General features: G+C 43.8%; 52 protein-coding genes and 1 pseudogene (1 of these 53 cut by a window edge). 33 read left to right on the forward strand and 20 right to left on the reverse strand.

Annotated elements, in window-relative coordinates; all coding sequences use genetic code 11:
- Window positions 1-254, forward strand: partial view of a penicillin-binding protein 1A gene (locus QT987_RS06845; RefSeq protein WP_333238439.1) — the 3' portion only. It extends 2302 nt beyond the left edge of the window; the window shows 254 of its 2556 coding nt (coding positions 2303-2556); the start codon falls outside the window, past its left edge; it ends in the stop codon at window positions 252-254.
- 116 nt (window positions 255-370) lie between these two features.
- On the opposite strand, the gene rsmB is transcribed toward QT987_RS06845, so the two are convergent.
- Together rsmB and QT987_RS06855 are read right to left on the reverse strand one after the other, a co-directional pair.
- A complete protein-coding gene (rsmB, locus tag QT987_RS06850; RefSeq protein ID WP_333238441.1) occupies window positions 371-1960 on the reverse strand; it encodes a 16S rRNA (cytosine(967)-C(5))-methyltransferase RsmB in 1590 nt (529 codons plus the stop codon).
- A 115-nt stretch (window positions 1961-2075) separates the two neighbouring features.
- A pseudogene (locus tag QT987_RS06855) lies at window positions 2076-2729 on the reverse strand (Uma2 family endonuclease).
- Between the two features lie 527 nt (window positions 2730-3256).
- Here QT987_RS06855 and QT987_RS06860 point away from each other — a divergent pair.
- Window positions 3257-3424, forward strand: a complete 168-nt coding sequence (locus tag QT987_RS06860; protein ID WP_333238443.1) for a hypothetical protein — start codon at window positions 3257-3259, stop codon at window positions 3422-3424.
- 247 nt (window positions 3425-3671) lie between these two features.
- A complete protein-coding gene (locus tag QT987_RS06865) occupies window positions 3672-4376 on the forward strand; it encodes a hypothetical protein (protein WP_333238445.1) in 705 nt (234 codons plus the stop codon).
- Between the two features lie 454 nt (window positions 4377-4830).
- Here the strand turns inward: QT987_RS06865 and QT987_RS06870 are convergent, their stop codons facing one another.
- Window positions 4831-5277, reverse strand: coding sequence for an NADAR family protein (locus QT987_RS06870; protein ID WP_333238447.1), 447 nt, complete (start codon window positions 5275-5277; stop codon window positions 4831-4833).
- Window positions 5278-5325: 48 nt separating this feature from the next.
- Window positions 5326-6039, reverse strand: a complete 714-nt coding sequence (locus QT987_RS06875) for a hypothetical protein (protein WP_333238449.1) — start codon at window positions 6037-6039, stop codon at window positions 5326-5328.
- A gap of 121 nt (window positions 6040-6160) precedes the next feature.
- Here QT987_RS06875 and QT987_RS06880 point away from each other — a divergent pair, with 121 nt between their 5' ends.
- The 8 genes from QT987_RS06880 (at window position 6161) to QT987_RS06915 (ending at window position 12492) form a co-directional block, all read left to right on the forward strand.
- Complete coding sequence (locus tag QT987_RS06880; protein WP_333238450.1) at window positions 6161-7231, forward strand: dipeptide epimerase; 1071 nt, start codon at window positions 6161-6163, stop codon at window positions 7229-7231.
- A 34-nt stretch (window positions 7232-7265) separates the two neighbouring features.
- On the forward strand, window positions 7266-8066 hold the full coding sequence (locus tag QT987_RS06885) for a Uma2 family endonuclease (protein ID WP_333238533.1): 801 nt from the start codon (window positions 7266-7268) through the stop codon (window positions 8064-8066).
- Between the two features lie 81 nt (window positions 8067-8147).
- A complete protein-coding gene (locus QT987_RS06890; RefSeq protein WP_333238452.1) occupies window positions 8148-9197 on the forward strand; it encodes a DUF1611 domain-containing protein in 1050 nt (349 codons plus the stop codon).
- A 43-nt stretch (window positions 9198-9240) separates the two neighbouring features.
- Window positions 9241-9882, forward strand: coding sequence for a type I restriction endonuclease (locus QT987_RS06895; RefSeq protein WP_333238454.1), 642 nt, complete (start codon window positions 9241-9243; stop codon window positions 9880-9882).
- 9 nt (window positions 9883-9891) lie between these two features.
- Window positions 9892-10407 (forward strand): cupin domain-containing protein, encoded by a 516-nt coding sequence (locus tag QT987_RS06900; RefSeq protein ID WP_333238456.1) that lies wholly within the window; start codon window positions 9892-9894, stop codon window positions 10405-10407.
- A complete protein-coding gene (locus tag QT987_RS06905) occupies window positions 10404-10874 on the forward strand; it encodes a GNAT family N-acetyltransferase (protein WP_333238458.1) in 471 nt (156 codons plus the stop codon). The genes QT987_RS06900 and QT987_RS06905 overlap by 4 nt, the downstream gene beginning before the upstream one ends.
- A 929-nt stretch (window positions 10875-11803) precedes the next feature.
- Window positions 11804-12091 carry an NfeD family protein gene (locus QT987_RS06910; RefSeq protein WP_333238460.1) on the forward strand — a complete coding sequence of 96 codons (288 nt, stop codon included), beginning with the start codon at window positions 11804-11806 and terminating at the stop codon, window positions 12089-12091.
- A gap of 113 nt (window positions 12092-12204) precedes the next feature.
- Complete coding sequence (locus QT987_RS06915; protein WP_333238462.1) at window positions 12205-12492, forward strand: NfeD family protein; 288 nt, start codon at window positions 12205-12207, stop codon at window positions 12490-12492.
- A 172-nt stretch (window positions 12493-12664) separates the two neighbouring features.
- Here QT987_RS06915 and QT987_RS06920 read toward each other — a convergent pair whose 3' ends face one another.
- Entirely contained in the window at window positions 12665-13810 is a 1146-nt protein-coding gene (locus QT987_RS06920; protein ID WP_333238464.1) for an Rpn family recombination-promoting nuclease/putative transposase, read from the reverse strand.
- Between the two features lie 163 nt (window positions 13811-13973).
- Between QT987_RS06920 and QT987_RS06925 the strand changes: the two genes are divergently transcribed.
- From QT987_RS06925 to QT987_RS06935, 3 genes are all read left to right on the forward strand, one after another.
- The gene (locus tag QT987_RS06925) at window positions 13974-15488 is read left to right on the forward strand and encodes a hypothetical protein (RefSeq protein ID WP_333238466.1); all 1515 of its coding nucleotides are present in this window, start codon (window positions 13974-13976) and stop codon (window positions 15486-15488) included.
- A gap of 308 nt (window positions 15489-15796) precedes the next feature.
- Window positions 15797-16675 carry a glycine--tRNA ligase subunit alpha gene (glyQ, locus tag QT987_RS06930; protein WP_333082767.1) on the forward strand — a complete coding sequence of 293 codons (879 nt, stop codon included), beginning with the start codon at window positions 15797-15799 and terminating at the stop codon, window positions 16673-16675.
- A 222-nt stretch (window positions 16676-16897) separates the two neighbouring features.
- Window positions 16898-17665 carry an ATP-binding cassette domain-containing protein gene (locus tag QT987_RS06935; protein ID WP_333238468.1) on the forward strand — a complete coding sequence of 256 codons (768 nt, stop codon included), beginning with the start codon at window positions 16898-16900 and terminating at the stop codon, window positions 17663-17665.
- Window positions 17666-17833: 168 nt separating this feature from the next.
- Here the strand turns inward: QT987_RS06935 and QT987_RS06940 are convergent, their stop codons facing one another.
- Together QT987_RS06940 and QT987_RS06945 are read right to left on the reverse strand one after the other, a co-directional pair.
- Window positions 17834-19105, reverse strand: a complete 1272-nt coding sequence (locus tag QT987_RS06940) for an MFS transporter (protein ID WP_333238470.1) — start codon at window positions 19103-19105, stop codon at window positions 17834-17836.
- Window positions 19106-19525: 420 nt separating this feature from the next.
- Window positions 19526-20038, reverse strand: coding sequence for a DUF2808 domain-containing protein (locus tag QT987_RS06945; RefSeq protein ID WP_333238472.1), 513 nt, complete (start codon window positions 20036-20038; stop codon window positions 19526-19528).
- 583 nt (window positions 20039-20621) lie between these two features.
- Between QT987_RS06945 and QT987_RS06950 the strand changes: the two genes are divergently transcribed.
- From QT987_RS06950 to QT987_RS06960, 3 genes are all read left to right on the forward strand, one after another.
- The gene (locus QT987_RS06950) at window positions 20622-21770 is read left to right on the forward strand and encodes a Re/Si-specific NAD(P)(+) transhydrogenase subunit alpha (RefSeq protein WP_333238474.1); all 1149 of its coding nucleotides are present in this window, start codon (window positions 20622-20624) and stop codon (window positions 21768-21770) included.
- Window positions 21771-22062: 292 nt separating this feature from the next.
- Complete coding sequence (locus QT987_RS06955) at window positions 22063-22356, forward strand: NAD(P) transhydrogenase subunit alpha (RefSeq protein ID WP_106150865.1); 294 nt, start codon at window positions 22063-22065, stop codon at window positions 22354-22356.
- Window positions 22353-23762 (forward strand): NAD(P)(+) transhydrogenase (Re/Si-specific) subunit beta, encoded by a 1410-nt coding sequence (locus QT987_RS06960; RefSeq protein ID WP_333238476.1) that lies wholly within the window; start codon window positions 22353-22355, stop codon window positions 23760-23762. Before QT987_RS06955 ends, QT987_RS06960 begins: the two co-directional genes overlap by 4 nt.
- A gap of 210 nt (window positions 23763-23972) precedes the next feature.
- On the opposite strand, the gene QT987_RS06965 is transcribed toward QT987_RS06960, so the two are convergent.
- Window positions 23973-24335: a tetratricopeptide repeat protein gene (locus QT987_RS06965; RefSeq protein WP_333238478.1), complete on the reverse strand. Its 363-nt coding sequence runs from the start codon at window positions 24333-24335 to the stop codon at window positions 23973-23975.
- A 67-nt stretch (window positions 24336-24402) separates the two neighbouring features.
- On the opposite strand from QT987_RS06965, the gene QT987_RS06970 reads away from it, so the two are divergent.
- On the forward strand, window positions 24403-24882 hold the full coding sequence (locus QT987_RS06970) for a helix-turn-helix domain-containing protein (protein ID WP_333238481.1): 480 nt from the start codon (window positions 24403-24405) through the stop codon (window positions 24880-24882).
- Here the strand turns inward: QT987_RS06970 and QT987_RS06975 are convergent.
- Entirely contained in the window at window positions 24879-25181 is a 303-nt protein-coding gene (locus QT987_RS06975) for a type II toxin-antitoxin system HicB family antitoxin (protein ID WP_333238483.1), read from the reverse strand. The two genes, QT987_RS06970 and QT987_RS06975, sit on opposite strands and share 4 nt — an antisense overlap.
- A gap of 227 nt (window positions 25182-25408) precedes the next feature.
- Between QT987_RS06975 and QT987_RS06980 the strand changes: the two genes are divergently transcribed.
- Window positions 25409-26104 (forward strand): hypothetical protein, encoded by a 696-nt coding sequence (locus QT987_RS06980; protein ID WP_333238485.1) that lies wholly within the window; start codon window positions 25409-25411, stop codon window positions 26102-26104.
- Between the two features lie 20 nt (window positions 26105-26124).
- Here the strand turns inward: QT987_RS06980 and QT987_RS06985 are convergent, their stop codons facing one another.
- Window positions 26125-26475, reverse strand: coding sequence for a hypothetical protein (locus tag QT987_RS06985; RefSeq protein ID WP_333238487.1), 351 nt, complete (start codon window positions 26473-26475; stop codon window positions 26125-26127).
- 219 nt (window positions 26476-26694) lie between these two features.
- Between QT987_RS06985 and QT987_RS06990 the strand changes: the two genes are divergently transcribed.
- Complete coding sequence (locus QT987_RS06990; protein ID WP_333238489.1) at window positions 26695-29790, forward strand: type ISP restriction/modification enzyme; 3096 nt, start codon at window positions 26695-26697, stop codon at window positions 29788-29790.
- A gap of 143 nt (window positions 29791-29933) precedes the next feature.
- On the opposite strand, the gene QT987_RS06995 is transcribed toward QT987_RS06990, so the two are convergent.
- Window positions 29934-30572, reverse strand: a complete 639-nt coding sequence (locus QT987_RS06995) for a Uma2 family endonuclease (RefSeq protein ID WP_333238491.1) — start codon at window positions 30570-30572, stop codon at window positions 29934-29936.
- Window positions 30573-30855: 283 nt separating this feature from the next.
- Here QT987_RS06995 and QT987_RS07000 point away from each other — a divergent pair, with 283 nt between their 5' ends.
- The 8 genes from QT987_RS07000 to QT987_RS07035 all read left to right on the forward strand — a co-directional run bounded on the left by QT987_RS07000 (window position 30856) and on the right by QT987_RS07035 (window position 42842).
- Window positions 30856-33603: a protein-arginine deiminase family protein gene (locus QT987_RS07000; protein WP_333238493.1), complete on the forward strand. Its 2748-nt coding sequence runs from the start codon at window positions 30856-30858 to the stop codon at window positions 33601-33603.
- 194 nt (window positions 33604-33797) lie between these two features.
- Complete coding sequence (locus QT987_RS07005) at window positions 33798-34067, forward strand: FitA-like ribbon-helix-helix domain-containing protein (RefSeq protein WP_333238495.1); 270 nt, start codon at window positions 33798-33800, stop codon at window positions 34065-34067.
- Complete coding sequence (locus tag QT987_RS07010) at window positions 34064-34516, forward strand: type II toxin-antitoxin system VapC family toxin (RefSeq protein ID WP_333238497.1); 453 nt, start codon at window positions 34064-34066, stop codon at window positions 34514-34516. The genes QT987_RS07005 and QT987_RS07010 overlap by 4 nt, the downstream gene beginning before the upstream one ends.
- Window positions 34517-34798: 282 nt before the next feature.
- Window positions 34799-35722 (forward strand): hypothetical protein, encoded by a 924-nt coding sequence (locus QT987_RS07015; protein ID WP_333238499.1) that lies wholly within the window; start codon window positions 34799-34801, stop codon window positions 35720-35722.
- An 85-nt stretch (window positions 35723-35807) separates the two neighbouring features.
- Window positions 35808-38783, forward strand: coding sequence for an L-glutamate gamma-semialdehyde dehydrogenase (gene pruA / locus QT987_RS07020; protein ID WP_333238501.1), 2976 nt, complete (start codon window positions 35808-35810; stop codon window positions 38781-38783).
- 124 nt (window positions 38784-38907) lie between these two features.
- Window positions 38908-40536, forward strand: coding sequence for a glycosyltransferase family 39 protein (locus QT987_RS07025; RefSeq protein WP_333238503.1), 1629 nt, complete (start codon window positions 38908-38910; stop codon window positions 40534-40536).
- Between the two features lie 15 nt (window positions 40537-40551).
- Window positions 40552-42189 carry a glycosyltransferase family 39 protein gene (locus QT987_RS07030; RefSeq protein ID WP_333238505.1) on the forward strand — a complete coding sequence of 546 codons (1638 nt, stop codon included), beginning with the start codon at window positions 40552-40554 and terminating at the stop codon, window positions 42187-42189.
- A 173-nt stretch (window positions 42190-42362) separates the two neighbouring features.
- Window positions 42363-42842, forward strand: coding sequence for a hypothetical protein (locus QT987_RS07035; protein WP_333238507.1), 480 nt, complete (start codon window positions 42363-42365; stop codon window positions 42840-42842).
- Window positions 42843-43113: 271 nt separating this feature from the next.
- Here QT987_RS07035 and QT987_RS07040 read toward each other — a convergent pair whose 3' ends face one another.
- Window positions 43114-45159: a S8 family serine peptidase gene (locus QT987_RS07040; RefSeq protein WP_333238509.1), complete on the reverse strand. Its 2046-nt coding sequence runs from the start codon at window positions 45157-45159 to the stop codon at window positions 43114-43116.
- Window positions 45160-45609: 450 nt separating this feature from the next.
- Here QT987_RS07040 and QT987_RS07045 point away from each other — a divergent pair, with 450 nt between their 5' ends.
- On the forward strand, window positions 45610-46665 hold the full coding sequence (locus QT987_RS07045; RefSeq protein WP_333238511.1) for a UPF0104 family protein: 1056 nt from the start codon (window positions 45610-45612) through the stop codon (window positions 46663-46665).
- A 113-nt stretch (window positions 46666-46778) separates the two neighbouring features.
- Here QT987_RS07045 and QT987_RS07050 read toward each other — a convergent pair whose 3' ends face one another.
- The 4 genes from QT987_RS07050 to QT987_RS07065 form a co-directional block, all read right to left on the reverse strand.
- A complete protein-coding gene (locus QT987_RS07050; protein WP_333238514.1) occupies window positions 46779-47528 on the reverse strand; it encodes an amino acid ABC transporter ATP-binding protein in 750 nt (249 codons plus the stop codon).
- Window positions 47494-48957 carry an ABC transporter substrate-binding protein/permease gene (locus tag QT987_RS07055; protein ID WP_333238516.1) on the reverse strand — a complete coding sequence of 488 codons (1464 nt, stop codon included), beginning with the start codon at window positions 48955-48957 and terminating at the stop codon, window positions 47494-47496. Before QT987_RS07055 ends, QT987_RS07050 begins: the two co-directional genes overlap by 35 nt.
- Before the next feature lie 536 nt (window positions 48958-49493).
- The gene (locus tag QT987_RS07060; RefSeq protein WP_333238518.1) at window positions 49494-50027 is read right to left on the reverse strand and encodes a DUF2726 domain-containing protein; all 534 of its coding nucleotides are present in this window, start codon (window positions 50025-50027) and stop codon (window positions 49494-49496) included.
- A gap of 15 nt (window positions 50028-50042) precedes the next feature.
- Window positions 50043-50321 (reverse strand): hypothetical protein, encoded by a 279-nt coding sequence (locus QT987_RS07065; RefSeq protein WP_333238520.1) that lies wholly within the window; start codon window positions 50319-50321, stop codon window positions 50043-50045.
- A 310-nt stretch (window positions 50322-50631) separates the two neighbouring features.
- Between QT987_RS07065 and QT987_RS07070 the strand changes: the two genes are divergently transcribed.
- From QT987_RS07070 to QT987_RS07080, 3 genes are all read left to right on the forward strand, one after another.
- Window positions 50632-53688 (forward strand): NACHT domain-containing protein, encoded by a 3057-nt coding sequence (locus QT987_RS07070; RefSeq protein WP_333238523.1) that lies wholly within the window; start codon window positions 50632-50634, stop codon window positions 53686-53688.
- Window positions 53689-53794: 106 nt separating this feature from the next.
- On the forward strand, window positions 53795-53935 hold the full coding sequence (locus QT987_RS07075; RefSeq protein ID WP_333172648.1) for a hypothetical protein: 141 nt from the start codon (window positions 53795-53797) through the stop codon (window positions 53933-53935).
- 108 nt (window positions 53936-54043) lie between these two features.
- Window positions 54044-54235, forward strand: coding sequence for a hypothetical protein (locus QT987_RS07080; protein WP_333238525.1), 192 nt, complete (start codon window positions 54044-54046; stop codon window positions 54233-54235).
- Window positions 54236-54367: 132 nt separating this feature from the next.
- Here the strand turns inward: QT987_RS07080 and QT987_RS07085 are convergent, their stop codons facing one another.
- On the reverse strand, window positions 54368-55288 hold the full coding sequence (locus QT987_RS07085) for a cation diffusion facilitator family transporter (protein WP_333238527.1): 921 nt from the start codon (window positions 55286-55288) through the stop codon (window positions 54368-54370).
- A gap of 241 nt (window positions 55289-55529) precedes the next feature.
- Here QT987_RS07085 and QT987_RS07090 point away from each other — a divergent pair, with 241 nt between their 5' ends.
- Window positions 55530-55877, forward strand: a complete 348-nt coding sequence (locus QT987_RS07090) for a hypothetical protein (protein WP_015174783.1) — start codon at window positions 55530-55532, stop codon at window positions 55875-55877.
- A 494-nt stretch (window positions 55878-56371) separates the two neighbouring features.
- On the opposite strand, the gene QT987_RS29875 is transcribed toward QT987_RS07090, so the two are convergent.
- From QT987_RS29875 to QT987_RS29885, 3 genes are all read right to left on the reverse strand, one after another.
- On the reverse strand, window positions 56372-56689 hold the full coding sequence (locus tag QT987_RS29875; RefSeq protein WP_445299625.1) for a hypothetical protein: 318 nt from the start codon (window positions 56687-56689) through the stop codon (window positions 56372-56374).
- Between the two features lie 263 nt (window positions 56690-56952).
- Window positions 56953-57204 carry a hypothetical protein gene (locus tag QT987_RS29880; RefSeq protein WP_445300350.1) on the reverse strand — a complete coding sequence of 84 codons (252 nt, stop codon included), beginning with the start codon at window positions 57202-57204 and terminating at the stop codon, window positions 56953-56955.
- A 78-nt stretch (window positions 57205-57282) separates the two neighbouring features.
- Window positions 57283-57600: a hypothetical protein gene (locus QT987_RS29885; protein WP_445299623.1), complete on the reverse strand. Its 318-nt coding sequence runs from the start codon at window positions 57598-57600 to the stop codon at window positions 57283-57285.
- Window positions 57601-57671 lie beyond the last annotated feature (71 nt).

Below are 57671 nucleotides of genomic sequence, written 5' to 3' on the forward strand. Positions count from 1 at the left end.
CCTACAATTGGCGCGATTTTATGAGTCAAATTGTTAAGGGAATGCCGGTTGAGAAGTTTCCTAAGTTGCCGAAGTTGGACGGCCGCAAGGGCAGTATTAAGGCCAAACCGGTGGAGCCTAAGAGGATTATTCGGGGGATGATTGTGAATGAGGATGGTGCGATCGTTCCTTACAATCCCAATCCTCAACCCCGGTATCGCCAGTGGGAAGAGCCTGCTTATCAAGAGCCTGCTTATCAAGAGCCGGGATATTAAGCGGGTTTTACCAACAATTGCCACCCGTAGGGGCGGGTTTCACGAACAATAATCGCCTAAAACCAATAATCTCATAAACCCGCCCCCACGATAGCCGTAAATCACCATCTACCAATCTAATCTTGCTTTAGCCTTACCATAAAAAAGCCGTCCATGTGATGTCTGTGCGGCCACACTTTCACCCATCCTTCGGGTGATGGCTGTACGGGTAAATCAATTGTTGGCGGTTCGATTTGCCAGTTAGGATTGTTGTCTAAGAACGATCGAATAACTGTTTCATTTTCCAAGGGATGAATTGTGCAAGTTGCATAAACTAATACGCCGCCGGACTTGACAAATGTCGCTGCATTTGCTATCAATTCCGATTGCAGTTGGGATTGTTCTTGAATGTTTTCGGGCGTGTGTCGCCAGCGGGCGTCGGCGCGGCGGTGCAGGGTTCCGAGGCCAGAACAAGGTGCGTCGAGTAAAACTCTGTCTGCGAGGTTAACAAACTCTGGGAAATGGCGGCTGTCTCCGGTATGAATTTTAATGGATTTCATCTGGAGTCTGTCTGCATTTTCTTTAAGTTTTTTGAGTCTGCTGGCGGTTTTGTCGCAGGCATAAATTGTGCCTTCATCCTCCATTAATTCGGCGCTGTGGGTAGTTTTTCCCCCCGGTGCGGCGCAGGCGTCGATGATAGTTTCCCCTGGCTGGGGCGCTAGTAAATGGGTGACTAATTGAGCGCTGCTGTCTTGAATTGTCCACCAACCTTCGCTGTATCCGGGGAGGTTTTGAATTGCGCCGATGCTGCCATTTAGTCTTAATGCTTGTGGTAAGTGTGGGAGTCTGCTAGTTGAGATGTTGTGGGTTTGGAAGGCAGCTTCGATTTGGGCGATCGAGCTTTTTAAAGGATTGATTCTCAGGTCAATTGTGGGGGATTGGTTGAACCATTCACAGAGTTGTTCGGTTTCGGTTTCGCCTATTTGTTCGATCCACAATTCTATTAGCCAGTCGGGGAAACTGTGGATAATTCCTAAGCGTTGGACTGGGTTTTCGGGTAATTTTAGGGAATTAAAACCCCCCCCAGCCCCCCCTTGGTAAGGGGGGGAGTTAGATGTTGTTTTAGTCTCTGTTTGCTCAGGGGAATTTGCACCCCCCCCAGCCCCCCCTTGGTAAGGGGGGGAGTTAGAGGTAGTTTTAGTTTCTGCTTGCTCAGGGGAATTTGCACCCCCCCCAGCCCCCCCTTGGTAAGGGGGGGAGTTAGATGTTGTTTTAGTCTCTGTTTGCTCAGGGGAATTAGGAAGACTCTTAGCCCCCCCTTGGTAAGGGGGGGTTGGGGGGGTTAAACGGGTATACTGTCGCAACAAACCGTTGACAAAACTGCTGAGTCCTGAAAATCCGTTTTCTTTTGCTAGTTGAACGGTGGTATTTACGGCGGCGGAGGGGGGAATCTGGTTGAGATATTCGAGTTGATATAAGCCTAAATGTAAGATGGTGCGGAGTTCGGGTGGTTGTTGGGAGGATTTCTTTGTTGCTAGTTTGTCGATGATGAAGTCGATCGATCGCATTCTCCTGACGCTACCGTAAACTAATTCTGTCACTAAACGCCGATCGAGGTCGTTGAGTTGAGAATTGCTGAAAGCGCGATCGAGTGCGGCATCTGCGAATGCACCGCGGCGGTGGACTTCGCGGAGTGCGAGAAATGCTATTTGGCGGGGATTTTGCATAGTTAAGATATGGGGGTCTAGAAACCGGGTTTTTTACGATAAGACGCGTTACAGCCCGCAGATTTGGTGAAAAACCCATTTTCCGATCGCCCGTGATTCGAGGACTATTATAATCTCAAATGTCCTCTGGATTTATGCCCATTTCTCGGAGTTTTTCTGAAAGGCGATCGGCTTTTTGTTGCGCTTGTTCCATTTGTCTTGACAACTCCACCTAAGACAAAAACTTCAGTCCGTCTGGACGATAAATTTCTAAGTTTCCTGATGCAGTTTCAAAACGGATTTCCAAACGCGGACTTACCCAACCTTCCATTGATTCAATATAGTTGAGTTTCCCCTCACTTCGCACCCAACCTATTAACTCATTATACTTTAAATCGTAGAAATAGCATTCTTCGACTCCAAAATTTTCGTAGAATTTAAACAGCTTAAATATTTCTCCCAGTCGGTTTTCCGGCGAGAAGATTTCAAGGACAACTTGCGGGGCAATATTATCTTCCAGCCACTGTTGGTAGGAACCTCTGTCACCTTTTGGTCTGCCAAAGACTACCATCGTATCAGGTGCTTGGCGAGTTTTGTTATCTCCTTCCACGGGATACCACAGCAAATCACCTGCTACAAAGACATTTTCGTGGTCTTTGAATAAGGCATCTATTCCGCCTTGAATTTTTACTATTAATTGGAACTGTTTGGTGTTGTCAGACATGGGTTTTCCGTCGCTGTCTGGGTAGATGATTTCTGGCAAAGTTTGAGAGGGAATTGTTGTTGTCATGGGGATGAGTCCATTGCTAGTAGCGTCAATTTCTATTTTATACCTATTTTATAGGACTTACGCAGGGGGCCCAGAAACCGGGTTTTGTTACGAAATTACTTCGTTCGTACTCGAAGATTAGGTAAAAAACCCGGTTTCTTTGTCGGAGTGCGTAAGTCCTGTTTTACTTATTCGGGTTTTGTTGACACCAATGGTTCTAATAAATTGCGTTCTTCTATGGGAAGTTCTAGCAAAACTCGTCTGTCGCCCTTTGTTTTCTTAGGATCGCGAATTAAATAACTTACAATTTTAATTGTTATTGTGGGATGGGCGTCCCGCCCGTCCAAAAAGGATGGGCGGGACGCCCATCCCACTTTCAAGAGTGGAAGTTATTTAATTCTCATTCCTTATAGCGGACAAACGATCGCTATTTTTGATCGACAATTACCCCCTCGGAGTTATCTCCTAGCAGCTTTTCTTGAAGAAGCTCGGTCTACGAAAGGACAAATATACCTAGAAATTATTGAGAAAATTGAATGTAGCAAAATATGAGGGATGTAAAAGTAACTGAAGTGACTGGCAATTGTATAGATGCTGAACTTTATACCGACGGTATAGTAATTACAGAACTATGGCCCACAGGTGGAGAAGATGCAGAACCAGAAAGCACCGAGATCCTTTTGACAGAAGCAAAAAGGCTACTGCGGGAGTGGTAAGCAATTTTGAATCTGTGGTGTAAACAGCAGGCACAATAAATAATTAATCAGCAGATTAACTGGTTCCCGGGCTCTCTCTGTCTAGGAACCGATATCCAGAGTCTCTGCCTCGCAAGTCATAGACTCGCGGGAGGCAGAGCCTCCAAATCTGCGTCCCCAGGCAGAGCTAGGGAACAAGAAAAAATCAGAAAAATATTCTTTAAGATTTGTTACAATACACAAAACTTCATACTTTCCCCAACACTGGATGACCTTTTTCAACGCCTCCGAACCCCTAATCCGCTGCAAACAGGAACATCTCGACGTACAAGACATCGAAGGCCTGTTGCAACTCCGCTGGCAAATTGGAAATATTACTCTTTTCTCAGGATTTTATACCCGCATCGACCAAACTTTTCTGCTTTGGGGTTTGGTGACAGGGGGGATTTTTTTTACGGCTCAGTTTTTCCCCATCAGTTGGAGCTTTCAGGCGATTCTGTGGTCAACTTTGACTCTAATTGGCACTGCAGTAATGGCCGTTTTAACTTTGTTTTGGGTAAGAGTCGAGCGTGTTAGCTGGATTCTTTACTCTTGGGCGATTTTGATGATAACTGGTTTGGTTCTGACCGATTGCAGTATTTTTGCCGGTTGGGGAGGTTTGTTACTGCACCTTTGCGATTTGTGGTTGGGATTGAGCGCGATCGGCTATTTGTTGACGGGATTAGGTTTGCGATCGCGCACTTTTCTCCTGATTGGACTAACTCATTTATTTAGCATCCCTCTATTAACTTTTGTTGCACCTTGGCAATATCTAACCACAGGCATAATTATGGCCGGCTGTTTGTTGTTATTGTCCGAATTGCAGTGGGATATGCGATCGCCGATCGACAATAGTTTGCTAAGCGCAGAACAGAAAGAATTTAATATAATTCAACAGCAACTGCGACAGAGTGGCCCGATGGTATCCAAATAAATCACAAATGTAAAGAATTCTGAACGAGTGCTGACACTTTCCACAAATCGTACACAATAGTAAAGATACAGCATCAATAAAAAACAAAGTTTAACCAGAACAGGTGTTTTGCTGTTTTACCTGTGAATCGCCAACCTTAGGGGAACGGTGTCCGGGAGGCGACGGGCTAACAATGCTGTACTTGCGACCATAAAAGTTAATTCCGGTTGAGAGTAGTTGTTAAAACAAAAAAAGTGGTGCAGGGTTTTTACCGTTTCCCCTGCTTCGCAGTCTCTGAGGAGAGGCTAAACCCTCTACTAGAACAGCCCGACGAGATTGACACAGGTTTTGACAGTTGCTCAGACCGATTTTTGAGTTCAGTGTTTAAGAAAATTGAGGAAATGCTCGCTGACGAGCATTGCAGGACTTAGGATTAAATAAGTCCTGCTTTAGTTTAGAAAATTTAAGTTCTGTTTTACTCTGACGTGCGTTTTCGCAATATTTCCCTTACTTCCATTAAAATCTGGCCCAACATATTTTTGCCGCTGCCATCTTTACCGCAACCCCAATAGTAATCAACAGGGGAATTTTCGACTATTTCCTCATCCGCCGTAGCGAGTAAAAATTCTCTAATTTCGGCATGAGTTTCAAATTTTCGGAGTACGGCTTTTCGCATGATATCATCTTTTACTTTTTCCCAATCTTTGCGGAGGGGACGAGAGCGATCGCGCCCCATTTTTGCGGCATCTTTCGGCGTTTTTGCTTGGCGAATTTGGTCGCAATGAGCCGTTTTGGGAAACTTTTGTGCTTGAAAATAATGCTCGGTAGTTAGCCAATATTCTCCGTCTAACTCGAATCCATGACTGGAAAAATTAGAAAAACAGCCGTATTCGCTGGCAGTGGTGTAGAAGTAGATAGCCATAAAGTCTGCGATTTCAATTTCGTTAATAATCTTGGTTTATAGTCAGTTTTACCTCTGTGGATTATCCACTATCTTCAACCGCAAATCAATAGTTTCAAGATAGGAACCGATGTAAGACAGCAGGGCATAGATAAATACTATCACCCCTACCATTTCCAAAATTTCCTCAACAGAAGCCAACAAACCGTATATCAAGTTTCGCTGGCCAACCGCATCTGCATAATAGCCACAAACCATTTCCATGCCAAGTGCTCCACCGACATATATACTGCCTGCCAGTAAAAATAAATCCCTTGTTTTTCGGGGTAGGTGCCGGAGAAACTGGAGATAAGCCAGCGCAGTAACCGCAACAAAAATCGCCCCCGGAATTACCCAAATGAAGTAAAAAATTCCCCCTAAATCCAGTGCTTTTCGCAAGTCGTTAATAATTAATATTTCGTGCAAACTCAAGATTTCATCTAAAGAAAAAAATACAAAGATGAACGCCAGCGCTTTCCAGTGTCCAAAATACCGATCGCCCTCCTTCTTCTTAGCACTAGCAATAATACCTAGCAAAATCGCGCAAAACAGCAAAGTAAATGACGAGTACCACGAAGGATAATTTATCTCTCTGTCTAAATTAAATAAATTGATCCAGCGTTCTTGATAGTTAAAACCGTACCGCAGAACTTGTACGATGCAACCAGCAACAGCAAAGAAGAGCACCCAAATGCTGAGAGAGAAAGCAACTCTCTTCGGCGAAACAGAAATAATGAATTTCATCAAATTTTTGATAAACTAGAACAAGCAAAATCAAACTATAAAGTAAAAAGTAAAAAATGGCAATAGCGGCGCAATCCGTCCCCTCGGATTTTTATCTACAAAAAATTACCAATCACTGACAATGCACGTTCAAATTGAAACATTCACTGTCCGCAAGCGGTTTGCCCTTACCATCAGCCGCGGTACAACAGCCCAAAGTACGAATTTATGGGTAAAATTAGCACACGAAGGCATCGAAGGTTGGGGAGAAGCATCGCCTTTTTCCACAGGTTCTCGGCCCCAAACTACGGAAATTCTGCTAGCCGCATTGCAGGAAGTTGCACCGCTGCTAGAAAAGTTTACTCCGTTCGATCGCCAAAAAATCGAACAAGTATTAACAGAGGTCAACTTACCCTCAGCCGCCCGCGCCGGCATCGACATGGCAATGCACGACTGGCTGGGCAAAAAAGCAGGCTTGCCGCTGTGGAAAATGTGGGGATTAGATCGATCGCGCATCGTCCCCACCTCCGTCACGATCGGCATTAATTCCCCGAGGAGTGCAAGAGAAAGAGTGCGCGATTGGTTTGGCAAAGATCCAGCAAGCATCAATTACCGCGCCGTTAAGGTTAAATTAGGAAATCCCGCAGGAATCGAAGCCGACAAAGCTATGTTAATAGCAGTGCTAGAGGAAGCACCACCTAACCTTAAAATCAGTGTAGATGCTAACGGCGGTTGGAGTTTGACCAGTGCGATCGAAATGTGTCTTTGGCTGGAAAAATACCAGATAAATTATGTCGAACAGCCGCTTTCACCTGTCGCAGATATGGAGGAATTCTCAGAACTGTACCGTCAATCGCCCCTGCCAATTTTTGCTGATGAAAGTTGCTTTAATAGTTCCGATATACCCAAGCTAGCGCACTGCGTTCACGGCATCAATATCAAAATGATGAAGTCAGGCGGATTGACTGAAGCAATGCGGATGATTCACACAGCCAAAGCCTGCAATTTGCAAGTAATGTTCGGCTGCTATTCAGATAGCGCGATCGCAAATACAGCAGCCGCACAACTTTCACCGCTAGCTGACTATTTGGATTTGGACAGTCACTTAAATTTATTAGACGATCCTTTCACCGGTGCGATCGTCGAAAATGGGTGTTTGTTGCCAAACGGGCGATCGGGATTGGGAGTGCAGCGAGTTGAGATTGTAGAATAGAAGTATCGCTCAAAACACATCTGGAGATAGTATGATGCCAGTGGAATCAATAGGAGAGCAAATTGATAGAGAAGCCAAGCTTTTCTTTGAAGAACACAAGCCACCGACTGATTTAATTTTTGATGATGGTGCAGAAATGGAAAGCAACCGCCACCGTATAGCAATGACCGTTTTAATCCGTTCCGTAGAACAAGGTTTAGCTAACCGAAACGATTTTTTTGTCGGTGGCAATATGTTTATTTATTACAGCGCTAAACAGATTCGCAATCAGGATTTCCGAGGCCCGGATTTTTTCGCTGTGTTGGGTGTTGACAGCAATCCTTCCCGACAAGGCTGGGTAGTTTGGGAAGAAAACGGACGTTACCCGGATGTCATTGTGGAACTGCTGTCGCCGTCAACGGCAAATCAGGATACCGGCAAAAAAAAGGATATTTACGAGCAGGTTTTTAGAACTCCTGATTACTTTGTTTTCGATCCTTTCGAGCCGAATTCTTTGCAAGGATGGCGTTTAGATCCCAACCTGCGCTATCAGCCGTTAGTGCCCAACGAGCGGGGTTGGCTGTGGTGCGAAACGTTAGGTTTTTGGTTGGGCACTTGGGAAGGAATTGTCGATCGAGAAACAGCGACTTGGGTGCGTTTTTTCGATGAATCTGGCAATTTAGTTTTGTTGCCGGAGGAAGCCGCTCAACAACAAGCGGAAGCCGCTCAACAGCAAGCGGAAACTGCTCAACAACAAGCGGAACAGGAACGCCAGCGAGCCTCGCGACTAGAGGCCAGATTGCGAGAATTGGGAGAAGATCCGAATGATCTTACCCTGAACCCAAATCACAGCTAACACCCAATCGATTTTAGATTTTAGATTTTAGATTTTAGATTGAAGCTAAAATCTAAAATCGCCCGTCTCAAAAGTGAACCAATGACTAAAAACTATCCGATCAAAAAGGGTAAAGTTGCAATCCTGCTGCACGAGGGAATTCTCGGTTCTTCCGGCAAAACAGGTTTAGCATTTTTGCGCTACAGCGAAGCACAAATTGTAGCAGTAATAGACCGCCAATGTGCCGGACAATCTTTACCTGAATTAACTGGCATTCCTCAACAAGTACCGATAGTTGCTTCCGTTGCAGAAGCACTGCAATTTGCGCCGGATATTCTGCTAATTGGTATCGCTCCTTCCGGCGGTGTTTTGCCTGCGGAATGGCTGCCAGAAATTAATCAAGCGGTAGCAGCAGGTTTGTCAGTTGTCAACGGTTTGCACGCGAAACTTGCACCTTTGATAACAGTTCCGTTAACCGAAAATCAATGGATTTGGGACGTGCGTCAGGAACCGAAATCTGTCGGTGCGATCGCCTCTGCTGCTGCTGCTAAATTAAGCTGCCGCCGCGTGTTAACTGTGGGCACAGATATGAGCGTCGGCAAAATGTCAACCAGTCTGGAACTTAATCGCACTTGCTTGCGGCGAGGTTTGCGTTCCAAGTTTTTGGCAACGGGACAAACGGGTTTAATGATTGGAAATGAAGGCATTCCTTTGGATGCAGTGCGAGTTGATTTCGCCGCTGGTGCTGTCGAACAAATGGCGATCAAATTGGGTTCTGAATGCGATATTCTGCACGTAGAAGGGCAAGGTTCGCTATTGCATCCGGGTTCGACGGCGACTCTGCCGCTGTTGCGGGGTTCGCAGCCAACTCACTTAATTTTAGCGCACCGAGCCGGACAAACTAGCATTCGCAATCACCCGCACGTATCGATTCCCAGGTTATCAAAAGTAATTGAATTGTACGAAATGTTAGCTGCTGCTGCGGGTGCTTTTGCAGGGGGAAAAGTGAGCGCGATCGCCCTCAACACTCATCACTTAAATGAGGCTGATGCGCTGTTAGCAATAGCTGAAGTTCAAGCAGAAACGGGATTGCCTTGTACCGATGCGGTAAGGTTTGGCGCGGAGGTGTTGTTGGAGGCGATCGACAGTTGATATGCTAGAATACATACCAACTAATAAATAACTAGATAAAACTATGACACCAAGCATTCAAGCAAAAACACTGACCCTGCACGATGTCAAAACAAAATTTAACTTCCAACTTTGTGAAGACGAGCAATTCTTCCGGGAGTGGATTGACGATTTACCAGAAATTACTGATGAAGAAAAGCGATATCTAGACAAAGTAAAGGCTGGCTATACTAACAGTGCCGACCACTCCATGATAGAAGATACCGTAAAAATGGTGGTACTTGCTCCATTGCTCTTTTTAGCAGATTTATACCTGAATCCATTTCATATAGAAGCAGAAAAATCGGTGGAACTTGTCACCGTGGATGAAGGTATACTTGTCAGGGGAAGTATTGATGTTCTGCTTTTAATTGAATCTTTTTGGGTGGTTGCTATCGAAGCGAAGCGAGCACAATATTCCGTTGAAGCTGGACTTCCTCAGTTACTATTTTATATGCTGAATGACCCCAGTCCAGAACCAGTAACATTTGGGCTTCTGACAAATGGTAGCAGTTTTCGATTTATCAAAGTGACCAAAGGAGACATACCGGAGTATGCCGTGTCTAAACTTTTCGATATTGGGAGTCCAGGAAACGAACTTTACGAAGTGTTTCGCATTTTGAAGCGGCTAGCGGGTATAATTTCCAGTAACACCTCTTCTACTTAAATACATACTATGGAACTAGATTCTGAAAATAACAATAAATTTAGTAAAGCTCACTTTGACTTTAAGAATTTGCCCCAACTCACCAACCCTTGGCGACAGCTAAATCTGCAAGGAGTAGCTTTAGGTTTGATTCGCTTGCCGGCGGGCGAGGGCTACACCTTTACTCACAGCCACGCAGAACAAGAAGAAGTTTATATTGTAGTTGAAGGCAAGGGTCTGATGGTTGTAGATGGGGAACTATTGACACTTGAGGGCGGCGATATTGTGAGAGTTTCTCCCGCAGCAAAGAGAGCATTAAAAGCTGCTGACAATACAGCTTTATTTGCGATCTGTACTGGAGGATTGGCCGCAGGTTATCCCAAGCAACCCAACGCGCGCTATCTGATAGATGATGGAATTCCCGATTATGACGATGTTCCGCCTTGGTATGAGGGAAATCCCGAAATTGCCGAGAGAAATGCACGGTTAAAAGAAAGGATGTTGAAAGCCCAAGCCAAACGAGACAGCCAACAGGAATCATCATGAATGAAAGTTCTTTTTCGTTGCCGCCACAATGCGTCCTCCGCCCAGCCTCAGCTCAAGACATCAAATCAATTAGAAGGTTAGTTTGGAGCGCCAAACTCGATCCAACTCAGTTGCGCTGGCAGCAATTCTGGGTCATCGAATGCGAGGGAAAATTGGCAGCTTGCGGGCAGTTGCGGAACTTTGCGGGCGCGCAAGAATTGGGCAGTTTGGTGGTGGCGAAAGATTGGCGCGATCGAGGTTTGGGAAGCTACCTCACAAAATATTTAATTCAACAAGCTACAGAACCGCTATATTTAGAATGTTTGGGAAAGCGACTCGCATCATTTTATACTCGCTTTGGCTTCGTAGAAGTTTCCGTACAAGAATTGCCGCAGTCGCTTAAATTCAAGTTCGGTTTGTCTCAATTAGCTAAAACTTTATTCAGAATTCCTGTAACAATTATGCAGTATCAAGCAGGTTGTCTCTAATTATGACTTTTATGAATTTAAGATTCTGAATTTATGAATGGATTTTAAGTTCGACCTGTTCAATAATTGGATAACAGGGTGCGATCGACCTGCATCGAGCAAAAACTCCTACCGCCTCCTGATATCTGCGTCAGTCTCGATCGCCTATTGTCTATGCCTAAATAGGTAGGTACACCTCAATATCGCATGGGGAGGGTGGGTGAGTTGCCAAGTTTACTTGCTTATATCATTGATCCGCTTACGGGCCCCTAATGGCGCACTGGCTGTCAGAAACCGGGTTTTTAGAGGTTTGGTGCGTCAGTTACGGACTAGATATTTATGGATATTCCTGATTGGGCGATCGAGATTGCGTAAGTTCATAATTCACTGTTTGCGGTAGTCCAGTTGGCTAAATTGGCACAGCTACAAGCGTGATATTTAGGCAAAAACCTTTATAAAATGGTTGTTTGCGGGTTTAGGAGTGTCATGTGCCAGTACCAGACTCGGAAAGTGGACTGGCGATCGCACCACAGACATTCGACTCCTGGCAAATTAGTAAATGTAAAGCAAGTGAGTCACAACCCAATCAAAAAATTCAACCAAAAAATTCAACCCAAAAATAAAACATCTTCACAGCAGCAGTAATGCGGAATCAGCCAATCTCTAATGTAGCTAACAACATCTACCCTTAAGGTAAATCCCACCAACTGCTCAACCATGAAATCCTTAATTCAATACCTCGGAATTACTGGATTTATACTCCCCGCAACCGCTTCGCAAATCCCCTCAACATTTCAAAAATTCTTTGCCTTTTATCCTGATAAAACCACGGAAGGCAGGAACAATGAAATATCAAGGCAATCAATCTTAACCGAGGAAATGCAGCCTCTCAAATAGCATAAACACACAATTACACATCCCCATATTTTAACACCACAGGAGTAAATATCATGTTCAACGTAGTAAAAGCTTTCGGCTCGATTTTCTCTACCCAAGGATACAGCGCCGCTAACAATATGCTCATCAAAAATTACGTCAACACCAATTTTAACTATTTCAACGAAGAAGCAGTCGTCGATGAATCGATTTACCCGAATCAAACAGGTCGCGTCCGCTTCCAAGGTAGCTGGTGGCCCGCACGGTGCGATCGCCAAATCACCCTCACACCTGGAGACACGGTTTATGTCATCGGCGTTGATAACATCACTCTGTTAGTTTCCCTCGCTCCCGCAGACTAAATCAGAGCATGAACAACCTGGTAATCAATTTCAACCAGGAAATGCTACTGTTCAAAGAACACAAAATAGGCGATTAAACTTCGATATATATTAACACAAAAGGAGTCAAGAAAATGTTTAACGTAATAAAAGCTTTCGGTTCTATTTTTTCCTCTCAAACTTACAGCACAGAAAAGAATATGTTAATCGACAACTACATCAACACCAATTTTAACTATTTCAACGAAGAAGCAGTAGTTGATGAATCGATTTACCCGAATCAAACAGGTCGCGTCCGCTTCCAAGGTAGCTGGTGGCCCGCACGGTGCGATCGCCAAATCACCCTCACACCAGGAGACACGGTTTATGTCATCGGCGTTGACAACATCACTCTGTTAGTTTCCCTCGCTCCTGCAGACTAAACTAGAAAGTAATCTCAACTTTTTCACTGTCAGAACCCCGACTAATTCAAGAAGTCGGGGTTCTGACTGTTCTGTTTTTTCGTGGCAATTTGGCTTAAATAACCCCTTTATTTCTTAGCCCGCGAAGGCGGGCTTTGTTTGTGTAGTAGCGGTTTCAACCTCCGAATTATAGCTACAATAAAATGGCATTTTTGAGAGCTTGTTTGTTGAGGCGATCGCCAATTTGAGATTCGCTACTTTCTCCGCTGACTGCTGCTTTTTCGGATGCCTTAGCGATCGGCGGTAGTGGTTCGAGGAGTTGGGCTTGAGCTTCCTGAATTGAAGGGTAATTTTCAGCCCAGGATGAAATCGCTTCTGAAAGGAGATCTATCTCATCGGATAAGGGTTCAATTAGCTGCGCTAGTTCGGTTAATTGTTCGGCCCCGAAGAGCGATCGCTGCTGAGTTAATAGTTCGATAAATGAGTCGATATTTTGTTGGGGGAGTGACATCGATTCCCGTTGGATTTTGTTAATTGTTTGGCGAACAAATTCGAGAGACAAATCTAATAATTGCGCGATCGTCTCTAAATTCATTCCAAACGCGATCATCCGACGAATGGCTTCTAACTTCGCCTGCCGTTCACCTTGTTCGAGTCCTTGTTCGAGTCCTTCTTCTAAACCTTCTTGCTTGACTTCCTGGTAAAATCGAGTTTGTCTGAGTTCGCTTAAATTCAACATGGCGGCAATTTCCTCGCGGCTTTTCTGGGGGAGTTTGTAGACGATAATTGTTTCGATGAGGTTAATTAAATCGCGTTGAACGGTGGGATCGGATATCTGTTGTCGGGCCATTGCGATCGACTGCCGTGCTTGTTCTGCTGCTGTCTCTGCTGGCTCGATTACCAGTTTAACAACTTTCACTCCCAGCGATCGATCGGCGGCTTCTGGCAATTCATCAAGGTAAATCCGTTGGACGCGCTGACTGGTTAAGAGTTCCTGAAATTGCAGCATCTGTTCGTGTTCGATGCGGCGATTGGGATAGATGACAACGACGCGCCAAGGATTGAGGGGTTTGTATTGTCGCAGATAGAGAAAGAGTTCGCCAAAGATGCGGTAGTACAAGTCGGCATCGGGTTGAAACTGAACTTCAGCTAAGTAAAATGGTTTTTCAGGTTCTTCGGTTTTGGGGAGAAATAACCCGTCGATGCGGAATGCGAGTTGTTTGATTTCGCGGGAGGTGAATTCATAGGCGGTGGCTTCGTCTGGGGAACGATCGATCAGTTCAAAGAAGAAGCGGGGAAATTCCTGAAACAGGCTGTAGAAAATGGTGTCTGTTTTCATGAGTTGTCGATGCGAATCCAAGATGGGTACTATACCATGCCAAGCGGTTTTTCTTAATTTGTGCTATGATTTAAATTGTTAAGCTGTGTGGTATTAAAGCATACCACCTACTTAATCAACCTCATAATTTCAACAGGATTATTTACTCTCTAGAGACCCCAGTATGGAACTTAAGAACCAGTTTAGTTTTTCAGGAATATTTAAGAAGTTTCACGAAGAAGATACTCAGCCGCTCCAAATTAATGACGCTAATATATATTGCCATGTAAACGGCAATATTTTGTTTGAAATGAACTCGCAACTAAATCAAGATATTAGTCAGAAAAGATTTTATGAATCTTCTCCCATTTATCAGTTGAAAGATGTGACAACAGAGCAACTAGATATTCTGCAATTCTGGGAACTCGATGGACTTGAAAGAGAGATGGTTCAACAACCATATGAGGGTGATTACGAGATAGAAGGCAAAACAGTTGAGGGATGGAAAATAAAGGCGATTATTGCTGATGTCAACTTTCAAGTCACGCTTGGGTTTGACAACTCTGAAAATATCGACCAAGAGGGTAAATCTCAAGTTAGACTTAGGGACTTGTACATTGATTACAATTTAGATTCTTTAGAAGACGGAGGAACCCAAGAAATTGTGTATGGTCTTGCAAATATAGAAGTTATACAGAATTTGTCAGCTCAAATTGGAAACCTTGAAGCTGAAATGTGTATTGAGTCCGTTTCAACTAGAGAAAGCACAAATAAAAGTGGTATCTTAAGCGCAGAGATGACACTCAGAAATATTCTTGAAAATGAACAAGATTCCTATGAGACTTATTGTGCTTGGCTCATATCACTTCTTTCACTTGCATCGGGGCATTGCGTTGATAAAATATATAGCATCAAGGGTGTGAGGTATGAGCATTTTCAGATAAAAAGTGAATACTGGTCAGGGAGACAACTACGTAGTGAAGCAAGGGGAATAGCTGTTATACAATCACCTCATTTATATCAATTCATGCAGCAGTGTGCTAAAAATTTGACATGGGAAACCTTCAGCGATAAAGGTGTAGGTTTAGCCTTAAGCTGGTACATTGATACATTTGTTAGCCCTATGGCTGCAGTGAATTTCTTACTTTTATGTACGGTTTTAGAATCCTTAAACAAAAAACATTTGAGCAATGCTAGTAAGAGCCTTCTTCCTACGAATATTTACCGACAAATCAGACACCAGATTTTAAAGGTTGTATCGGACTTCCCGCAAGGTATTAATAACCAAGATGATCTTAAAAAATATAATATTTTTGCGCTTAAAGTTGAAAAGTCTTTTGCTAGTGGTTCCTACAATCAGATAGGAAATTTACGAACTAGCCTCAAGGAAATGTTTAAGACTTATAGTGTGCCATATGAAGACTTATTTCCCGAATTAGAGTTCATAACAATAAGAGACAAGATTGTTCATGAAGGATTTGGTGGAGTGGATGTAGCTCTTGAACTTCGCAAGTTGTCAAACCTAGTTGTGCGCGTATTTCTGGCAATTCTGGGGTATCAGGGTAATTATATGGAGTCTATAAAAATTGAGATAGATGATCCATTGGGACGAAGTAAACACGGATTGATTTGCAGGTCTTTTCCTTTTATTACCTCTGAGGATAACACAGAGTCGAACTCGATCGATACTTGCTCCTAGAAGCTTGGGTGCGCTTAGCCAAAGCTCATGCTTACAAACACTTACAGACAGCAGCAGGAGTTATGTATCCGCCACTTTGCGTCGGTTAGTGACTCAACGCGCCCGATCGCAATGCGAGTATCGATCTAGAAAACATTGCTATTATCCATCGCAATAACTCGATCGATACAATATACCTGAAAAAAGAAGTTAAATATCCAGCGATACGTTCAGTATCTCTTATCTAATTTCGGCACGGTTTATTTGAGTAAACCGTGCCTTGAGTATGCTTAAATAAGTTGAGACACATACTAGCCATATTTAAACCAGTGAATTTTCAATCAGTCATTGCCACCTTAAACAAATTCTGGAGCGATCGAGGATGCCTGATCGCCCAATCCTACGACACAGAAAAAGGTGCAGGAACCATGAATCCCCACACCTTTCTCAGAGCAATCGGCCCCGAACCTTGGTCAGTCGCCTACATCGAACCCTGTCGCCGCCCCACCGACGGCCGCTACGGCGAAAATCCCAACCGCTTCCAACATTACTATCAATATCAAGTTTTAATTAAACCCTCTCCTCCCAACATCCAAGACATCTATTTAGACTCCCTCAGAGCATTAGGAATTAGCCCAGAAGACCACGACATTCGTTTCGTAGAAGACAACTGGGAATCGCCCACCCTCGGAGCTTGGGGCGTCGGCTGGGAAGTCTGGCTCGACGGCATGGAAATCACCCAATTTACCTACTTTCAACAGTGCGGTAGCATTGACTGTCGCCCCGTCTCCATTGAAATTACCTACGGACTAGAACGCCTAGCAATGTATCTCCAAGAAGTCGATGCGATGACGAAAATTCAGTGGAAAGATGGCATCACTTACGGCGACGTTCACCTGCAAGGAGAAATAGAACAGTGTACTTATAACTTTGAAGCTTCCAATCCCGAATTGCTGTTTACTCTATTTGGATTGTACGAGCAAGAAGCTGAACAATTGACAAAAAAAGGATTGGTTTTGCCGAGTCTTGATTATGTGTTAAAATGTTCTCACACTTTTAATTTGCTCGACGCTAGAGGTGTGATTTCTGTAACGGAAAGAACCCGCTACATTACCAAAATTCGTAACTTGGCGCGGCGAGTTGCTCAGCTTTATTTGGAACAGCGCGAAAAGCTGGGTTTTCCTTTAGAAAAATCTGTAAAAGTTTGAGAATGAAAAGGATAACGACACGGATACACGGATGAATTTAGTTGCGATCGTCCTCGACTCATACCAATTTTATAGGTCGTTGCATAGAAGTCCGATCCCCCCTAACCCCCCTTAATAAGGGGGGGACAAGATTCCGATCAAAGTCAACCCCTACTCCCCTTCTTAAGGGGGATTTAGGGGGATCGAAATATGTGCAACTTTTTGGGATTTTTTATGAATTCAATGCCTAATTATTCTGAAAATAATACAGAAACCAATCCTCAACTGCGAATTGACGGGGTAAGCTTGAAAACACCGATCGCCTCAAGTTATTTGTTGGAAAATATATCGTTTCAGGTACACAAGGGCGATCGTGTGGCAATTGTTGGCCCTTCAGGTGCGGGGAAAACAACGCTGTTGCGGCTGCTAAATCGACTCAGCACTCCCACCAGTGGCTCGATTTATCTGGAAAATACAGAATATCGCCAAATACCTGCGATCGAACTCCGCAAACAAATCACCCTCATCCTGCAAGAATCCAAGCTTTTGGGAATGTCGGTGCGAGAAGCATTGGCTTATCCTTTGAAGCTGCGGGGGGTGGCTGCATCAAACATTGCTGAGAGAATTAACGGGGCGATCGAACAACTGCACATACCCCAAGAATGGCTCGATCGCAGCGAATTCCAGCTTTCTACAGGCCAAAAACAGCTCGTGGCGATCGCCCGCGGCATCATCCTACAACCAAAAGTCTTGCTTTTAGATGAGCCAACATCCGCCCTAGACGCCGGAAAAGCCGCCCACCTTTTGCAAGTATTGACACAGCTAACAAACGGCCAAACCACAATTGTCATGGTAAACCATCAATTAGAATTAGCTGAGCAATTTAGCACGCGAATTCTGCATTTACAGCGCGGAAAGCTCATCGAAGATTTGCCCTCTCATCAAATTAATTGGGTGCAACTGCGGCAAAATTTAATTCAAGCTGAAGCTGAAGCCCAACAAGAATGGTGAACTCTGGTTGCGTAATTAATTTGGATGTTTTAACCGCAGAGGGCGCAGAGGGCGCAGAGAAAGAGAAGAGAGAAGTTTACAAATTGTTGAGGGTTGCTAGAGAGACAGTCAGATATTAGCTTTGGGAATTTTGTTTAAGGTTGGCCTTTGTGATTTGACGGTAAATTGTTACTGGGAAATTAAACCCATTTTTTGATAAATTGGCCGAACTAAGTTTTTTAAAGCTGGCAACTGTTTGGTAAAAATTATGGAGCCTACAACACAAATTATTCCTCCAATGATGACTGTATTGGGAGCGCCGATATAATTGGCCAATCCGCCGGCAACTAAATTCCCAAAGGGTGTCACTCCAAAAAATGCCATCGTGTATATGCTCATCACTCTTCCGCGTTTGTCGTCTTCTACAATTGTTTGCAAAAATGTGTTTCCTCCGGCAAATTGGATAATGAAACCAAACCCCACAAACAACATCATGATTAATGAGAGCCACAAGACGTGGGACAAGCCAAAACCTATCAGCCCAAATCCCATAATTGCCGGTGAAATCGCAATCAATTTGCCGAGGCCAACTATACTTTTGCGGGAAATCAAATAAATCGCGCCCGCGAAGGCGCCAACTCCCGAAGATGCCATCAAAAAACCGAGGGTTTCTGCGTCGCCTTGCAGAATTTTGGTGGCAAAAATTGGGACTAAAACTGTGTGGGACATTCCGGCAAAACTGACTAATGCTAATAGCAGTAAAATTGCTCTAATCGGGGGAAACCCGAAGGCATAAACGAATCCTTCTTTTAATCTTTGTAAGGGTTTGGTATTAGTTGCTGCAATTTTTCGGGGCTTGATTTGCATCGCTAATAAGCCTGCAATTACAGCGATGTAGCTGAGCCCGTCAATGAGAAAGCAATAACTTGGCCCGACTGTAGCTATTAGCAAACCTGCAATTGCTGGGCCGATTAATCTGGCGCCGTTGAACATGGAAGCGTTGAGCGCGATCGCATTTGCTAAATCTTCTTTCTTTTCTACAAGTTCCGGTACAAAAGCTTGCCGTGCCGGCGCGTCAAAGGCGTTAATTGCGCCTTGAAAGAAACTCAGTACCAGGATCTGCCAAATGTTAACGACTCCTGTTAGGGCTAAAAATGCTAGCGCTAAGGATTGAACCATTGCTAATATTTGAGTGGCAATTAGGACTCGGTGGCGGTTCCAGCGATCGATTAAAACTCCTGCAAAAGGCAGTAAAATTAATGTGGGGATTTGACTTGTAAATCCGACCACGCCGAGCATCCAAGGTGAATCGCTCAAATTGTAGACAAGCCAAATAGTAGCGACTTGCGTCATCCAACTGCCAATCAGTGAGAGGCCTTGTCCTGCAAAAAACAGGCGATAATTTCTCGATCTCAGCGCTGGAGGAAGTTTTATTGTTTTGATTTTTGCTAGTAGATTCATGCTGCAAGTACGGCTAGAGCAATCCTATTTGATTGGTAAACATTTTTTAGGGGTAGCGCCCCTAAGCCTACCCCTAATTAGCGAAGGGCAACTATCGGGGGACTGCCCCTAGACTCATTATTACCAATCATTGAGAATTGCGATATGAGCCGAAGGTTCTATTTTCACAACTCCCGAAAACTGAGATGTTGACCATTCTCAATAAGCTTTTTATGAACAGGCTTTCCGGCCTGTTCCACAAGAAAATTCACTCTTTGTGGAACAGGCCGGAAAGCCTGTTCTTGAGAATGGTGCAAGATGTGAGGAAAACCAAGATTTGAGGATTGTTAAATTTTTGCTCTCAGGAAAACTATCGCCACATTTAAATTTTTCTGTCGCGATCGCTTGAATAACGAGAAATTCCTTCCCCGAACTCTTCCCTCAATTAATGCTCAACAGCCAAGTACCGAGGTAACGCAGCAAGGGAACATCCCCAGGGGTGCGGATGCGGACGTTGAAATGGTACATTCCGCCAGGGGATGGGTTTCTGACGTTGGAGAGTACAACCTCAACATTGTTGCCGGCGGCAATTGGTTCTGTGGGATAAATTTCTATGAATCGATTTTCTTTGTCCCAGATTACTTCTTGCAATTCTATTGTTTTGTTTTTGACGCGCACTTTAATGTCTTTTTGGTCAAATTCGCCTTTGTAGTAGTCTGGATAGGATATGTTGAGTTGGGCGATCGCCAAACTTACTTTGTTGGAAGGAATTCGCAGCCGATATCTATCGCCACTCATCCCGGCTGTACCGTAATCCAAGCGATAGTTTAATTGGTTGGCGCGTTCGGGGCCGCCGAAAATCGTGAATCCTGGCATGGACTGGGCTAAACTGATGGCGGGTAATCCAGCCACCAAGCAACCTGTAACCGCTAGTGCTGAAAATAATCGTCGCATAACAACTCCTCTAATTAAACTCTTGGTGAACCTTTAATATCGATCGCCCGAAATTTGCGATCGTGCCTACAATATATCGAATGTCTCAGCAATTTGATGAAGGCGAGCCGATTTTAGATTTTAGATTTTAGATTTTAGATTTACTCCCGTCTGCTTTGAGAATGAATCTGGGGGCTGGTTAGAACCCGACGCTTTTCTGTGCCTCCATCCTAAGTCTCCGAAACGCTGAATCTGGGAACCTCCGAACAAATTGCTCGATCGTCAATTATTTTTTGCGTATTTTTTGCGTAATACTGATAACTGACATTCTAACTACAGAATTAGGCGACATAAAATTATATCATAATCTGTGGCTAACTTAACAATTTAGCGAATTTGAATGTATAAGATAAGTTAAAGATACGGGTCGAATTTGGGCGATCGGCTTTAGTATCAACGAGAGAAGTTTAGGGGAACGGCTGCTTCAATGTAAAGCAAGGCATCGGGCGATTAAAAATCGCACTTCAAGAAACCTGCAGAGGCAGGTTTTGTCTGTGTAGGCGCGGTTTCAACCGTCCTAGGAAGGCTTAAATAAGGAGAGTTCATGAAATTAGCGATCGCAAAAGAAATAGCAGCAGGGGAACGCCGGGTGGCTTTAGTACCCGACGCTGTAGCCCGATTAGTCAAACAGGGCGTCGAAGTTTGGGTTGAGGCCGGTGCCGGCGCACAATCCTTTTTCTCGGATCTTGCTTACGAAGAAGCGGGAGCTCAGGTTGTCGCCGATACCGCTAGGCTGTGGGGCGAAGCCGATGTCGTCGTGAAAATCGGAGCCCTGCAAGAATCAGAAGTTCATCAACTCCGGGAAGGAGGCGTTTTCATCGGATTTTTGAATCCTCTGGGAGATCCGGCTTTAGTGCAGCGTTTAGCCGATCGCAAAGTAACGGCCTTCAGCATGGAAATGATCCCGCGCACCAGCCGCGCTCAAAGCATGGATGCGCTGTCATCTCAGGCTAACGTCGCCGGTTACAAAGCGGTACTGATCGCAGCCGCCGCTTTGCCGAAATATTTTCCGATGCTGACAACGGCGGCGGGTACAATTCGCCCCGCGAAAGTATTGGTAATGGGTGTGGGCGTTGCTGGCTTACAGGCGATCGCCACGGCGCGTCGTTTGGGTGCGGTAGTCGAAGCTTTCGACATCCGCCCGGAAACAAAAGAACAAGTGCAAAGTTTGGGCGCTAAATTCGTTGATGTCGAACTCAAGGAAGAAACCGTCGCCGCCGGAGGCTATGCTAAAGAACTATCAGAAGCGGCTAAAGAATACACCCGCCAAGTGCTCACCCAACACGTCAGCGCTTCCGATGCAGTGATTACAACCGCTCAAGTTCCCGGCAGAAAAGCACCTATTTTAGTTACTAGAGAAATGGTTTCTCAAATGAAGCCCGGATCGGTAATTGTTGACCTCGCGGGCGAACAAGGCGGCAATTGCGAATGCACGGAAGCGGGAAAAGATGTTGAATGGAACGGCGTTAATGTCATCGGCCCGATTAATGTGCCTTCGTCGATGCCTGTCCACGCTAGCGAAACTTACTCGAAGAATATCTCCTCTTTACTTCAGTTGATGCTGAAAGATAAGGAACTCAATTTGAATTTTGAAGACGATATCATTGCTGGTGCTTGTGTTGCCCGCGACGGTGAAATTAGTAATCAGCGGGTGCGGGATGCTTTGACGGCTCAGGCTTCAGCCGTCAGTTAGATTCGGTCGTTATGAGGCAAAGTCCGGCAAGGGTTGAAACCCCTGCCTCAAAGCTAAAGTCCTCTGAAGAGGACTGAAGAACTGATTAAATATCTCCCAAAAAGGCTTTTTTTGTTTGGTGACTAGGGCCAGATCCCCCCTAGCCCCCCTTAAGAAGGGGGGAACAAGAAGTATTCAAAGTCCCCCTTCTTAAGGGGGATTTAGGGGGATCGAGACTCGGCAACAAACGAGAGATATAAAGGACTTTAGCGTTAATTTCACACCAATTTCCAATTACCAATTACCAATTGTTATGGCAGAAGGATTGATTGCAGGTTTAGTGGTGTTTACTCTAGCGTCGTTTGTGGGATTTGAAGTAATCAATAAAGTCCCGCCGACGCTGCACACACCTTTGATGTCGGGATCGAATGCGATTTCGGGAATTGCCGTTTTAGGTGCAATTCTGATTTCAGGCCAAGGTAATGTGACTGTTACTTCGATTTTGGGGACGATCGCGATCGCCCTGGCCACAATTAACGTTGTCGCCGGTTTCTTAGTAACCGATCGAATGCTGCAAATGTTCAAGAAAAAAGAGGTTAAAGCGTGAGCGATTTTCTGCCCAGTGGCATTCAACTAGGTTATTTAGTTGCCGCATGTTTGTTTATTATCGGTTTGAAACAGTTGGGTTCCCCTGCAACCGCGCGTCAAGGAAATGTGTTAGCTGCGATCGGGATGTTAATTGCGATCGTCGGTACTTTGCTGGAAAAGCAAGTCATCAGCTACGAATTGATTGCTGTCGGAATTATCATCGGTTCCATTTTGGGAACAATTATGGCGAAAACCGTCGCGATGACGGATATGCCGCAGATGGTGGGTTTGCTTAACGGTTTTGGGGGCGCGGCTTCTGCACTCGTTGCTGTGGGCGAATTCTGGCGCTATCTCAGCATCCCCCAATCGCCAACTCCAGACGCGACAATCACGATCCTTTTGGGTGTGTTGATTGGCGGAATTACTTTCACTGGTAGCCTTGTGGCGTTTGCGAAACTGCAAGAATTGCTACCGGGTGCACCGATGACGTTTCCGCTGCAACAGCCGTTTAATGCCATGCTGGCGATCGCACTTTTAGCCGGCAGCGGTTATATGCTGACGAATCCCGAAAATGTGCCGGTATTCCTGGGTTTGGTGGCGATTTCCAATATTCTGGGAATCATGTTTGTGCTCCCGATTGGCGGTGGCGATATGCCGGTGGTGGTGTCGCTGCTTAACTCTTATTCGGGGATTGCGGCGAGTGTGGCTGGGTTCATTTTGATGAACAATATGCTGATTATCGCTGGTGCATTGGTGGGCGCGTCGGGGATTATTTTGACGCAAATCATGTGCAAGGGAATGAATCGATCGCTTTCTAGTGTGCTGTTTAGCGCCTTTGGTAGCGGTGGTGCTAGTGCTGGGGCTGCTGCTGGGGCTGCTGGTGCGATCGACAAAACTGTTCGCAGCATCAATCTCGAAGAAAGTGCGATGATGTTGGGTTATGCGCGATCGGTTGTAATTATTCCGGGTTACGGGATGGCTGTAGCGCAAGCACAGCACGCGGTGCGCGAGTTAGCCGACGGTTTGGAAAAAATGGGTGTTGACGTGAAATACGCGATTCACCCGGTGGCTGGGCGGATGCCGGGGCACATGAATGTGCTCTTAGCGGAAGCAAACGTGCCTTATCCGCAGTTGTACGATATGGACGATATCAATCCGCAGTTTGAAGAAACGGATGTGGCTTTGGTGATTGGTGCGAATGATGTGGTGAATCCGGCGGCGCGTCACGATACGGCGAGCCCGATTTACGGGATGCCGATTTTGGAGGTTGATAAGGCCAAACATACGATCGTGATTAAGCGCGGGATGAGTGCTGGTTTTTCCGGTGTAGATAATGAGTTGTTCTACAAGGATAAGACGATGATGTTGTTTGGTAGCGCTAAGGATGTGGTTGCCAAATTGGTTTCTGAGGTGAAGCAGTTGTAGGATTTTGCAACCGCAGATGAAGGCGGATTAACGCGGATGATTAAACCCGGTTTCTTGGAGAAACCGGGTTTTTGTTTGGGGTTTGTTTGAGATTGTGTCTGGTTGATTTCCAATGTTGTAGGGGCGGGTTTTACCAACAATAATTGACTAAAATTAATAATCTCGTAAACCCGCCCCCTCCATGCTAGAAGGATGCCACCGGACTTGATATTATGCAATGCTAGCTTGGTTTAAATATCCACTGGAAATAGGTGTATGTGAAAATCCTTGTTCTCTGGCTTTTTGAAACCATTTTTCTGCTTCAGTGCGATCGGCTGCTACACCATCAGCACCGCAAAGATAAATTCCTGCTAAGTTGTTTGAGGCAACACCATAGCCTTGCTCAGCGGATTTGATGTACCATTTAATTGCTTCTAATATTATCCTTTCTCGACCTAATCCTAAATGGTACATACTGGCAATGATGCACTGGGATTCGGCATTTCCTTGTTCGGCTAGTGGTTTTAACAAGGTAAAGGCTTGGGTATAATCTTGGTTATTAAAAGCGGCTAGACCTTTTTCTAAGTCAGACATCAACAGTCATTAATAAATTCAATATAATATACTATAATAGCATTAAACCAATTCAGGAAACATTTTCATGAACAGGCAAAAAATACTACTCGACCCTATTTTACCGACTGAGGAAGAAACAAAGGCTATCAAATTGTTGGATAAAATGCTATGTCTCAAGACAGAAAATGGTGATACTGAGACATTAAAAGTAAAACTTGTGGAAGTTGGCGGGGAAGCGATCGCACTTCCTGAATCTCTCTATCAATTGTTGTGTCAAGCTGCACATTTAATGGCGGCTGGTAAAGCAGTGTCTTTAGTGCCAATTGAGCAAGATATGACTGTTGAAGAAACGGCGACTTTGCTGAATGTGTCGCCAGAATTTGTAGTCAAATTGCTCGATGATGGGGAAATTGTCTATGGAAAAGTAGGAAACCAGCGGCGGATTAGCTTGGCAAGTGCGATCGCATATAAACAGCAGCGTACTGTAAAGCGCCGTGAAATTCTCAAGGAATTAGCTCAGTTTAGCCAAGAAGAGGAATTGCATGAGACTAGAGTATACAGCTAGCAGGTTGATTCCGGTTTTTGCAGATAAGATTCAACGTTATTATGAAAATATTTCGTAGGTTGTAGTGAAGGGCGATCGCTATGCAGCCGATTATTGACTTCCGAAGGATCTGCTGTCTCAAAAAATAGTTCCAGCGCCTCGATCAGATTTCGTCGCGCTGCTTCTATATTGTCACCTTGGCTGGCAATATCAAGTTCGGGGCAAAGGGATACATATCCGTCGCCGTCTCGTTCAATAATTGCTGTAAACTGTTGTGTTGACTTCCTAATTTGAAGTGGCGGACTTCCAAGCTCAAACAATTATACTTTTACTTGATATTATATCACATTTTTCGCTCTTCGGTGGAGACGGGCGATCGCCCTATACAATGCTAGCTTGGTTTAAATAGTCACGGGCGATCGGTGCTAGTCAAATATACCTCGATCGGAGATTTTTTAAATATAATGAAATCCTAAAGAATTAATAGAACTGCAAAAATTGTACTAACCTTAGAGCTAACGTCAATTAAATTAAAAAATTTTCAACTATGTCAGATCAACCTTTTAATATCCGCCAACTAAATGGCCTAGATTATGACGAAGCAGAACCACTCCTGGAAGATTATCAGGAAACGCTAATCGAGCTATTTGTCAATTCTCCCGAAGGAGAAGAATACTGTAAAACTTATCCAGACGTGGGATTTTGGATCTCGCAGTTCATTTATTACGGTTTCGGCTATGAAGGTTTTACGCTGCCTAGCATGAAAGTGGAAGATGTGGCAACTGTAGTCGAAGAGTTGTTTCCCAGGAAAGTGAGTTTGCTTTCGCCGGAAGAAGGTGAAGATGCTATCCCGGAATTATTGGCGTTCTGGCAATTTTTGAAGCGAGAATTTAAACTGCGAAATGCCACTTCAATTATCAAATACCTGCGGGATATCGAGCCGGAATTTAAGGAGATTATGGAAGATTCCTCTAAATTTGGATTTGCCAAATCCTTTGTAACGCTCGGTCAGCAAGCAGGGTTTGATATGAGTACGGGGGAAGGTCTAACACAATTTCAGGAGATATATAATGCTAGCATTGCTCCTATAATGGCAGCTAAAAACTCCGAGACATCGGGATTTTCCAGCCAACCGATAAGTGATAGTGCTGTCAATGGATCTAAGGCAAGTAAAGAAAAACAAAAAAAAGCAAAAAATACGGCGGCTGAATCGAGAAAACGCAACCGCACTAAGAAAAAATGAGGTTTAGCAAGTATCTATCCTCACTTCACTCTTCTTCTGATTCTTCTCAGCATCTTGTTAGCTTCTTCCCTCCCGCGAAACTTCCAAACTAATAAATAACACATCAAACACAACGCGAAAATTCCTAACACGATCGCACTTTCTTCCGGTGAGTTGGTAGTTCGATAGAACTTCCCACTCTTCGGACTTGCTTGGATGTTGTTAGTTCGCTCGACCGTTCGATCGCCCGCTTGCAAGTTAAAATTGTGTTGTTCAATCGCATTACTATTTTTAAATTTTCGATCTATTTCTTGAAATGACTTCGCCTGTTCGCAGCTTGTTAAGGATAATCCAATAAGGATAAAAATTAAGAAATAACAGCGACATTTCATGATTTTTACCTTTCGGTCAGCGAAAAAGAGAATAAATCCATATAGGGCTTACTGACTCCGACAAAGAAACCGGGTTTTTATCTAATCTGTCGGTAGCCACGAAGTATTTTCCTAAAAAACCCGGTTTCTGGGCCCGTATCTCCAGGACTATTCTATCTACTATAATAGCATTAAACGAATTCAGGAAACATTTCCAAACTAAACCAGGGAACTGATTCAATGCCGTCTATATCTTTTGATGCTTACCTCAAGTCGATTCAAAATAACCTGCAAAAAGGTAGCGAGCGCAGCCATTATCCAGCGCTGAAAGATTTGCTGGATGACTCAGACAAGGGCATTGATGCCGTCATTGAAGAAAAAGGCAACAAGGCAGGAATTCCAGACTTTACCGTGCGGCGGCGGGAACTACTGGTGGGTTATGTAGAAGCGAAAGACGTTGGGCTAGACCTGGATCAGATAGAAAAATCGGAGCAATTGCAGCGGTATATAGAAGCGTTTCCTAATCTAGTATTGACCAATTATTTAGAGTTTCGTTGGTATGTGAATGGGAAGCGCAGGCAGAAGGAAATTTTAGCAGATCGTAATGAGAATAAGCTGCAAATAAGGGCTACAGAAAAAATTGCGGCTCTGCTAGATCAGTTTATCAACTATACAGGCGAGATTATCAGCAGTCCTGAAGACCTGGCGCGACAGATGGCGAGGTTGACGAAGGCAATCCGGTTAGCAACAACAACTGCGCTGGAGGGAGAAAGGAAAGACGGTGAATTGCATCAACTGAAACAGGGCTTTAGTGAGGTGTTGTTGCCCGATTTGAATGATGCTGACTTTGCTGATATGTATGCTCAGACGATTTCTTATGGGTTATTTACGGCAAGAGTTGGTCATGCTCAAAATCCAGGGTGTGAACCGTTTACTCGGCGCACGGCGGGCACGTATATTCCAGCAACAAACCCATTTTTGAAGCGATTGTTTAATACGATCGTCGAAACGGATGCAGTCAGTCAGATCGATTGGGCGATCGACGATTTGGTGCAATTGCTGTCTCAGGTTGATATGGGCAGTATTCTCGAAAACTTTGGGCAGCGCACTCGGCAAGAAGACCCGGTGGTGCATTTTTATGAAACGTTTTTGGCGGCATACAATGCGGCTTTGCGAAAGAGTCGAGGGGTTTATTATACACCGGAACCTGTGGTGTCGTTTATTGTGCGATCGGTTGATGCTATTCTCAAAGACCGCTTCGATTTGCCATTGGGATTAGCTGATAACGCCAAAGATCCAGTAACACAAAAGCCGAAAGTACAAATTCTCGACCCTGCAACGGGGACAGGTACATTTTTGTATGAAGTGGTCAAGCAAATTTACCGCAATTTAGAAGAAATTGGCATGGCGAATCAGTGGGATAGCTATGTGCGAGATAATTTGCTGAATCGGTTGTTTGGATTTGAGTTATTGATGGCTCCCTATGCCATTGCTCACCTGAAGCTAGGGCTAGAACTTCAAGAACTTGGTTACAAATTTAAGGACAAACAACGATTAGGCATTTACCTCACCAATACGCTGGATGAGGCACTGAAAAAATCAGAGATTTTGTTTGGTCAGTTTGTGGCACAAGAAGCAAATGAAGCTTCGACGGTGAAGCGAGATACACCTGTGATGGTTGTATTAGGCAATCCGCCTTACTCTTACGAGTCGTCAAACACAGGAGCATGGATTAGTGGTCTTGTTCGCGACTACTATCAAGTTGATGGTCAGCCATTGGACGAGAAGAATTCAAAAGGATTGCAAGATGATTACGTAAAATTCATTCGTTTTTCTCAATGGCGTATTAATGAAACTGGATTTGGGGTTTTAGCACTCATCACCAATCATGGATATTTAGATAATCCGACTTTTCGAGGAATGCGTCAAAATCTGATCCAAACTTTTTCGGATATCTATATTTTGGATCTTCATGGAAATTCTAATAAAAAAGAAATATCTCCTAATGGAGAACCCGATCAAAATGTTTTTGACATTCAGCAAGGTGTAAGTATAGGAATTTTCATTAAACAGCCTGGAAAATCATCATCTGCTGAAACACATCATTCTGAACTTTGGGGAAGTAGGTCAGACAAATATGAAGCTCTTAGCAACTTAGATATTGATACGATTGCGTGGAATAATCTTAAGCCTCAATCGCCTTTTTACCTTTTTATTCCTCAAAACATCACCTTGCTTACAGAATATGAAAAGGGTTGTAAAATCACAGAAATCTTTAATATAAACAGTCCCGGAATCATGACAGCACGGGATTCATTAACGATTCACTTTAGTCAAGACGATGTATGGAAAACAGTTAATAAATTTTCAAGTATTTCCCCTAATGAAGCAATTCAATTTTATGAATTGCCAGAGAATACAAGAGACTGGAAAGTTGAATTAGCTCAAAAAGATTTAAGATTATCAGGTCTTTCAGAAACAAAAATTAAACCAATACTTTATCGTCCTTTTGACATTCGTTATACCTACTATACGAGTAATGGGAAAGGGTTTCATAGTTTGCCTCGTGGAAATGTGATGAACCATATGTTGACAGGTGAGAATTTAGGATTGATCACTGTGCGCCAAGTACCTGAAGGTATCTTCAATCATGTTCTTGCCACCAATTGTCTTGTTGATAATCGTATTACTTCTAGTAACAAAGGATACGGACAATTATTTCCTCTATACACCTATCCTGATACTGCCAATGAACAGGGTAGTTTATTTACTGAAAGGACTAAAAATTTATTTCCAGGTTTTTTAAGTTCAATCCAAGACAAGCTTGACTACATTCCCACACCAGAAGCAATCTTTTACTACATCTACGCCATCTTCCATAGCCCTACCTATCGCCAACGCTACGCCGAGTTTCTCAAAATCGACTTTCCTCGTGTGCCGTTGACCCGCAATGACCAGCTATTTAAAGACTTGGGTGCAAAAGGTCAGGCATTGGTAGACCTGCACCTGATGAAATCGAAAAAACTTAATAAGCTGATTACTAAAATGAGTGGCGATGGTGACAATGCCGTTACCGAAGTTATCTATAAACCCGCTGAACAGCGAGTTTATATCAACAAAACCCGCTATTTTGAAGGCATCGCCCCCGAAGTTTGGGAGTTTAAAATTGGGGGTTATCAGGTTTTAGATAAATGGCTCAAAGACCGTAAGAAAGCCAAACGCACCTTATCCTTTGATGATGTACTGCACTATCAAAAGGTGGTGGTTGCGCTCAAAGAAACCATGCAACTGATGGTAGAAATCGATCTACTGATTCCTGGCTTCCCCATAGAGTAAGATTCAGGACTTACTGACTCCGACAAAGAAACCGGGTTTTTACCTAATCTGTCGGTAGCAACGCGTCTTTTCGTAAAAAACCCGGTTTCTGGCCTGGTGTGCGATGATCGGAAATCAACCCATTTACACTTACAACACTCAACTCATCCAATCAGTCGTTGTCGAAATTCTTTAACTGCTGCGAGGGAATTCGGATATCGAACATATTCTGCCAACAATTCTATATCTAAATTAGGCAGGATTTCACTGCGACTGATTTGCTCATAACCGCAGGTTTGGACAAATTGAACTGGAATTTCTTCTCGCAGGTAGTAGAGGCTAAAATTTTCATTTTGCCAAAACCAAACTTCTTTAACATTTAACCGTCTGTAAACTTCCAATTTATTCAGGCCACCACTGGTAACAACAACCTCAATTGCTAAATCGGGAAATTCTTTGTCTGTACCAATGCAGTAAGCTTCATCAGGTTCCGTCCCGCCTCTTTTTTCCTCTTGCCGTAGGGTGGTAGAACCAAATGGAAAATAGTCTATATCTGCTTCTAAAAAGTAAATGAGTAAAAGGTCTCCAATGCGAGTTTTTCTGTTTTCATGGCGGCGGGAAGGTGACATAATTTCTAAGACTCCATCTAAATACGTGACTCGATATGCGGAAGTATCCCCACTTCTGGTGAGTAATGTTTCATATTGTTCCCAGTTGACGCGATCGGTAATATAGCGACATTCGGAATCTTGGCGTTGGAGTGCTTGTTGGTCAAGTAGAGCATTGAGATCGCTTGTCAACATACTATTACCTCCTTTAGGTTGTCTTGATTGTAATGAGAGTTAATGCGATCGTGATGAATACTATATAATAATTTAAATATTATCAGATATTGTGGACTCCGACAAAGAAACCGGGTTTCGACTTCGCTCAACCACCAGGAGTTTTTATCGAATCTCTGAACAGCAACAAAGTATTTTCGTAAAAAACCCGGTTTCTGGGCCGCCATGCGTAAGTCCTTATAATTAAATCCCCAATTGCTCCCAAGATTAGGTAAAATTATTGGCGTGTCTGAGGATAAACTATATGCGTTTGGTTAAATATATTGCGATCGCCATTATCAATGGTTTCGGTGTCGTCATCGGTATTATTTGGGTTGCAGTCCCCACAACAGTGGCTCAACCTTCCCTAAACTACCAACTCGCACTCTCTGGGCGACAGTCAGAGGGCGAAACTCCGCAATCCCTTTCCGAACTCTACAAATTGCGCGATCGGCTCAAAGTACAATTAGATAACCTTGCCAAAAATCCCGACAGCGCCCCGTTTCCGGCAGAACTTTGGAAATCAGCAATCCACCGCCAGCAATCCGAAACTCTGACGCAGCAACTCCAAAACGTTCAAAGTCAGATTCAAATAGAAGAAACAGCCCAATATAATTGGGACGATGCTGCTAAATTAGCCGCCCAAGCTGTCGTAATTGGACGCACTTCTAATCCTTCTTCTGCTACTTGGGAAGAGTCCCAGCGGCTGTGGCAGTTGGCTATCAATACGCTGCGACTCATTCCTCACGATTCTTTTTTTGCCGAGCGGGCGATCGACAAAACCATTGAATATCAAGGAAACCTCAGTGTCGCTACCTATGAAATGCAAGTTGCACGTTCTGTTGAAAAAGTTAGAGCCGAGGAAGAAGAGATAAGAGAGCGAGCCCGCAAAGAGCAAGAGAAAAAAGAACTTGCTCGTCGAGAAATAGAGAGAAAAGAGCAAGAGAAAAAAGATCGGGCTAGAAAAGAACTAGAAAGGCAAGAATTCCAAAGGCAAGAATTAGCCAGGAAAGAACTTGAAAGGCAAGAAGCAGCCAGAAAAGAACTGGAAAGGCAAGAACTTGAAAAGCAAGAATTAGCCAGAAAAGAACTTGAAAGGCAAGAATTTGAAAGGCAAGAGTTAGCCAGGAAAGAACTTGAAAGGCAAGAAGCAGCCAGAAAAGAACTGGAAAGGCAAGAACTTGAAAAGCAAGAGTTAGCCAGAAAAGAACTGGAAAGACAAGAATTTGAAAGGCAAGAGTTAGCCAGACAAGAACTTGAAAGGCAAGAGTTAGCCCGACAAGAATTAGCCAGACAAGAACTTGAAAGGCAAGAGTTAGCCCGACAAGAATTAGCCAGACAAGAACTTGAAAGACAAGAGTTAGAGAGAAATCAGCAAGCAACTTCTCAACCAACTCCTGAATCAACTGCAACACCAACTCCCGCCCCAGCTACGCCTGCTGCGTCCCCGTCGAACTTTTTCTTTGCGGGAGATACCAACAGAGATGGCCAAATTAACGAGCAAGACGAAGCCGGAAAAGAACAATGGTCTTTGTCCAAGGGCGCGCTAATTTCATTTAACGATCGCAATAACGATCGCGGCAAGATACCGACTTGGAAACAAACCAAAGTTATGGTTCCCCGCCGTGCAGCAATGCTGTCTCAAGTTAACTTAACACTATCTGAAAACTTCAAAACCTCTCAGTTATTTATCACGGCTGACAGCATTGCTAGCCCTCACATCAGCGTTTTTCAGAAGACGGGCGACGGCTGGCAACCTGTAGATATATCCGGTGCTAAACCTCTAGTTTTTAGCAAGAATATTGTTTTAGGTGTAGAAGCAAAACAATTTGCCGATCGCAATTGGAACGGCACTGTTAATCTCAAAGCAACTGCCCAAAACAACGGTCAAGAAATCGCCTCCACAACAATCCAAATGGGCGTTAGTCCTTGGATGATACCGCCAAATACAGCACCAGTAACCGAAGTTCAGGTCAGCGACAGAGGCGCGGTAAACAGCGAATTTATCTCGCAACTAAAACGAGCAGTAGAACCGACGGGCGCTAAAGTAAAAGTTCTCCAGGGCGATCGCACTTGGATGCAAGATACCCAGAAAAACGGATACGTTCAACTCCCCGAAAAATCGGAGATACGCCAGTTTAATGTCGCCCTCAAAAGCAATAGCGAACCAGAGAAAAACCCGCCTGTTAAATCAACTCAAGACCGGGATTTGAAAGTAGTAAAAATTGGCAATCCTCGTTCTTTAGACCCTGTAAGTCAGTGGTCTGACGGATACGGTAATTTGCAGGTGACACCGCCGATTCCCGGACACCCAATGGGTCGAGTTTATTACGGGAATTCGGGAAATGCTGGTTTTAATCCAGAGGTACTTGATTTTATTCAAGCTCAGAGAATTCAAGGGCCACCAGTGGATATTGATACTTCTTGGCTTTTGACTCGCCAAGTCGATGAAATTATCAATTTTATTCCCACTCAAACTCCCGGACAATATGTAATGGCGATCGCCAGTCCCGAAGCCGGAGTTAAGCTGTTGGAAGAATTGGAGGGAAGAGGTTACGGCGATGTGACGATGAATCGTGGTTTAAGCACTCAAACAACTGTCAGCGCCGCCTTGAAAAACCGTGCTTTAATTCAACACAATCTCTATTTGCAAAATCAGAAACTTAATCCGATTATAGAGAAGTTGAAAAGAGAGTTTTTACTCGGAGACGACCAAATTATTCAAGTTCCGGTGATGTTTGGCTACAGCGGTTATGCTTGGTGGCCAAATATGGTCAATTCGGTGCCAGTTAATGGCAAGTTGTTAGTTTCAAATCCGCGCGGGCCAATGATTGACGGTGTAGATTACACTCAAGAAAGATTGCGCCAACTGCTGCTTCCTGCTGGCGTCAGCGTTAGTTTCCTGGATGACAGGTATTATCAAGAATTGAAAGGAAACGTGCAGTCGGCGACGAATACTGTGAGGAAGCCAGAAGAGCGGCCTTTTTGGCAGTCTTTGCCTAATAATTACTAATTGGGAATCGGTAATGAGGAATGGGGAATCGGGAATCGTGAATCAGGAATTTGTAGGGGCGGGTTCACCAACAATACTCGCCTGTAACGAACAATATCATAAACCCGCCCCCACCCAACAGTAAATCGCAATATACCCCCTAAACCCGCCTCCCTATGCTAATATTTAGCCAAACTATGCTAGGAGTTTAACAGATGGCTACCCTGCAAATAGAAAATATACCAGAGGAATTGTACGCGAGACTGCAAGAGTTAGCCGCGGCTCAAAACCGCTCGATTAGCGCGTTTGCGATCGCCATTTTAGAAGCCGAGTTGTCAACAGAGACAAAACCCCTCTCAGGAAAACGTAAAAAGTCTGTAACAGAACTATTGGCAGAAATCAGCCGTCGTCGCGAGTCTCGTCCGCCGAATATGGGGATGATATTAGATAGTACCGCTTTAATTAGAGAGGATCGCGACAGATGACCCATCCTGTGAGGTGCGTAGTCGATGCTAGCGTGGGAATTAAGCAATTTATCCCCGATCCGCTGTCATCTAAAGTCGTTCTATTGTTTACCCATCTTGAAATTCCACACACTGAAATATTTGTACCCGATCTGTTTTATATTGAGTGTGCAAATATTATCTGGAAGTATGTCCGTGCTGGACTTTACGCTGCTGCCGATGTTCCAACAGATTTAGCTAATCTTAGAGCTTTATCCTTGCGTGCAGTATCTACTGCTGAACTGATTTTAGATGCAACAAATATCGCATTAAATTATGGAATTTCTGCTTATGATGGCAGTTACGTTGCTCTTTCACAGCAAGTTGACGCGCCTTTGCTAACTCTCGACCAAAAGCTAGTCAGAGCTTTAGCAGGCACATCTTATAATGTTATATCGTTTAACGATTTCGATGTGCCAACCCCGCATTAGCCTTAGCTTTATAGGAACTCAATTCACTTGTTTATTCTTATCAGTAAAAAAAAAGAGCGCTATAATATTGAACGCTATAAAATAGACTAATATCATGGCAGGTTTGTATCCAGATTAACAATCTTCATTCTAAATTTTGCCTAACACTCGATAATTAATCCGTGTATCCGTGTCAAAATCCGTGTCGTGCCTTCTTCCTTCTGCTAGATAATTTCAGTGCAGGCGATCGCACCGGTAACGTAAAATGTCTAAAAGCGGTCTTTGTAAAATAAATTTAGCCCCATGAGCGACGAACAGGAAAAAAAACAAATTTTGACTCAGCAACCGGAAATAATTTCCCCTGCCAGCGATGAGTTCGATCGCAGTGAAATTGCCAGGGCTGATTCAACTTCCGCATCAGCAGAAACTCCCGCAGAAATTGTCGCCCCCGAAGATATTTCAGCGCCAATCGACGCCGCCGAAACAATTCCAATTGCCGCCGATAGCACGCCGGAAACAACACAACTTGCAAGTTATCCGCCTCCAACAATTCCAACTGCCAACCCCGATCCCAAACCAGCTCGCTCGTGGCAAATCTTAGCAGTTTTTCTCAGCGGAATCTTAGTCGGTTCCGTCCTTAGTCTCGGCAGTTTGCTAGCGTGGAGAATGTATCAGGAAAGAGCGAACCTTCAAATCAAACTACCCGCTGACGTACCCCTCCCCGAAAGCCCTCCGCCTGTCGCAGCAGCGCCCGCCAACCGCAGGCCCGGACTTCCCCCAGCCCCTGGAAATGGACTGCCCGCCACATTCCCTCCGTCGCCCCGTCCCACTCAAATCCCCTCTCTGTCTGGTGTTCCGCAACTTGCTTCGCCGTTGCCTTCTCCTTTGCCGTTGCCTTCTCCAACTCCAACTCCCGCTGCGGTTGAAACCCCTGTAACCGAGCGAGTTTACTTTCAAGCTGGTGCTACGGGAACTACTCTGAGCAATAGTTTGCGAGCCAACATATCCAGGCGCTACTTGCTGGAGTGCAATAGCGGCCAAAGCATGACAATTAATGTTCAAGAAGGTCAAGTTAGCGCCGCAATTATTGCTCCTAACGGTGAAAATTTAGGTACTACTGATAGCACAGGTCAGTGGCAAGGTCAACTAGCCAGTAGCGGCGATTATACTATTGAAATTTCAGGCGATCGCCAAGCAAACTACCAAGTTAAAATTGAAGTCAAATAGCAACTATAATTGTATCAGGGGGTAGTTACACAATACATAAACCCGCCCTGGTTGCCAATTACAAATTACCCATTACTAATTACCAATGGTTGCACAAATATCTCCAAGCATCTACGAAGCAAAAACCCAAGAAATTGCCAAAGAAATCCTGAAGGCAACTCAAGACAAAAAGCGCTCTTTTTTCGGTCAACTCCAAGACCAAATGCGCTGGGACGACAAACTAATGGATTGGGCGATGGCTAGCCCCGGACTGCGGGTGCAATTGTTTCGATTCATTGACTGTTTGCCGGCACTCCGCAGCAAGCCGGAAATTGCCCGCCACCTGCAAGAATACCTGACCGCCCAAGAGGTAGAATTGCCCGAAGCTTTGAAAAAATTACTCAATTTTACTAACGCTGATTCGATTCCTGGACAATTGGCTGCGACGACGGTTGCGCCTGCAGTGGAAACTTTGGCGCACAAGTATATTTCTGGGGAAAATATCAAGCAGGTAGTTAAAACTTTAGAGCGACTTCGCAAAGATAAAATGGGTTTTACAGTTGACCTTTTGGGGGAAGCTGTCATCACTGAAACTGAGGCGGAAATTTATCTTAACCGCTATTTGGAATTGATGGCTGAACTCGCCAATGCAGCGAAGAATTGGCCGCAGGTAGATGCAATTGACAAAGCTGACGGCGAAACTTTGCCGCGAGTGCAAGTATCGGTAAAGTTAACGGCTTTTTATTCTCAGTTTGACCCTTTGGATGCTAAAGGTAGTGAGGAGAAAGTAAGCGAGAGAATTCGCATTTTACTGCGTCGCGCGAAGGAGTTGGGCGCGGCGGTTCATTTCGATATGGAACAGTATGCTTACAAGAGTTTGACTCTGAGCATTCTCAAAGACTTATTGTTAGAGGAAGAGTTTCGCAGTCGCACGGATATCGGAATTACATTGCAAGCATATTTGCGCGACAGTGCCCAAGATTTGCAAGGTCTTATTGCGTGGGCAAAAAAACGAGGAAATCCGGTAACAGTGCGGCTGGTAAAAGGCGCTTACTGGGATCAGGAAACTATCAAAGCAATGCAGAAAGATTGGCCACAGCCGGTCTACAATGACAAAGTTACTACCGATGCAAATTTCGAGCAGATGACGCAGTTGCTGCTAGAAAATCACGAATATTTGTATGCAGCTATTGGCAGTCATAATGTCCGATCGCAAGCGAGGGCGATCGCCATTGCCGAAACTCTCAATATACCGCGCCGCCGCTTTGAAATGCAAGTGCTGTATGGCATGGGCGACAAATTGGCTAAGCTTTTGGTCGATCGGGGTTATCGCGTGCGAGTCTACTGTCCCTACGGCGATTTGTTGCCGGGAATGGCTTATTTGATCCGCCGTTTGCTGGAAAATACCGCCAACAGTTCTTTCATCCGGCAAAGTTCCGAAGAAATGCCGATCGAACAATTGTTAGCCGCACCAGTTGCTAACGGAAATGACCAGCTAGTTTACAGCAAAGTATTTCCCAACGTTGCCGATACCGACTACGCCAATACCAAATTGCGGCAACAAGCAGAAACAGCAATCAAATCAGTGCGCGCCAACTTAGGTAAAACCTATTTACCCCTAATCAATGGCGAATACCAAAATACTGAAGCAACCGTTAACTCACTCAACCCTTCCAATCCCACAGAAGTAGTCGGCACCATCGGATTGCTTTCCGAAGAACAGGCCAAACAAGCCCTTGAAGCAGCAAAAGCAGCCTCCACCAGTTGGCGAAAAACCCCCGTCCGCCAGCGCGCCGGCGTCCTCCGCAAAGCCGCTGAGTTGATGGAACAGCGGCGGCACGAACTGTCAGCTTGGATGGTGTTTGAAGTCGGCAAACCCGTCAGAGAATGCGATGCCGAAGTCTCCGAAGCTATTGATTTTTGCCGCTACTACGCCGACGAAATGGAACGGTTAGAACAAGGTAAAAATTACGACATCCCCGGAGAAACTAACCGTTATAGCTATCAGCCACGCGGCATTTCTTTAATCATTTCGCCGTGGAATTTCCCCCTCGCAATTCCCGTCGGTATGACAGTTGCATCGCTGGTTGCTGGTAATTGTACTTTACTCAAACCTGCGGAAGTTTCCTCAGTAATTGCAGCAAAAATCACAGAAATTTTGCTGGAAGCCGGAATCCCCAAAGGCGTATTTCAATACGTGCCTTGCAAAGGTTCAACCGTCGGCGCTTACATGGTGAAACATCCTGACGTTCACATGATTACTTTCACTGGTTCTCAGGAAGTGGGCTGTCAGATTTATGCCGATGCTGCGATTTTGCAGCCTGGACAAAAACACCTGAAACGAGTAATTGCGGAAATGGGCGGCAAAAATGCAATTATTGTCGATGAAAGTGCGGATTTAGATCAAGCAGTTGCAGGCGTAGTTTATTCGGCATTTGGCTACAGTGGCCAAAAATGTTCCGCTTGTTCGCGAGTAATTGTGGTCGAATCAGTGTACGATAATTTTGTGGCAAGATTGGTAGAAGCGACGCGATCGCTCAATGTCGGCCCAGCAGAAAATCCCGGCACTCAAGTCGGCCCCGTGATCGATGCAAATGCCCATTCGCGCATCCGCGAATACATCGAAAAAGGTCGCGCCGAAGCTAAAATAGCTTTAGAAATGCCGGCACCGGAAACCGGTTATTTTGTCGGCCCAGTCATTGTTACGGAAGTATCGCCCACAGCAACTATCGCCCAAGAAGAAATTTTCGGCCCGGTTTTGTCGGTGATTCGGGCAAAGAATTTCAGCGAAGCTATTGCTATTGCTAACGGCACGAATTTTGCTTTAACCGGCGGATTGTATTCTCGCACGCCTTCGCATATCGATCGAGCCGCATCCGATTTTGAAGTCGGAAACCTGTACATCAATCGCGGAATTACCGGCGCTGTGGTATCGCGGCAACCCTTCGGAGGATTCAAACTTTCGGGAGTTGGTTCTAAAGCAGGTGGCCCGGATTATTTGCTGCAATTCCTCGAACCCCGCACCATAACTGAAAATATTCAGCGGCAGGGTTTTGCACCGATTGCAGGAGTGGATGATTAATCATTCCTTTGTTCGTAGTGAGGACTCAAGTCCTCTCTCTGGCTGTTAAGTTGGTAGGGTGCGCCCAGCGCACCTTACAGGTGGGGTAACAGTAAAAAATTGTGGGAGATTAGCTAGTTATAAAATGGAATCTACCAAAGATCGCGATCGACTAAATTCTCACAACCCTTCAGTTGACAAGTGGTTGCGATTTTTAATTATAGTTGTATTAGTCCTCGGCATATTCTTTCGCTTCGCAAACCTAGGAAAGAAAGTTTACTGGATAGATGAAAGTTACACATCCCTGCGGTTATCTGGATATACAGAATCTGAGTTTATTCAGCAAGTAGTTGACGGTGAAAGTCGGGACATTAAATTTTTACAAAAATATCAACGGATAAATTCAGAAAAAACCGTCGTAGATACCGTAAAAGGATTAGCTTTAGAAGAACCCCAACTCGCTCCGCTGTATTTTGTAGCGACGAGATTTTGGGTGCAACTGTTCGGCGATTCAGTGGCTGTAACTAGAAGTATGTCGGCTGTTTTTAGTTTGCTCGCATTGCCTTGTATGTATTGGCTGTGCTTAGAATTATTTGATTCCTCGCTGACAGCTTGGTTGGCAGTTTCATTACTAGCTGTATCGCCTTTTCAAATAGTTTACGCTCAAGAAGCTCGACCGTACAGCTTGTTTGTATTAATAATTTTGCTGTCTAGCGCTGCTTTGCTGCGGGCAATGCGGCTAAAAACTAACAGCAGTTGGGCAATTTATGCGGTAACAGTAGCACTGGGATTTTATTCTCACCTATTATTTGCACTGGTGCTGTTAGGGCATGGAATTTATGTAGCCATCTCGGAAAATATGCGATTTAATAAGACTGTAATTGGCTATTTCCTAGCAGCAAGCGCAGGATTTATAGCCTTATCTCCTTGGACTGTAGTTTATTTGATCAATTCGCAAAATGTCAGTAACAAAACAGCATGGCAGTCTTTAAAAATTCCGCTTTCCAAATTAGGTGGAAATTGGGTGTTAAACATTACTAGGCAATTTTTGGATGTAGGATTGTACTCGGATTTACCACGATTATATTTCCTATTGACTCTCCCAGTTATTTTAATGATTTTAATAATTGTCGGATATTCTTTTTATTTGCTGCTGAGTCAGACAGAAAGACGTGTTTGGTTGTTTGTTATGACATTAACGTGCGTGACAGTAGCCATTTTCCTGCCAGCGGATTTAATCTGGGGCGGAATGCGATCGATCAACACCCGCTACATGATTCCCTGTTATTTAGGAATGCAGATAGCTGTTGCCTATTTTTTGGCGGTAAAAATGACATCTCCTCAAGTTACAATGCAGTTGCAAAAGCTGTGGAGGCTGGCTCTGGCTGCTTTGCTCTCTATTGGAATTATATCCTGCTGCATCTATTTGCCAGCAGACTCTTGGTGGAATAAAGACCGCTCTTATATTAACATCCCGATCGCCCGCACGGTAAACTCAGCTTCTCGGCCATTACTCATAACAGACTTGTGGGTGTATAGTGTAGATACGATCGGCAACTTACTCGGTTTGAGTTACTTAATCAATTCCCCAGCTAATTTTTTAGTATTGCCACCTAAAATTGTGAAAATCCCACCAAATTTTAACGAGATTTTTTTGTATGGTATTTCCCGAGAATTCACAACAGAAATAAAAAAAAATACTCGTTATGAAATACCAACTCTTTACACTCTAAAAAATCAAGATATAATTTTGAGAAAATTGCTAAAAAAATGAAGTGGTGTTGGAAAAATGCGTTTTAATGTTCCCCGAAATTGGCTGAAATTTTTAATTATATCCGTATTAGTCATAGGTGTTTTATTTCGGTTCGCCAATCTCGATCGCAAATTTTACTGGATCGACGAAACATATACTTCTTTGAGAGTTTCTGGCTACACCGAAGCCGAAATAATCAAAGAAATTTCGTACCAGAAAATAACCTCGCCTGCGGATTTACAAAAATATCAGCAGATAAATTCCGAAAAAACCTTAAGGGATACCCTGAATTCTTTAGCAACAGAAGACCCCCACCACCCGCCGCTGTATTACGTATTAGCGCGATATTGGGCGCAATGGTTCGGCAGTTCCGTTGCAGCAATGAGAAGTTTGGCCGCCGTGATTAGCCTGCTAGTATTTCCCGCAATTTATTGGCTGGCTTGGGAGTTATTTGAATCTTCAGCAGTAGCAGGGATGGCGATCGCAATTTTCGCAATTTCTCCCTACCACATCCTATTTGCCCAAGAAGCAAGACAGTACAGTTTGTGGACAGTAACTACTATTTTATCCACTGCCGCCTTGCTGCGAGCAACACGCCCTGACGAAAATCAAAATCCTGTCGCCCTTGTTCTTTCCTGGGCGCTTTATGCAGCCACAGCAACACTGGGATTGTACACCCACTTGTTATTTGTCTGCGTCGCTGCAGCCCACGCAATCTACGTCGCAGTTATTGCCAACTGGCGCGATGTGAAAACATTTATTTCCTATTATGTAGCATCTTTAATCGCTTTGATATGCTTCATGCCTTCCCTGGTAAATACTGTAGAAAATTTCAATCAAGTTAGAAGCACAACAATATGGGCAGAACAAACAAATTTCTTAAGATTAGTCAGTAGATGGGTTGGTTCCATCACCATAGCATTTTTTGATATTGGCATTGATGGAACTGCCAACGCCACACAACTTGCCTTGCTAATTCCAGTTGGTATCATGATTCTAGCTTTAGTCGGCTATGCCCTTTATTATCTATGCCGACAAACACCAAAGCGAGTGTGGTTGATTGTATTGTTATTAATTGCAACAACTGCTTTGTTTTTAGCAGTGCCTGATATAATCAAGGGTGGAAGGCGATCGGCAAATCCGCGATATTTAGTTCCTTGTTATGTGGGAATTCAGATAGCAGTGGCTTACCTGCTGTCTGCGAAAATCAGTAGCAATTTGGAGAAATTAAAACAGCAAAAACTGTGGAAAATAGTTATAGTGGGAGTTTTTTTCGCAGGTATTATATCCGGTGGAGTTAGTTCTCAAGCAGATATTTGGTGGAATAAAGGCAGCGGTTGGTTGCGTGCCTTGGAAGTAGCCGCAACTGTCAATCAAGCCAGCAATCCCCTATTTATCAGCGATGCCAATATTGCATATATCATGCCTTTAAGTTATTACCTAGAACCCAAAGTAAAACTGCTAATAGAACCCCGCTGTTACACTTCTTGCTACAAAAATCGAGAATTGGCAAAGAAAAAACCCCAACCCCCGCAAATTCCCGGCGGTTTCAGTGAGTTGTTTTTATACAGACCGTCCTCTACTTTGCGATCGGCAATTCAGCAACAAAACTATCAAATAGATCCGGCTGACACTAATGTCGAGCTTAATCTGTGGAAAATTACCAAGAAATAATCTCAAACATTAAGGCAAAAAACACGGGTTTGTGGCCCAAAAATGTCTTATTCACTGCGACATACTGGCCATAAACGGCATTTTTGAAAGTATGTCGCAAGGAGAGTTCGATAGGTTTGCTTTTAGTGGTAAGCTAAAAGTTAAGAATAAAAAAATAACATCAAAAATCTCCAATGACAGTCACTGAAACCTCCAACATTCGTAAACTGCTGTGCGATCCAGACTTAGGGCTGATTCCTCACCTAGAAAAGTGCCTGAAAGATTTGCACTCATCTGCGATCGCCAGTGGAGAGAAATTCAAGGTAGAACCTTACGATATAGAATTCAAAAGCTGCCACACCCAGAAGCATCCCAACGACCAAAAACCCCTCGTCACCCAGTCAGTGTTAATAAAAGTTCCCCTGACTGGGAAAGTTCAAGACAAGATGCACCTATATCTGATCGCAAGTGAGTTACAGAACCAAATCGACTTCAAAATTATCGACTGGAGTGCCTTAGAACGCCGTCAATACGACATTCACGGCATCCCCTTAAAGCAGCCGATCACCAAAATAGACGGCCAGATGAATTACGAGTTAGTATTCGATCGACCAAGCTACTGCTGCATCACCCTGTGCCGCCAATTTGACTTAACTTACGCCGCCAATTTTTAATTGGGCTTGTAGGGGGGGGTTTCACCAACAATATTTAGGTTAATTAACAATCTATAAAACCCGCCCCTATCCCACGGTAAACCCCTGGTACATTTTTCGCATTCAATACAAATCAATGTGGATGTAGATTGTTAGTTGTGTGGGGGCGGGTTTATGTAAATTGTTAGTAGAAATTTGATATTGTTGGTGAAACCCGCCCCTACGAAATCTGGTAAAAGTATGTCAATCCCATTACCGATTCCCAATTACCAATTACCAATTATCAATTAATTCAAACAGCTCGATTCGCAGTTTCCGCAAGAATCCTCTTAATATCAGCAGGAGTCAGATTCGGATTAGCTTGCAACATCAAAGCTACCACGCCGGATACTTGTGGCACTCCCATTGAAGTACCGGAAAAATATCGATAGGGAATCCCCGGTTGAGAAAGCGCCACAGTTGAATAAACATCACCAGAATCCGCCCTACCACCGTCGCCACCCGGAGCAACAAAATAATTAATTGCCTGCGAACCCGCCCGGTTAGAATACTCCCCAAACAAGCCATTTCGGGTAACACCACCGACAGCAATTCCTACCTCATTGGCAAACCGAGCCGGATAATCTACTTGTGGACGAGCATCATTTCCCGCAGCCGAAATCACGATCGCGCCTTGAGCTTCTGCCGCTCGAATCGCATCCAATTCTTGAGCATTCAACTGTAGGCCGCCCAAACTCACATTTATGATCTTCGCTCCATTTGCCACCGCATAATTAATCGCATTAATTTCATCCCGAATTTTACCCACCCCTGCTCCATTAAGTATTTTCAAAGGCATAATCTTCGCAGTCGGAGCCGTTCCAGTAATCCCAACCCCATCTTTTTTCGCAGCAACTAAACCCGATATATGAGTGCCGTGATTGTTATCATCCATCGGGTCATTATCGTTGTTGACAAAATCCCATCCCCGGAAATCGTCAACAAAGCCATTGTTGTCATCATCAACCCCGTTGCTAGCTTTATTGCGACCGATCGCATCAACGCCAGTTTCCCCCGCATTGCTCCATATATTCCCCGTCAAATCCGGGTGATTGTAGTCAACTCCGCTGTCAATAACTGCCACCACAATTCCGTCTCCAGTCAAGCCCTGGGCCCAAACCTCTGGAGCTTTAATTAAATCTCTGCCCCACTCGTCGCCGCCCAAGTCGGGAACATCAGGAAAAGTTGCAGTACCTTGAGCTTTAGCAACTGCCGCCGCTGCATTCACCAAACCGAACCCAAAACGAGAGTCAAAACCTGGCAAGTTGCTCGTATTGTTATCAGAAATAGTTGCAGGAGTGGCAGACAGATTGAGGGAGAAATTTGTACTGCCTTGGTATTGATAAACTCGGATAAAGTAAGTTCCTGCGGCTAAACCGTTGATGTTGATTGCTTCGGGCGATAAATTGGGTTGTTGAGAAGAAGCAATAATATCGGTGAAGTCAATAGAATTGTCGCCGTTAATATCTTTAATTAGAGCAACATCAACATCCGCAGTCAAACCGCTGACAGTTAATTTAAAGTCGCTATTTGCAGGCAAAGTAAAGCGGTAAAGGCCGTCTGGTCGGGCGTTGCTAAGCGAGTCGGCGATCGTTTGAGTGCCGCCCAAAACGCCTAAATCGCGAGCTTGATCGAGTTGGTTGCCCAATACGGTAGTTGCAGAGATGAATGTATTGGCAAGGTCTTGTGGAGATGCGTTGGCTACCAAGCCTAAAATAGCATTGGATTGGCGAATTTTAATTAATGTATTGGAAATACCGGGGGCGATCGATATTTCTTCGAGAATCAAGTCAGCTTCGGTAAGATTGTCAGTCAGTCCGATCGAATCCACAAAACTGTTAAAGTCAGTAATAACGTCAGCATTAGCCGGATCGGAGACTGCGGAGTCGCTGCGGAGGACAAAGGTATCTGGGCCCAAACCCCCTGTCAGCGTATCTTTGCCGCCATCGCCCACTAAAACGTCGCTGCCGTCGCCGCCGTTGAGGGCGTCATCTCCCTTACCTCCCTGCAAGGTATCGCTGCCGGCATCGCCAAACAGGAAGTCTGCGCCGGCACCACCGTTAAGCAAATCGTTGTCTGCGCCCCCTAACAGCGTATCGGAATTGCCACCGCCGAGAATGCGATCGTTACCATTATCACCGCTAATTATTTCGGCATCCGACGAACCGACAATAAAATCGTTGCCGCCGAGGGCAAAAAGTCCGTTAGGATAAGGAGTCAAAAAGCCCGGAGTCAAGGCGAAACTGTTGGGGCTATCATCTAAAAGATAGGAAAAACCGTCAGGGCTCGGGCCGGACATAGAAATGTACTCCTAGCGAGGTATATCGATCTAAATTTTAGATTTTAAATTTAAGTTTGTGGTTAAAAACGCCCTAAATAGTCTGTAAGGCGGGCATTACGCACAGTCTGTAGATGTGTGCATAGGTTAGGTTAAACTGAGATATTGCACCATTCTCAATTACTTGTTTAGGAACAGGCAAGATGCCTGTTCCACAAGAATGTTGAGTTATTGTGGAACGGGCATCTTGCCCGTTTAGGAACAGGCAAGATGCCTGTTCCACAAGAATGTTGAGTTATTGTGGAACGGGCATCTTGCCCGTTCTTGACAAGGATGCAACATCTCAGGTTAAACAGATTTATTCCGTCATATCATGCCGTGTAAATCAACCACAATTCGGCCTTAGCCACTCTAAAATATAAAATCTAAAACAGTATAACTTAATCCCAAATTCAAAATCGGGATCAGAAAATGGGAAAACAACACTTGCATCGAATTCAGAATTTTTTCAACATCGCGAAGTCGCATTTAAAGCCTTATTTGCGCTATTTGATTTTGGGCGGGACGTTTTTATTTATTGCCAAAGCTTTTTTAACTCACTGGCGAGAAGTCGCGAATATCCAAATTCGAGCCGAAAGTTTTCCGTTGCTGGCGATCGCCCTTGGCGTCACTTTATTTTCTCTAATTTTTGTCGGCTGGGTGTGGATGTTGATTTTGCGGGAATTCCGCCAACCTGTAACTGCCGCCTGGGCGATTCAAGTTTTTCTCAAAACTAATATTGCCAAGTATTTACCGGGGAATATTTGGCATTTTTGGGGTCGAATATTGGACGCCAAAAAGGCAGGGATTTTCCCGAAAGCTGCTACTCTCAGCGTGTTGCTGGAACCGCTGCTGATGGCTTCTGCTGGCGTTTTGATTGGGTTGATTTGTTTTGACCAATTCAATTGGTGGTTGCGGATTGTCGGTTGTGCTGCTATTTTAACGGCGATTCATCCCCGCATTTTAAATCCGATCGTCCTCTTTGTAGAGCGGTTGAAGTTATCCAAGAACAATGGGGAAAATTCAGAAGTTGGGGAGGATCGGGGCGATGGACAAACTTTGCGTTTAGAGTCTAACTCTAGTCTAACTAAAAAAACATCTAGTGTCAAGTCTAAGCGCAAAATTAATTTGCCAATTAAACGCTATCCTTTAGTGCCGTTAATCGGACAAATGTGTTTTATCGGATTGCGGGGCGGCGGTTTTTTGCTAACTGTAACGGCTTTAACTCCGGTGGAATTTAGCAATATTCCCAACTTGTTCGGTGCTTTTTGTTTTGCGTTTGTTGTCGGTTTAGTCGTACCGGGAGCACCGGGGGGAATGGGAGTATTTGAAGCAACGGCGATCGCCCTGTTGTCCGATCGCTTTTCTACGGGTATAATTCTGGGTGCCGTGGCTTTGTATCGGATAATTAGCATTCTGGCGGATGTTTCGGGTGCATTTTTAGCTAAACTCGATCGCCAGCGCGATCGGCACAGTAAAAAACATTAAAAAAAGGTGAATTTAAAACTAAATATTGTCGTGATTGTAGGGTGCGGGGCTGAGAATGTGAGATTATGTGCGATCGAACTACAAACCTGTTTAATTGCGGATGCGATATCAGATTAAAGCATTTTTTCCAGAAATTGCTTGGCGCGATCGCACTTTGGGTTACTAAAAAACTCCTGCGGCGGCACATCTTCCGCCACCTTTCCGCCATCCAGAAACAAAATCCGGTGGGCGACTTCCCGCGCAAAACCCATTTCGTGAGTTACAATTGCCATTGTAATTCCCGTTTTCGTCAAAGCTTTCATCACATCTAACACTTCTTTAACCATTTCTGGATCGAGTGCAGAAGTCGGTTCGTCCATCAACAAAATTTCCGGTTCCATAGCCAAACAGCGGGCGATCGCCACCCGCTGTTTTTGTCCCCCCGAAAGCTTAGAAGGATAAACCTCCGCCTTATCTGACAAACCCACTTTTTCCAGCAATTCTAACCCCTTCAGACGCGCCTCATCCTTAGCAATTTGCTTCACCTTTACAGGCGCATAGATCACATTTTGCAGCACAGTCATGTGCGGGAACAAGTGGAAATGCTGAAAAACCATCCCCACTTTCTGGCGGATTTTCATAATATCTGCCTTCGGCAAAGTAATATCCACTCCGTCAATGTATATGTGTCCCGAAGTCGGAATTTCCAGTAAATTCAAACACCGCAAAAAAGTAGACTTGCCGCACCCCGAAGGGCCGATAATAGCAATCACTTCTCCTTTATGAATCTCAGTAGTAATCTCGCGCAAAACCTTCAGATTGCCAAAAGATTTATACAGGCGATCGACCTTAACTGCTACTTTGGAGTCTACGTTCGAGTACATTGGCCCCCCAAGTTAAACTAAGCACCATCAAATAATAAATTGCGCCGACAAATATCAAAGGTTCAAAGTAAATATACTTTTCTGCTCCCACAATTGTAGCGCGGCGCAGCAAGTCTTCTACGCCAATTACTGAAACTAAAGCTGAATCCTTCAGCAAAGCAATACTTTCATTCACCAATGCAGGCAAAATATTTTTCAACGCTTGCGGCAAGATAATATCGCCCATCATCAGTTTGTAGGGAACGCCAAGGGATTCTGCGGCTTCTTTTTGACCTTTATCTACGGCTTGAATTCCCGCGCGGATTGTTTCGGAAATATAAGCCCCAGAATTCAAGAAAAAAGTAATCACGCCAGCTTGCAGCGCCGATATATTATAGCCCGTAAGCTGCGGCGTTGCAAAATAAACTAAAGTCAACTGCAAAATTAGCGGTGTTCCTCGAAAAATTGAGGTATAAGCAGTGGCAAACCAAAACAGCGGTTTAATGCTAGAAATCTTAAACAGAGACAGCACAATTCCCCAGATAAATCCGAGAAATGCCGACAGCAAGGTAAAAGTTAGCGTTACCCAAATCCCGGACAAAATATAAGGCAAACTCGGCAAGATTTTGCCAAAATCTAACCCGAACTTGGAGGCTACCGCAGGCTGATTTGCTTGAGCAGTTTCTTGCGGAATCGGTCGAGAAAACCACTTAGTAGCTAGTTCCTTAATTTGACCGCTGGCTTTCATTTGCTGGAGGACTCGGTTGAATTCTGGAACTAATCTCGAACCTTTCGGAAAGGCGATCGCCGAACCGCTTTCTTCAGTATTCGGAATTGTGTTAAATTCCAAGTCCGGGTTCGCTGCGGCATAACCCGTAGCGACAGTATCCTCGATCACTCCTGCGGCGATGCGGTTCGATTTAATTTCTTGAATGATATCAGGAATCCTATTGAGAGCAGCCAGTTGCACACCGGGCATTTTTTTCACAGCTTCCTGCTGAATGCTTCCGAGTTGAACGCCTACTTTTTTTCCGGCTAAATCTTCAGCTTTGGTCAAATTGCTGCCTTTATTGGCGACAATTGTATTTTGAGCTTCGTAGTAAAGGTCAGAAAAATCTACATTTTTTTTCCTTTCTGCTGTGGGAGTCATTCCAGCCATCACAAAATCGGCTCTTCCCGCCTGCAAAGCGGGAATTAAGCCGTTAAAATCCATGCCAATTACTTTCAGCTCGTAACCCAATTTTTTAGTAATATATTTGGCAATATCGATGTCAAAACCGATAATTTCGTTGCCGCTAACAGCCGTATCTTTAAATTCATAGGGCGGGTAGTCTGGGGAAGTCGCGAGTGTTAAAGTCTTGTTCGCTTGGGCGTAGCTGGCGATCGCAATTAAACAAAGGGCGATCGCGATCGCCGCCGCCAGCATTGATTTTAATTTTAAACGTTTCATATCGAACATTGTCCTAAAAAATCCCCGCGCCCAGAAAATATACCACAATTCGGAATTAAGTCACCATTGTATAGGAAGATATACTCCTGGACGCACGGGTTTCCAGAAACTCGGTTTGATGGACAAACAAACGGCATAATTAGCCTTTAACAACGGTAAAAAACCCGGTTATAAAGGTATTAATGCGACCAGGGCTAAAGATAGATAATTATGCCACTAAGTTATATTTAAAGAATGTCCGAAATGCACAAATTTTAAGATTTTAGAAACTACAGCTTGTCCGCACACCTCCCACCCATGTTGTATCGTTGTCCTAGTTGCGATCGGTATTTGTAATCATCCAGCATATTCCATCTATATGTGGTACAAGGTATTCAGTAGATCAGAGCAAAAAATACGATATTACTTCTAAGCCGCCGGGAACGATCGAGTGGGAGTAATACTATTGTCGATTATTGATTTTCGATTTGGATAGATGCCGTCTGTAAGTCCTGTGTTAATTACAGGACTTACACAGAAAGTTTATAGTCAAAGAGTCAACTGTCAACTGTCAACTGTGTTGAATAGTGTTGCAAAAATGCTTCCAGTTCTGTCCGTCCTTGTTGGGTAATTGAGTTGTAGAAGACTTCTTTTTGTCCATTGGGAGTGTAGAAACGATAGAAGCGTCGATCTCGATCGATTTGTCGCAGGTATACTAAGGGAACGCCAACAGATGCAAGGAGTCGGGCTTTTTTGCGATCGCGCACCTGCACCTCTGGGCGATCGTGCCAATGAGATGGACATTCTATCACCAGTTTGGCTTTGCGACTAGCACAATAACCGCGTTCCATCAAGGCGATATCGACTCTGGAACTCACCCAAAATTTCCAAAGTTCAATGGGAAGACGGGTGAAAGTTTCTGGACGGGAACAGATGATTTCTAGGGGAACTTGGGGACAGTAACGGAAGCGATCGCCTAAAATCATCTCTAGAATATCGATAGCGATCGTTTCTAACTCGTTGATGATTTCTCCGCTTTGGAATTGGGGAAATGAAGACAAAGAATTGTCATAGTCAAAGGCGTAGAGCATTAGTTTTATTTCCGATTAGGGTGAGTGGGAATTAAAGGGGTTGTAGATGACTGTCCAAGCGTTTGCACCAAGAGCGGTAGCAGTCCAAGCGCCCTTCTGGTAAGGTTTGCCTTCTTTCCGAGCGCGGTAGAGAGTTGTGGTGGATACCTCCAGCAGTTGTGCGGCTCTATGGGTTGTGCAGGATTGCTCTATGACAGTTGGTTGAGATGGGAGTTTTACCCTTCTCTTTTTGTTAAGGGAGTCGAGGGGAGTGGGTGGCTCGTCTGGGAAAAGGCTGAGTTGAAAGGCTGTCATAAGCTGAACCTTTGAGTGTTAATGATTCAAGCCTATTGGGGTCAACTGGATTTCTCCAGAGCAAAACGGTTCAAAAAAAAGTGAACTGATCTGAACTGGTCAAGAAACTTGATGCTGACTATGCTAGGGATAGTTTTGATTGAGATTTTGCGCCTGTGCTGTTGTCCCGCCGTGGACTCAAGTCCACGGCTAAGAGCTACTGTCCACTTAAGTGGACTGAAGAACGCTTTTTTGGGTCAGAATTTAGTCCTCTTGCAGAGGACTTTCGCTATGAGCCAGGGGTTTAAACCCCTGGCGGGCTATGCAACTGATGCAAAATTCTCAATTTCATCCACTTTGTTTGTTAGCAATGAGTCAAACTATGGCATCTCGCAGTGTTCGGATTGATGGCGCAGGTTTGGATAAAGTTCGTCAACGGATGGCTGAGTTGGAGAAGCCACTAAATCCAGATAAACGGGGCTGGTCTCAAGAAGACCTTGAAAGGCAAGCGTATGTGAGTATTAGCACAGTGAAACGCTTTTTAAAGGGAAATCCCGTCGATAGGAACTATGCTATTTCAATTATTGAAGCATTAGGATTTGATCCCCTAAAATTTATTGCCGAACATGACTCAAACTTGCATAATTCCGATCGAGAGCCACAGCCAAACATTACTATTGATTGGCAGCGAGTTTGCCAATCAATGTTAAAGGAACAGCAAGAGGAGCAACGCTTTAGACGGAGAGCGACAGAAATGGGATTTGAAATCAATGTTTTTGTACCGCTAGGTTTGATCGAACGGAAACAGCAGCAGCGTCGCAGTGGCAATGTGCCCATGGAATTGGTGCATCAGTTAGAACAAGAAGTCATTACTCGAATTTACGAGCATAATGAATTCATGACTGACGTTATTGGACAAAACCCTACTGGAAAAAATAAGCATATTGCTATTGTGGGCGAACCAGGAGCAGGAAAGACAACGCTGTTAGATAAAATCGCCACTCACATTCAGGAAAATAATCTAGATTTGCCGATTTGCATTGCGCTGGCAAGTTTGCAAGGAAAGACATTGAAAGACTATATTCTTCAGGAATGGTTCCCGGAAGCTATGACTTTGGTTTATCCTGATATTGATGTAGAGAAGTCTCACAAAACATCTCTACAAAAACGGTTGCGTCAAGACGGAGTGTGGCTGTTACTCGATGGCGTTGATGAAATGGCTGTAGGGGCGAATAGTTGTTTGTCCTTAGAGGAAATCAGAAACCAGCTTACTGATTGGTTGGGTAATGTGCGAGTTGTTTTAACCTGTAGAACCAATGTTTGGGATGCCCGTATCAAAAATCCTCTTACAGGTTTTGATACTTACAAAACTCAGGAGTTTAAACAAGAGCAAGTAGATGATTTTATTCAGCACTGGTTTGCTGAAGCAAAAAATATTCACCGGGGACAGGAGTTACAAAAAAAGCTGCAAGAACCGCAAAAAGAACGCATCCGCCAACTCGTAAAAAATCCGCTTCGCTTATCTTTACTGTGTCAAATATTCAGCAATAATAAGCAAGCCGAATTACCAGAAACAAAAGCCGAACTATATCAACACTTTGTCCGCTATTTCTTTGAGTGGAAGCCATCCCAAACGGTTATTGATTGGGCGACTCAACCAGGTTTGCAAGAAGAATTATATCAAGCCCTCGGTCGTTTGTCTATAGCAGGATTGGATAGCGATACTCGATTTCGCTTGCCGCTGAGTTTAATTGAAAAAGAAATGGGCGATAGGCTTTTTAAATTAGCCTGGGATCTCGGTTGGCTGAATTTGGTAGATCGAGAAGCTGCAACAGATGAACCTGTTTACGCATTCTTTCATCCTACATTCCAGGAATATTTTGCTGCCTTGGCGATCGATGATTGGCACTATTTCCTGAATCATGTTCCTCATAATCCAGACGAAGGTATTTATCGCATTTTTGAACCGCAGTGGAAAGAAGTAATATTGCTTTGGTTGGGACAAGACCGCATACAGCCAAATCTCAAAGAAGAATTATTGAAAAATCTACTTAATTTTGATGATAACTGTGAGAGATTTTATAGTTTTCAAGCCTATTTTATTGCCATCGCAGGTCTCTCTGAATTTCGATACTTTTCCTGGGGTGATGAAATGATTGATACAGTAATTGAGTGGAGTTTTAGTGATTCAATCTGTTTAGAAAGTTTCGATATACTTGAAGCAACCGCTAGAGCAATCTTACAAGAAACCGATACAATAAGAGTAGTCTATCGATTAACTAAACTACTAAAAAATAATAGCGATGATGTGAGTCGCGTGCTTGCTGCTCGAATGATACTCCGAATTAATCCTTATCACATTAAGGCTGTCAATTTTTTAATTAATAAGGCTTATCATTATCGATATTTTGGTGATGTTATACTGTTTGAAGAAGTTTGTGCAGGATTAACAGAATCTGGCATATTGATTCCAAAAATTATCAGAACTTTGATCGAATGTATCAGACCGAATCAGTTGATTCTAAACTATTCTGATTCTCCCTTTCCCGATAATTATTTACGAATAAGCGGTGCTAAATATTTAGAGGAAATTGACCCTGGCAATCCACACGTGTTAATCACTCTCTTAGATTTACTTAGGCATAAGAGCTTGGTTGAAGAGGTAATTTCACAATTTTCAGAATTAGAAAATTTTTCAATTTCTTCTAATATCATTTCAACTTTAGTTTGTTTGTTACAAGCTTATCACAATGAAGAAGTTAAGTTAAAAATTGCACAAACTTTAGTGAAGCTCGATCCTAGTAATAGGGAAGCTGTTGAATTTCTAAAACACTCTATTTTGAATGGCACTGATGAAGGTTATCGCTTGTATGCCGCTAGAAGTTTATCGGAAACCCGTCCTCAAGACTTAGAAATAACGGAAGTATTTTCTTGTTTGTTACGCCAAAACCGCCACCTGTTCCAAGGTAGTAAACGTCATCGTTTTTTGAGGTTATATAATTGGACATTTGAAAAAATGAATTTAAATGTTATAAATAAGCGGATTAACTCAATTAAAGTCAATAATAGAGCCGAGCAATTAATTTTGGCTAGAGAAGAAGAAAGTTTGATTTCAGGTTCTAATAATATAAGACAATCACTTCAAGCATGGGTTGAAGCTCTAAAATCAAAGCAAGCTATTTATGAGCTAGATGATATGGATGTTTTCAGATTCAAGATGGCGATTCCTAGTGATTTATTTCCAAGGGTGGTAGCAAATATAAAAGAGCATTTTAATGATGAATTACCAGAAGAAGAACCAGAGTGCTACGAAAGTTGCTATGCTATACTGTGGCACTGCGCCCAAAATATGAGTTATCCAGAATTTTATCGCGCTTGGCACAGTTAACCATCCACTACAAATCTAGAAGCATCCCACAACATCATACTTAGCACTGCGACAATGTAAAACGCATTTCTCCTAAGCATCCGAATCTCATCGATGCAGTTTTGAAATGGCTGCATCGATCGATTTTGGAGGCTTGAATTTTGATTTTGGCAGAAGGCGATCGCTTTTTCATCAACTCAGGCGCGATCGCACTCACTCCCCCAAATCTAACTCGCTCGAAACATTTCTTCATCTTTCTCTGAATTAAGAGAATCGTCCGCTAAAACAGAGTAGGAGAATTTCCGCTACGATCGAGAGTAGATAGGCTAGAACCAGATAAAATAAAGTAAAAATTCCATCCGCACTACCCGTTGAGATGGCTGCGAGCTCTCGGTTCAAAAGTGGAGATTTTGCTACCTTGGCATTTGCGGGGGGAAATGGCTACAGAAGTTCAAAATACTTGGAATTTATACAAATAGAAAGACAGAAATCGACGACAGCCGATCGATCTATTGTGGAAAACTTACCGATTTCTGGGGAAAACCCCCCTTTTCCTGTGGAAAACTAGCACTAAATTAAGTGCGATCGCTCTAACCCGATTGATAGGATTTAAAAAATCGGAGGAATTGCGGTAAGTAAAAATACTTTCCCGATTCTTCAATTAATCCGTGTATCCGTGTCAAAATCACTGGTTGTGCCTTCATTTTTCAGAATCGTAGCTAATTTGGTCGGAATGGTAAGCCGGCGGCTCAACGTGAATTAAGATGCGTACAGGGCTGAAACGTTCTTCCAAACGGGCTTCTACTTCTTCTGTAATCCGGTGAGCTGTTTCTACATCGACAGCATCGACAATCATGTGCATATCAATAAATACTTGACGCCCTACAACCCCACGGGAGGCGATGGAGTGACAGTTGACAACCCCCGGTACATCGATCGCGATCGCATGAATAACTTCCGGTGCGATCGCCATTTCATCCACCAACCAAGGCAGATTTTCCCTTAAAACCTTCCAACCGCTGCTAAATACCAAAACAGCCACAGGAAAAGACAAAAACACATCCAGAAATTGCAATTGAGGTATGTTTAACACATCCCCTTGCCAAACACCGATCAACCCACCGATGACCATAATTGTCACCCAAACATCACTCATCGTGTGCTGGGCGTCAGCCACTAAAATCGCGCTACCGAGACGTTTCCCAACCCTGCGCTCGTAAAAAGTGACAAAAATATTAATTCCCAGTACGATCAGCAATATCCACAATTCATTTGGCGATATTTTGACAACTGTGCCACCTTTGAGCAACCTTTCAACAGCGCCGCTGAGAATTTCAAAACAGGCAATTCCCAGAAAAACAGCAATTCCCAGAGCTCCGAGAGCGTCAAATTTCTGGTGTCCGTAGGGATGATCGCGATCGGGCTGCGGATTGGCATAATGATTAGTTACCAATCCTAAAATATTATTAGCGCTGTCCGTGACGCTGTGCAAAGCATCTGCCAGCAAACTGAGGGAACCAGTCAGCCATCCCACGGCTGCTTTAATTGCCATCACCAGCAAATTTAGCAATAAGGTAATTATTAAAACCTTGCGGACTTCGGAACGGTTATCGGCAACCATAAAATCTCCTCGATCGGCCGTCAAGTTTTCTCGCTTCTAGTTTAAAGCTTATCAAGTCCTAACAGGTTAAAAGTATTGCCGAATCTAGCGTGCAACTATATTTATATTCATTAATTTAGCCGCTCTTCTTGAGATTAATTTTAATTAATAGCATTCTCGCAGTCCAAGTGAGCAGGAATGTACTTCTTTTGGGTTACTATATCTTTTATCATTAACCATACTATGTTAAATTTCATTGCCCATGTCTCTTTCTCCGCTGACACTGAATTTAGTCGAAGGTTCTGTCTCCTTTAGCTTTTCCCCGCAAGCCGCGCGGGATTTGCAAAGCGAAATTGCAGCTTTGATGGAAAGCTTGAAAGCTGTAGCAGCCAAAACTGCTGGCGCTAAAGCTTCTCCCCAAAAACCGATGGAATATCGGTATGCAGGGGATGTATTTTTGGAGGTTTTCTGCAACCCGAATATCTGGCCAACTCCCTTTGCTGCGAAAGTGCTGATTACGGTTCGGGACGATCGCGTGCGCGTCACCACCGAAGCCGAACTCAGCCGCCTGCGCGACGATCTCGCTCAGTATATCGAACAAGTAGGTTGAAATTCTCAACCTGAAGCCCGCGCGTTTGTCAAGGTTAAATTCCCATTAGAATCATGGGCGTTTTGGCTTCAGTAGGGTGCGTCAGCTAGGGTTCTTTTATCGGTAATTGAGAGACTCTCTTCTGACGCACCCTAGGACTAATTGGCTTAGGAGCGCGAATTAAATAACTTACAATTTTAATTGTTATTGTGGGATGGGCGTCCCGCCCGTCCTTTTTGGACGGGCGGGACGCCCATCCAACTTTCAAGAGTGGAAGTTATTTAATTCTCATTCCTTAGTAAGGTGCGTCAGCTAGGTTTCTTTTATCGATAATTGAGAGACTCTCTTCTGACGCACCCTAGGACTAATTAACTTCAGTAGGGTGCGTCAGCTAGGTTTCTTTTATCGATAATTGAGCATTACTCACAAGTTAAGCTAAAAGCACTATTGTTAATGAGTAATTTTACTCATTTTTTACCTGTTAACCCAATTAAAATATGACTCCATTTGTTCCTTTATTGTTGAAAAAAAATTGTTAGGGACTTCTTTGAGTTCCATGGAAAGGAGAAATAATTAGCCTGACATGAGGTTTTCATGCCTAGCTCAACAATCCCTAAATCTTGATTTTTAGCGTAGGCAAAATACTTAACTAGGTCAGAAGCTAATCCTTTTTGATATGCCACAGAAAAATGAGACATCCCCCGATAAATCATTTCTAATGAAACACGTTCCATTGACACTCCTAATTCATCCGCAACGGCATCTCCTAAGTCTACCAAAACCGCATAAAATAGCCAAATATCCCAAATCTTAATCGGGATTCCGTTGGACAAACCTGTCCATAAATAACTTAAATTTAGGAGTCTATTTACTGTACAAAATGCGTTTTCTATTCGCCAGCGTTTTTGATATAAATTTGCTACTACATAGGGGGCAATACTTCGGGTTTTCGGACAGTTTTTAGATAAAATCGCCAGGAAGTCTTGGAGCTAATTTGTACTAAAATTATAGTCAAATCTGGTGTCTGTTTTGTGCCTGCACCTATTTTAATTATCTGGTATTTGACATCATAAGTATTGGTTAATACCCGCTCGATTTAATAAGATGCACCTTTCTTAATTCGAGTGAGCAATCCAATTTCTTGCTCGATTAGTTTTGACCAAAAAGCGAAGTGATAGAAGCCTCGATCCAATAATAGTAAGGTTTTAGGCTTAACTGTTTTTAGTAAATCTTCCTCCCAATTAGTATCTGCTTGTTTCGGATTTTCCCCCAACCAAATTTCTTCGGGAAGATGAGTTACTAGGTCTATGATTACTCCCATTTTTCCGGCTAATTGACCAATTGGCACATCTGATAAAATTTCGAGTTTACGAAACAATGCTTCTAATGTTGAGCCGTCAGCTATCCAGATATTTTCAAAGTTTTTTCAGGCAAATTGTACGCTATCTGGTAATGGTCTTGATTTTCTTGTTAACCATTTTTGTCGAAAATGAGGTAGTAATTGTTTAAATACTTTTTCAAATAAAAATGCGATCAAAGTTAAAAATCTGAGCGATAATGCTTGTTGACTAATCTTTTGTGGCTCACACCATAAAAATTCCTCTCTATTTAATAATCTGGTTAATTCTGTTACTCCTGCTACGGGTCGCCATAATAAACTTAATATTGCTGCCATCATTAATGGTAGTGTCAGAATTCTATCTCTTAGATTTAGTTGCCGATAAAAACTTTTTTGGGCCGCCATTGCCGGAATTAATAAATCTTCCAGGTGATTCGCGATTACTTCATTTTCTACTTGGGGACGATTTTTTTCTT

The organism is Microcoleus sp. SVA1B4, assembly GCF_036700545.1.
Lineage (GTDB): Bacteria > Cyanobacteriota > Cyanobacteriia > Cyanobacteriales > Microcoleaceae > Microcoleus.

Coding starts and splice junctions, on each gene's coding strand:
- QT987_RS06920 (WP_333238464.1), bottom strand. CDS start 13,810: ATGAAAACAGACACCATTTTCTACAGCCTGTTTCAGGAATTTCCCCGC.
- pruA (WP_333238501.1), top strand. CDS start 35,808: ATGGTTGCACAAATATCTCCAAGCATCTACGAAGCAAAAACCCAAGAA.
- QT987_RS07055 (WP_333238516.1), bottom strand. CDS start 48,957: ATGAAACGTTTAAAATTAAAATCAATGCTGGCGGCGGCGATCGCGATC.
- QT987_RS07040 (WP_333238509.1), bottom strand. CDS start 45,159: ATGTCCGGCCCGAGCCCTGACGGTTTTTCCTATCTTTTAGATGATAGC.
- QT987_RS06950 (WP_333238474.1), top strand. CDS start 20,622: ATGAAATTAGCGATCGCAAAAGAAATAGCAGCAGGGGAACGCCGGGTG.
- QT987_RS06935 (WP_333238468.1), top strand. CDS start 16,898: ATGCCTAATTATTCTGAAAATAATACAGAAACCAATCCTCAACTGCGA.
- QT987_RS06965 (WP_333238478.1), bottom strand. CDS start 24,335: ATGTCTGACTTAGAAAAAGGTCTAGCCGCTTTTAATAACCAAGATTAT.
- QT987_RS07090 (WP_015174783.1), top strand. CDS start 55,530: ATGTCTCTTTCTCCGCTGACACTGAATTTAGTCGAAGGTTCTGTCTCC.
- QT987_RS06895 (WP_333238454.1), top strand. CDS start 9,241: ATGACACCAAGCATTCAAGCAAAAACACTGACCCTGCACGATGTCAAA.
- QT987_RS06875 (WP_333238449.1), bottom strand. CDS start 6,039: ATGAAATTCATTATTTCTGTTTCGCCGAAGAGAGTTGCTTTCTCTCTC.
- QT987_RS06980 (WP_333238485.1), top strand. CDS start 25,409: ATGTCAGATCAACCTTTTAATATCCGCCAACTAAATGGCCTAGATTAT.
- QT987_RS07060 (WP_333238518.1), bottom strand. CDS start 50,027: ATGCTCTACGCCTTTGACTATGACAATTCTTTGTCTTCATTTCCCCAA.
- QT987_RS07005 (WP_333238495.1), top strand. CDS start 33,798: ATGGCTACCCTGCAAATAGAAAATATACCAGAGGAATTGTACGCGAGA.
- QT987_RS06985 (WP_333238487.1), bottom strand. CDS start 26,475: ATGAAATGTCGCTGTTATTTCTTAATTTTTATCCTTATTGGATTATCC.
- QT987_RS07045 (WP_333238511.1), top strand. CDS start 45,610: ATGGGAAAACAACACTTGCATCGAATTCAGAATTTTTTCAACATCGCG.
- QT987_RS06970 (WP_333238481.1), top strand. CDS start 24,403: ATGAACAGGCAAAAAATACTACTCGACCCTATTTTACCGACTGAGGAA.
- QT987_RS07035 (WP_333238507.1), top strand. CDS start 42,363: ATGACAGTCACTGAAACCTCCAACATTCGTAAACTGCTGTGCGATCCA.
- rsmB (WP_333238441.1), bottom strand. CDS start 1,960: ATGCAAAATCCCCGCCAAATAGCATTTCTCGCACTCCGCGAAGTCCAC.
- QT987_RS06900 (WP_333238456.1), top strand. CDS start 9,892: ATGGAACTAGATTCTGAAAATAACAATAAATTTAGTAAAGCTCACTTT.
- QT987_RS07030 (WP_333238505.1), top strand. CDS start 40,552: ATGCGTTTTAATGTTCCCCGAAATTGGCTGAAATTTTTAATTATATCC.
- QT987_RS07080 (WP_333238525.1), top strand. CDS start 54,044: ATGGCTGCGAGCTCTCGGTTCAAAAGTGGAGATTTTGCTACCTTGGCA.
- QT987_RS06910 (WP_333238460.1), top strand. CDS start 11,804: ATGTTCAACGTAGTAAAAGCTTTCGGCTCGATTTTCTCTACCCAAGGA.
- QT987_RS06925 (WP_333238466.1), top strand. CDS start 13,974: ATGGAACTTAAGAACCAGTTTAGTTTTTCAGGAATATTTAAGAAGTTT.
- QT987_RS06945 (WP_333238472.1), bottom strand. CDS start 20,038: ATGCGACGATTATTTTCAGCACTAGCGGTTACAGGTTGCTTGGTGGCT.
- QT987_RS06865 (WP_333238445.1), top strand. CDS start 3,672: ATGACCTTTTTCAACGCCTCCGAACCCCTAATCCGCTGCAAACAGGAA.
- QT987_RS07000 (WP_333238493.1), top strand. CDS start 30,856: ATGCGTTTGGTTAAATATATTGCGATCGCCATTATCAATGGTTTCGGT.
- QT987_RS07065 (WP_333238520.1), bottom strand. CDS start 50,321: ATGACAGCCTTTCAACTCAGCCTTTTCCCAGACGAGCCACCCACTCCC.
- QT987_RS29885 (WP_445299623.1), bottom strand. CDS start 57,600: ATGGCGGCCCAAAAAAGTTTTTATCGGCAACTAAATCTAAGAGATAGA.
- QT987_RS06995 (WP_333238491.1), bottom strand. CDS start 30,572: ATGTTGACAAGCGATCTCAATGCTCTACTTGACCAACAAGCACTCCAA.
- QT987_RS06880 (WP_333238450.1), top strand. CDS start 6,161: ATGCACGTTCAAATTGAAACATTCACTGTCCGCAAGCGGTTTGCCCTT.
- QT987_RS07070 (WP_333238523.1), top strand. CDS start 50,632: ATGCAAAATTCTCAATTTCATCCACTTTGTTTGTTAGCAATGAGTCAA.
- QT987_RS07010 (WP_333238497.1), top strand. CDS start 34,064: ATGACCCATCCTGTGAGGTGCGTAGTCGATGCTAGCGTGGGAATTAAG.
- QT987_RS06870 (WP_333238447.1), bottom strand. CDS start 5,277: ATGGCTATCTACTTCTACACCACTGCCAGCGAATACGGCTGTTTTTCT.
- QT987_RS06990 (WP_333238489.1), top strand. CDS start 26,695: ATGCCGTCTATATCTTTTGATGCTTACCTCAAGTCGATTCAAAATAAC.
- QT987_RS06860 (WP_333238443.1), top strand. CDS start 3,257: ATGAGGGATGTAAAAGTAACTGAAGTGACTGGCAATTGTATAGATGCT.
- QT987_RS07075 (WP_333172648.1), top strand. CDS start 53,795: ATGGCTGCATCGATCGATTTTGGAGGCTTGAATTTTGATTTTGGCAGA.
- QT987_RS07025 (WP_333238503.1), top strand. CDS start 38,908: ATGGAATCTACCAAAGATCGCGATCGACTAAATTCTCACAACCCTTCA.
- QT987_RS07015 (WP_333238499.1), top strand. CDS start 34,799: ATGAGCGACGAACAGGAAAAAAAACAAATTTTGACTCAGCAACCGGAA.
- QT987_RS06890 (WP_333238452.1), top strand. CDS start 8,148: ATGACTAAAAACTATCCGATCAAAAAGGGTAAAGTTGCAATCCTGCTG.
- QT987_RS06905 (WP_333238458.1), top strand. CDS start 10,404: ATGAATGAAAGTTCTTTTTCGTTGCCGCCACAATGCGTCCTCCGCCCA.
- QT987_RS06955 (WP_106150865.1), top strand. CDS start 22,063: ATGGCAGAAGGATTGATTGCAGGTTTAGTGGTGTTTACTCTAGCGTCG.
- QT987_RS06915 (WP_333238462.1), top strand. CDS start 12,205: ATGTTTAACGTAATAAAAGCTTTCGGTTCTATTTTTTCCTCTCAAACT.
- QT987_RS06885 (WP_333238533.1), top strand. CDS start 7,266: ATGCCAGTGGAATCAATAGGAGAGCAAATTGATAGAGAAGCCAAGCTT.
- QT987_RS06940 (WP_333238470.1), bottom strand. CDS start 19,105: ATGAATCTACTAGCAAAAATCAAAACAATAAAACTTCCTCCAGCGCTG.
- QT987_RS07050 (WP_333238514.1), bottom strand. CDS start 47,528: ATGTACTCGAACGTAGACTCCAAAGTAGCAGTTAAGGTCGATCGCCTG.
- QT987_RS07085 (WP_333238527.1), bottom strand. CDS start 55,288: ATGGTTGCCGATAACCGTTCCGAAGTCCGCAAGGTTTTAATAATTACC.